This is a genomic window from Pseudomonas sp. Choline-02u-1 (genome assembly GCF_002836515.1).
Classification (GTDB): Bacteria; Pseudomonadota; Gammaproteobacteria; order Pseudomonadales; family Pseudomonadaceae; genus Aquipseudomonas.
The window spans coordinates 115,343-173,013 of the sequence record NZ_PJBC01000004.1 but is presented as its reverse complement, the minus strand read 5'-3'; the positions used below and the strand labels follow the sequence as shown (position 1 = coordinate 173,013).

Here is a 57,671-nt window from a genome sequence, read left to right as displayed (position 1 = left end):
CTGTCCGGACGAAATTCATCCGCCAGTTGGCCAAGAACATCCGCACCGTGCTCCGTGACCTGGACCCGGCCGTGGTGGTGAACGGCGTGTGGGACAATCTCGAACTGGAAACCCGTGTAACCGACCCCAAAGCCTTGAAAGAGATGGGTGAGCGCCTGACCTGCATGCCGGGGATCGCGCACTTTCTGCAGATCGACGAGTACCCGCTGGGCGACTTCGACGACATCACCGAGAAGTGCAAGCAGCACTACGGCGATGCGCTGGCCGGGAAGATTTTTTCGGTGCGCTGCAAGCGCGCGGGCAAGCATGCATTCAGCTCGATGGACGTCGAAAAATACGTCGGCAGCAAGCTGCGTCGCGAGTGCGGAGCGGCCGGAATCGACCTGAAAGCGCCGGAAATCGAAGTCCGAATCGAAGTTCGCGACAAACGGTTATTTGTCATTCACAGCCAGCACAACGGCATCGGCGGCTACCCGCTCGGTGCCCTGGAGCAGACGCTGGTGCTGATGTCCGGCGGCTTCGACTCCACCGTAGCGGCTTACCAGATCATGCGCCGCGGCCTGATGGCGCACTTCTGCTTCTTCAATCTCGGCGGGCGTGCCCACGAATTGGGCGTGATGGAAGTCGCGCACTTCATCTGGAAGAAGTACGGCAGCTCGCAACGCGTGCTATTTGTCAGTGTGCCGTTCGAGGAAGTGCTGGGCGAAATTCTCGGCAAAGTCGATAACAGTCATATGGGCGTGGTTTTGAAGCGTATGATGTTGCGCGCCTCGTCCGAGATCGCCGAACGCCTGCATATCGATGCGCTGGTGACCGGTGAAGCGATCTCCCAGGTGTCGAGCCAGACGCTGCCGAACCTGTCGGTGATCGACTGCGTGACCGACAAGCTGGTGCTGCGTCCGCTGATCGTCGCGCACAAGCAGGACATCATCGACACGGCCAACGAGATCGGCACTGCCGATTTCGCCCGGCACATGCCGGAATACTGCGGCGTGATTTCGGTCAACCCCAAGACCGCCGCCAAACGCGGTCGGGTTGAGCACGAAGAGAAAGAATTCGACATGGCGGTGCTCGAGCGTGCGCTCGCCAACGCCAAACTGGTGCCGATCGATCGGGTGATCGACGAATTGGGCCAGGATTTGCAGATTGAAGAAGTCAGCGAAGCGCTGGCCGGTCAGATCGTGATCGACATCCGTCACCCGGATGCCGCCGAGGATGACCCGCTGGAGCTCGCCGGCATAGAGGTACAGACGATGCCGTTCTATGCAGTGAACGCACGTTTCAAGGAACTGGACCCTACTCGCCAGTACCTGCTGTATTGCGACAAAGGCGTGATGAGTCGCCTGCATGCCCACCATTTGCTCAGTGAGGGGCATGCCAATGTGCGCGTTTATCGACCGAGCTAAGTGCCCGGGGCTGTTTGCCTGTGGCCTGCGTCACCGGCCCCCCGACACCGCCGTCAAGCTGTAACGGCCATGCCGGACACTACTGCTAATCGCTGCCATGACTTGTCAGCAAACCGAATCCTCTGATCGAGATACACAAGTGATCGAAAATCTACGCAACATCGCCATCATTGCCCACGTTGACCACGGTAAAACCACCCTGGTAGACAAACTCCTGCGTCAATCCGGCACCCTGGAGCGCAACGAGCTCAACGACGAGCGCGTGATGGACTCCAACGACCAGGAAAAAGAGCGCGGTATTACCATTCTGGCGAAGAACACCGCCATCAACTGGAACGGCTACCACATCAACATCGTGGATACCCCGGGCCACGCCGACTTCGGCGGCGAAGTTGAACGCGTAATGTCGATGGTCGACTCCGTTCTGCTGCTGGTTGACGCTCAAGATGGCCCTATGCCGCAAACCCGTTTCGTGACCAAGAAGGCTTTCGAAGCCGGCCTGCGTCCGATCGTGGTGATCAACAAGGTTGACCGTCCAGGCGCGCGTCCGGACTGGGTTCTGGACCAGATCTTCGACCTGTTCGACAACCTCGGTGCGACCGAAGAGCAACTGGACTTCCAGGTTGTTTACGCTTCGGCCCTGAACGGTATTGCCGGTCTGGACCACACCGCCATGGCGGAAGACATGACTCCGCTGTACCAGGCGGTAGTCGACCACGTTCCGCCTCCGGCCGTTGACCGTGATGGCGCGTTCCAGATGCAGATCTCCGCTCTGGACTACAACAGCTTCCTGGGTGTTATCGGCGTTGGCCGGATCGCTCGTGGCCGCGTCAAGCCGAACACCCCGGTTGTGGCGATCGGTGCCGACGGCAAGCGCCGTAACGGCCGTATCCTGAAACTGATGGGTCACCACGGTCTGCACCGCATCGACGTTGAAGAAGCTGCAGCAGGCGACATCGTTTGCATCAGCGGTATGGATTCGCTGTTCATCTCCGACACTCTGTGCCACCCGGACACCGTCGAGGCGATGAAGCCTCTGACCGTTGACGAGCCAACTGTTTCCATGACCTTCCAGGTCAACGACTCGCCATTCTGCGGTAAAGAAGGCAAGTTCGTGACGTCCCGTAACATCAAGGACCGTCTGGACAAAGAGCTGCTGTACAACGTTGCATTGCGCGTTGAAGAAGGCGACTCGGCTGACAAGTTCAAGGTTTCCGGCCGTGGTGAGCTGCACCTCTCGGTACTGATCGAAACCATGCGTCGCGAAGGCTTCGAACTGGCCCTGGGCCGTCCTGAAGTGATCATCCGTGAAGTTGACGGCGTGAAGCAGGAACCGTTCGAAAACGTCACCATCGACATCCCTGAAGAAGCTCAGGGCAAGGTGATGGAAGAGATGGGTCTGCGTAAAGGCGACCTGAGCAACATGGTGCCGGATGGCAAGGGCCGTGTTCGTCTGGAATACAACATCCCTGCTCGCGGTCTGATCGGTTTCCGTAACCAGTTCCTGACCCTGACCAACGGTGCTGGCATCCTGACCTCGATCTTCGATCGTTACGACACCGTCAAGTCGGGCCACATGTCCGGTCGTCAGAACGGCGTTCTGGTTTCGGTTGAAACCGGCAAGGCACTGACCTACTCGCTGGAAACCCTGCAGGCTCGCGGCAAGCTGTTCGTAGAACACGGCCAGGAGATCTACAACGGTCAGATCGTTGGTCAGAACAGCCGCGACAACGACCTGGGTGTAAACCCGACCAAAGGCAAGAAGCTCGACAACATGCGTGCTTCGGGTAAAGACGAAACCATCGCTCTGGTCCCACCTGTTCGCTTCACCCTGGAACAGGCTCTGGAATACATCCAGGAAGACGAGCTGTGCGAAGTCACGCCTAAGTCGATCCGTCTTCGCAAGAAGATCCTCGACGAAAGCGAGCGTACCCGCGCTGCCAAGAAAGCCAAGGCGTAATTCAGCCCTGGAATAGAAAACGCCCCCGGTCGCGAGACCGGGGGCGTTTTTGTTTGCCCGGCAATCAAGGCAAAAAAGATCGCAGCCTTCGGCAGCTCCTACAGGGATACGCATTCCCCTTTAGGAGCTGCCGAAGGCTGCGATCTTTTGATCTTCAGAATTTCTCGATCGAGCGGGAATTCTGCACGCGCTCAACTTCTTTGGGCTTGTAGGCGCAATACCCCGGCCGCGGGCCGATTTTCGGGTGGTTGCGGCAGGTGTCAGGGCGTTTGTCATAAATGGTGCACAGGCGGCTTTTACGATCCAGGTAATAGCAGTCGTTGTTGCTCATGCGCTGCAGGGTGAAGATCCCCGATTTCTGATTGAAGCGCTCGACCAGACCTTCCTTCTGCAGACGTTTGGCGATGTTCTTCGGCGGATCGCCCAGTTCGAACTCGTCAACCACACCGATGCGCACCAGGTCCTTGATCTTGACCTCGACCGGCAGCGTGCAGCAGCTGGAGATACAGGAGCCGCACATCGGCGCCGAGTATTTGGCCCACGTATCGAGACGATCAATCTCGGCGGCGGCGATCAGGTTGGGCTTCATCATCGGGAGTTACCAGGCGTGTGTGCATCAGGGCGCGCGATCATACCGGGAGCGGTGGAATTTTGAACAACCTTTCGCCGGATATTTTCACAGCAACCGCATTTTGCCCGACAGGACGGCACGGCCCCTGCATTCACTGGCTCATCCGCCAAGGTTATGTCGCACTGGCGCACAGTCCGGGCAAATACTGCCGAACCAGAGCCGATACCGCCGGTCAGACCGTCTAGGCTCAGAAAATTCCCGCTCGCTCGAGGTCCTGTTGATGACTCAAGAACCACTAGTTCGCGAAGCAGAGGTGGCCGCATTCCGCGACGCCGTCCTGACCAAACTCACCTACGCCGTGGGCAAAGACCCCGATCACGCGTTCGACCATGACTGGTTCGAAGCCATCGCCCTGGCGGCGCGTGATCACATGGTCGAACACTGGATGGACCACACCCGCCAGATCTACCGCAAAGGCCAGAAGCGGGTTTATTACCTCTCGCTGGAATTTCTCATCGGTCGCCTGCTCTACGACAGCCTGAGCAATCTTGGCCTGCTCGACGTTGCCCGTGAAGCGCTGACAGAGCTGGGCGTCGATCTGGAGCGCATCCGCCTGCTTGAGCCTGATGCGGCGCTCGGCAACGGCGGCCTCGGACGCCTGGCGGCGTGCTTCATGGAAAGCATGTCGACCCTCGGCATCGCCGGCCATGGTTATGGCATTCGTTATGAACACGGCTTGTTCCGTCAGGCGATCGTCGATGGCTGGCAACAGGAGCAAACCGAACACTGGCTGGATTTCGGTAACCCGTGGGAATTCGAACGCCCTGAGGTGGTGTACCCGATCGGCTTCGGCGGCAGCGTCGAAACCGTCACCGATGCCTCCGGCAAGACCCGTCAGGTCTGGTCGCCGGCGGAAACCGTGCGGGCGATTGCCTACGACACGCCGGTGGTCGGCTGGCGCGGCGCGAGCGTCAATACTTTGCGCCTGTGGCGCGCGCGGGCGATGGAAGATTTGCATTTGGAGCGCTTCAACGCCGGAGACCACTTGGGCGCCGTGGCGGAAGTGGCCCGCGCCGAAAGTATTTCCCGCGTCCTCTACCCGGCAGACAGCACTGAAGCCGGGCAAGAGCTACGCCTGCGCCAGGAATACTTCTTCGTCGCCGCTTCGCTGCAGGATCTGCTGCGCCGTCACCGCAACATGCACACCTCGGTGCTGACCCTCGGTGATCACGCGGCGATCCAGCTCAACGACACTCACCCATCGATTGCGGTGGCCGAGTTGATGCGCCAGCTCGTCGACGTCTACGACGTCGCATGGGACGCGGCATGGCAAGTCACCGTCGACACGCTGTCGTACACCAACCACACGCTGCTGCCGGAAGCGCTGGAAACCTGGCCGGTCGGGCTGATGGAACGCATGCTGCCACGGCACATGCAGATCATTTACCTGATCAACGCGCAGCACATCGATTCGCTGCGGGCCAAGGGTATCCACGATTTCGACGTGTTGCGCGCTGTGTCGCTGATCGAAGAAGACAACGGCCGCCGCGTGCGCATGGGCAACCTCGCGTTCCTCGGCTCGCACAGCGTCAACGGCGTGTCCGGTCTGCATACGCAACTGATGCGCAAAACCGTATTCGCCGAACTGCACAAGCTCTACCCGGAGCGGATCAACAATAAAACCAACGGCATCACTTTCCGCCGCTGGCTGTATCAGGCCAATCCTGAACTGACCTCGATGCTGGTCGATGCCCTCGGCCCCGATGTGCTCGACCATCCCGAAGAGCGCCTGCCCGAACTCGAACCGTTCGCCGAAAAAACTGCATTCCGCAAAGCCTTCGCCGAGCAGCGTTTGCACAGCAAGAAGGCGCTGGCCTATCTGATTCACGAGCGCCTGGGGATTGCGGTCAATCCGGCGGCGATGTTCGACGTGCAGGTCAAACGTATCCACGAATACAAACGTCAGCTGCTCAACCTGCTGCACACCGTGGCGTTGTACCAAGCGATTCGTGCCGAGCCGGAAGTCGACTGGGTGCCACGGGTGAAGATCTTCGCCGGTAAAGCAGCGGCGAGTTATCACCAGGCCAAGCTGATCATCAAGCTGACCAACGACATCGCCCGAGTTGTGAATAACGACCCGACGGTGCGCGGTCTGTTGAAAGTAGTGTTCCTGCCCAACTACAACGTCAGCCTCGCTGAGAGCATCATCCCGGCGGCAGACTTGTCCGAACAGATTTCCACCGCCGGATTCGAGGCGTCGGGTACCAGCAACATGAAGTTCGGCCTCAACGGCGCGCTGACCATCGGCACCCTCGACGGTGCCAACGTGGAAATGTGCGAGCGCATCGGTGCCGAGCACATGTTCATCTTCGGTCTCAGTGCGCAACAGGTTGAAGCGCGCAAGCAGAACCACGAGTTCAGCGCCGTGCCCGACATCGCCGCGTCCCATCGTTTGAACGATGTGCTGCAAGCGATTCGCAGCGGCGTTTTCTCACCGGACGACACCTCGCGTTACACCGGGCTGATCGACTCGCTGATCGACTATGACCGCTTCCTGGTCTGTGCCGACTTCGACTCCTACTGGGAAGCGCAGAAGCGCGTCGATGCGCACTGGCACGATTCGCAGAACTGGTGGCGTTCAGCGGTGCTCAACACTTCGCGAATGGGCTGGTTCTCTTCCGACCGGACGATACGCGAGTACGCGACGGATATCTGGAAAGCGCTGGAGTAACTTCCCGCCTGGCTCGATATAATCGGCGCGCCGGAAAAGATCGCAGCCTTCGGCAGCTCCTACACAGGTGTTCGCATAAACCTTTGTAGGAGCTGCCGCAGGCTGCGATCTTTTTGCGACAGGCTGCGCTAATCTTCCCGGATTGGCCTTTGCGCTCAGGGATATCGACCATGCAATGGATGTTCATGTTGATCGGGCTGGTGCTCGGTGGACTGCTCGACGAGTCATTCAGTGGCGCGCTGTTGGGCGCCCTGCTAGGGCTGGTCATCGGCCAGGCGCTACGCATTGCGCGCCTCGGCGCGCAAACGGCGGAGCAACAGCGCCAGCTCGAGCAGGTGCGCGAAGCCTTGCAAGGCGTGGCTCAGCGGCTGTTTGTGCTGGAGGGGGCGCCCTCGCATGCGCCGACACCGACACCTGAAGCCGAGCCAGTCGTCGAACCCGTCAACGTGGCTGAGCAGGCCGCCCCTACCCCTGAGCTGATCTGGGAACTGCCGCCCGAACTCGAACCGATTTCCGCCGTCGTCGGCGAAACCAGTCAGCCGCTGCCCGTCGATGCCTGGCGTGCCGAACCGGCTCCTGCTGCGCCAGCACAACAACCTGCCGAACCCCGTGGCCCGAACCTGATCGAACGTGGCATCAGCGCTGCGCGCAACTGGCTGTTCGGCGGCAACACTGTGTTGCGCGTGGGTGTGGTGCTGCTGTTTTTCGGTCTGGCGTTTTTGCTGCGTTACGCCACCGAAGGCATGGTGGTACCGATCGAGTTGCGTTACGCCGGCGTCGCGGCAGCGGCGTTGGCCCTGCTGGCGCTCGGTTGGTGGCTACGCCGACGGAACAGCCACTATGCACTGATGCTGCAAGGCACCGGGATCGCGGTGCTGTACCTGACGGTGTTTGCGGCGATGCGTTTGCATCCGTTGCTTGATCCGTCCGCCGCGCTGGGCTTGCTGGTCGCGGTGACGGTGTTCTCGGCCATTCTGGCGATCACTCAGGATGCACTGGGGCTGGCGGCAGCCGCGGCATTGGGCGGTTTCGCCGCGCCGATTCTGACGTCTACCGGCGAAGGCAATCATGTCGCGTTGTTCAGTTATTTCGCTTTGCTCAATGCCGGCATTCTCGCCATCGCCTGGTTCAAGGCCTGGCGCCTGCTCAATCTGATCGGCTTCGTCGGCACGTTCGGCATCGGGTTCGCCTGGGGCCTGCGCTCCTACACGCCGGAACTGCTGTGGAGCACCGAGCCGTTTCTGATCCTGTTTTTCCTCATGTACCTCGCCATCGGCCTGCTGTTCGCCCGGCGCAAGTTGCGCGACATGCCGGACGCGCCGGCGGAGGCCGACCGTGAAGCGTTGCTGCAATGGTCGGCGCGCAAGGGCGATTACGTCGACGGCACGATGTTGTTCGGCCCGCCGATCATTGGCTTCGGTTTGCAGTTCGCGCTGGTCCAGCACCTCGAATTTGCCGCGGCCTTCAGCGCTTTGGCGCTGGGCATGATCTACATGGCGCTGGCCAAAACGCTGATGGGCGGGCGCGCGATGCTGCTGGGCGAAACCTGTCTGGCGCTGGGGGTGATTTTTGCCAGCCTGGCGATTCCGCTGGGGCTCGATGCGCGCTGGACTTCAGCGGCGTGGGCCGTGGAAGGCGCGGGGATTTTCTGGCTCGGGTTGCGTCAGCATCGTCCGTTCGCCCGGGCTTTTGCCTTGTTGCTACAACTGGGTTCAGCGCTGGCGTTTCTCAGCCAATTGCAGCTCGGCGAGAGCAGCCTGCTCGACGGCGCACCGTTGGGCGCGCTAATGCTTGGCGCCGCGTTGCTGTTCAGTTTCCTCCAACTGCGCAAGGCTACGCCTGAGCTGACATCGCCGTGGGAAAGGCACGGCCTGCCAGTGCTGGCATGCCTGGGCCTGACGTTCCTTTATCTGCTCGCACCGTTGTTCCTGTTCATCCAGGGCACGGCGATCAGTTGGGCCTTGGCCGGGTTGGCGACGTTGTTTGTTGGCTTGCGAATTCAATCGCGCACGTTCCTGTTTACCGCGTTCGCCGTGCAGTTGCTGGGCGGTGCGTTGTTCCTGTTGCGCCTGCAAACGGCCGGTGAAGATTCGGCGGTGGTGTTCAGCGCTGGCTGGAGCGGTTTGCTCAGTGCGTCGTTGATTGGCGTGGCGTTGATCGCCGGCATGCTGCTGGCGGCGCGGGACGAGATGGTGCGCAGCGACGTGCGCCTGCTGCGCGGCTTGTCGGTGGTGCTGCTGGCCGGCTTGGTACTGATCAATCTGGCGGTGCTGTTCGTGCTGCCGTGGCAAACCGCGAGTGCAGTGTGGGCGGCCAGCGGTTTGCTGATCATCTGGCTGAGCCTGTACCTGCAACAGCGTCTGAGTTTCGTTTTCGGGCTGCTGTTGCAGGTGGTCGGCGGCGCGGCGTTTCTGCTCGCCGGCCCTGAATGGCTCGGGCCGCTGCCCAGCGAAGGGCTGAAACCGCTGGCCCATGGCGGCTTCTGGACGCCGCTGGTGCTGGGGCTGGCCGCGCTGATCGGTGCGTGGCGCTTGCAACTGGGCAACCATGTCACTGCTTTCGATGCCTTGGGTTTGCAGCGCTTGTCGCAGGTGCTGCTGGTCTGGGGCGCCGGTTGGTGGACGCTGGCGTGGGTCAGCGAAATCCTGCGTTTCGCCTCGCCGAACCTGCAAGGCACATTGTTGCTGCTGGTCGCTGCGATCAGTGTGGCGCTGTGGACGCTGTTGTCACTGCGCTTGAAATGGCCGGCGCTGGGTTTGCTCTGCGCCTTGCTGATTCCGGCCGCTGCGCTGGTTTTGCTCGGCGCTTGGCATTCGCGCTACCACCCGGCCGCCGACTTCGGCTGGCTGGCGTGGCCGGTGCTGTTCGCGGTGCACTTCTTCAGCCTGCGTCGCTTGGCGTGGATGTTGCCGGTGCGCGCGTTGAGCGCCGCCCATGTGCTCGGTTGCTGGCTGCTGATCGGCGTGCTGGCGCTGGAGTTGCGTTACGGCTTGCTGCTGTTGTCCGAGCAGTACAACGCCTGGCGCTGGCTGGGTTGGGCGATTCTGCCGAGCCTGTATTTGCTGTTGATGGCGGCACCGCGCAGCTGGCCGTGGCCGGTCGCCGCGTTTGCTCGCGAGTACCGCTTGTACGCAGCGGCACCGCTGGCGGTGCTGATGCTGGCGTGGTTCTGGCTGGCCAATGGCGTCAGCGATGGCAATGCCGAGCCGTTGCCTTACGTGCCGCTGCTCAATCCACTGGAGTTGGGACTGCTGTTCGCGCTGTTCAGCGTTTATGTCTGGTCGCGCAGCGCGGTTGCGCAGCTGTCGATCCGCCAGGACTACGCCGACCACGGCACGCAATTGATCGCCGGGGTCTCGCTGTTCGCCTTTTGCACCGCGTTGGTCACCCGCGCTGCGCATCACTGGGCCGGCATCCCGTTCGAGCTCGATCAGCTGCTCGCGTCGATGCTGGTGCAGGCCGGCCTGTCGATCGTCTGGACGTTGATGGCGCTGGGGCTGATGATCGGCGGCCATCTGCGCCATCGACGCGAAGTCTGGCTGATCGGTGCGGCGCTGATTGCGCTGGTAGTGGCGAAACTGATTTTTGTCGAATTGAGCAACCGTGGCGGCCTCGCCCGGATCGTCTCGTTTATCGGCGTCGGCGTGTTGCTGCTGGTGGTTGGCTACTTTGCGCCGCTGCCACCCAAACGCGTCGAGGCTGAACCGGCGGCGGACAAGCCCGCGCCGGAAACCGAAGGAGTTGCCTCGTGAGTCGCATGCTGAATCTGGGATGGTTGGTGCTGGGCGTGGTAATGGTGGCCGGCGCTCAGGAAAAACCGGCGGACTTCGCCACGCAGGTGCCGTTGTCGGTGAGTGGCAATGGCCCGTGGTATCGCCTCGAATTGCCGCTGAGCGTGCAATTGCAGGCGCGCCAGACCGATCTCAGCGACTTGCGTGTGTTCAACGCCGCCGGCGAAGCGCAGGCCTATGCCTTGGCTCGCGAATCGGCGCAGACCCGCGACGACGGCAAGCTGCACGAGGTCAAATGGTTCCCGCTGTACAACGCCGCCGACGCCAGCGAGCGCGCGCCCAATGTGCGCGTGCAGTCGACCACCAACGGCACGCTGGTTGAAGTGCAGCCGTCCTCGCAACTGGAGGCGGGCGAAGAAGTGTTGCGCGGTTGGCTGCTGGATGCCAGTGCGATCAAGGCACCGTTGCAGCAGTTGATCCTCGACTGGACCAGCGAGCGCGACGGTTTCCAGCGTTTCAGCATCGAGGCCAGCGACGATCTGCAGCACTGGCAATCCTGGGGCGAGGGCCAGGTGGCGCGGCTGACCTTTTCCGATGAGCGCATCGAACAGCACGAAGTGACTTTGCCGGGGCAGACCGCGCGCTACGTGCGCCTGCTGTGGGAGTCGCCGGGTTCGGCGCCGATCCTGACTTCGGCACAACTGAAGAGCAGCGACCCGCGCAATCTGCCGCTGCCACTGGTCTGGTCGTCGAGCGTGGCCGGCAGCAGCACCAAGGCCGGGGAATACATCTGGCAGCTGCCGATGGGGCTGAATGTCGAGCGGGTGCAGGTTGAGCTGAAACAGCCAAACAGTCTGGCCCCGGTTACGTTGGCCGGCCGGCGCGAGAGCCACTTGCCTTGGCAGACATTGAGCAGTGGCCTGCTGTATCGCCTGAGCCAGAACAATCAGGACGTGGTGCAGAACGAAATCCCGCTGTCCGGGCAGACCGTGCAGCAACTCAAGCTGACCGTGGATGAGCGCGGCGGCGGGCTGGGTGAGCAGGCGCCGGATCTGAAATACGCATTGCGCGCCACCCAGGTGATTTTCCTCGCCCGAGGCGATGGGCCGTACAGTCTGGCCTTGGGCAATGCCACGGTGAAAACGGCGAACCTGCCGTTGACCACGCTGATTCCGGATTTCAAACCGCAGATGCTGGCGACGCTGGGCAAGGCCTCGGTGCAAAGCGAAGCCGTGGTGACGCAGACTTCGACGACGACCGCAGCCGCGGTGGCCGGGACCAACTGGAAGAAAATCGGGCTGTGGGCGGTATTGCTGTTGAGCGTGGTGTTTCTGGGGGCGATGGCGTTCAGCCTGTTGCGCAAGCCGCCCGCCAATACCGGAGCATGAGCGGCTGCGCGCCATTCGCGAGCAAGTCCGCCTCCCACAATGGATCTGTGCACTATGCAGATCGAATGTGGGAGCGGGGCTTGCTCGCGAAGGCGGCTCCTCAATCAATACATTTGCCAAGCCAATCACCTTCGTCCGATTTCGAACTACGCTCAATCCGACACCTGAACTCTCCACCGACAATCACGTCTCATACAGGCAAATACACCCAGGCGCACGTTAGCCGGCGTCTTCGCTCGCTAGGTTTTCAGACTCCCTGTAAACTGCGCGGGTTTTCAGCCCCCCATTCCACCGGAGCCGTCCATGTCCCGCGTTACCTTGAGTCGCTATTTGATTGAGCAGACCCGCAGCAACAACACTCCTGCCGATCTGCGCTTTTTGATCGAAGTGGTGGCGCGTGCCTGCAAGGAGATCAGCCACGCCGTATCCAAAGGCGCCCTGGGTGGTGTTCTGGGCAGCATGGGCACCGAGAACGTGCAAGGCGAAGTGCAGAAGAAGCTCGACGTGATCTCTAACGAGATCCTGCTCGAAGCCAACGAATGGGGCGGTCACCTGGCCGGTATGGCGTCCGAAGAAATGGACAATGCCTACCAGATCCCGGGCAAATACCCGAAAGGCGCGTACCTGCTGGTGTTCGACCCACTGGACGGCTCGTCGAACATCGACATCAACGCCCCGGTCGGCACTATTTTCTCGGTATTGCGTTGCCCGAACGAATACCTGAGCCAGAACGAGCCGCTGAACGAAAAAGCCTTCCTGCAGCCAGGCACCCAGCAAGTGGCCGCCGGTTACGCCATCTACGGCCCGCAGACCATGCTGGTGCTGACCTTGGGCGACGGCGTCAAAGGCTTTACGCTGGACCGCGAAATGGGCAGCTTCGTCCTGACTCACGAAGACATCACCATCCCGGAAAGCACCCAGGAATTCGCCATCAACATGTCCAACCAGCGTCACTGGGAAGCCCCGGTGCAGCGCTATGTTGGCGAACTGCTGGCCGGTGAAGAAGGCCCGTTGAAGAAGAACTACAACATGCGTTGGGTCGCGGCGATGGTTGCCGACGTGCACCGCATCCTGACCCGTGGTGGTCTGTTCATGTACCCGCGCGACAGCCGCGAGCCGTCGAAACCCGGCAAGCTGCGCCTGATGTATGAAGCCAACCCGATGTCGTTCCTCGTCGAACAAGCCGGCGGCGCGTCCACCGACGGTCACCAGCGCATTCTCGACATCCAGCCGGAAGGCCTGCACCAGCGCGTTGCAGTGTTCCTCGGCTCGAAAGAAGAAGTTGCCCGCGCCACGGCCTACCACAAGGAATAAACCATGCACGCGCCCTGGCAGCCGTTGCTCGACTGGTGGTTCGGACATGCCGAATCAGCCAACGAAGTAGCGGCCGAAAAGGGCAAGTTGTGGTTCGGCAAGCGAAACAGCCAAGACCTCGAAGCGCAGACGCGTTTCGGGGTCTTTGTCGATCAGGCCCTGGCTGGCGAATTGACCGAGTGGACGCAACGTCCCGACGGTTGGCTGGCGCTGGTGCTGCTGCTCGATCAGCTGCCGCGCATGATCTATCGCGACACTCCCAAAGCATTTTCCGGCGATTTACGTGCGCAGAAGCTTGTCGCGCAGGGCGTTGCGGCGGATTTTGATCGGCAGTTGAAGCCGATTCAGCGCGTGTTCATTTACCTGGTGTTCGAACACTGTGAAAACCTCGCGGTGCAGAACGAAACCGTCTCGCGATTCATGGCCCTGGTGGCTGAACAGCCGGAAACGGAGCGGGCGGTGTTCGCCGACAATCTGGATTATGCCGAGCGGCATCAGAAGGTGATTGCCCGGTTTGGCAGGTTTCCGCACCGCAATGCGGTGTTGGGGCGGGAGTCTACGGTGGAGGAGTTGGAGTTTCTTGGTCAACCCGGATCCTGGTTCTAAATCAAGGATTGCCTCGTAGAAGCCGTTTCATCAACAGTGCCGGTAGGCTTTTTCGCGTATCGACAATGATATGGACGAAAACCGTTTTTTCTCGCACCTCATAAATAATCCGATTCATACCTGAAATGATTTGCCGATACTGGCCGAGATTGAGCTTTTCGATCTCTTCGGGAATCGATCCTGAATAAGGCAGATCTGCAAGACCAAGAATCGAAATTTTGAGATCGGCATAGGTTTTTTGCCAAATCTGGCTGGAGAATTCTTTGACGAGGTACGTGCGAATTTCTTTGAGATCTGTTTGAGCGGACTGAAGGATAACCACCTTTAAACTCATTGATGATCGGCCTTATCCAGTTCGGCAAAGACATCTTGAGCGTCATTGAACTTGCCTTCCTCAATCTCCCGATTACCCATCGCCAACAATTTGAGCAAGGCCATCGTGCCTTCTTGCTCTTCAAAACTCTTCACATCCATAACGACTAACTTGGCTTCACCGTTTTGGGTAATTACCAGCGGCTCGCGGCTCTCAGTGATTGATTTGACGATCTCGGCCGTATGGCTTTTCAGGTAACTGATCGGTTTGATTTGCGAAGAAAGCTTCATGATGAACCCTGCCAAATTGAACAGGGCTGAGTTTAGTCTTAATTTGGTCCATAGTCTGTACGGGCTGACCAAGCGTATTTCAGTTCGAAACGTTTTCGTCGCTGCTGCCGCCTTCGCGAGCAGGCTCGCTCCCACAGGATTTGGTGGTGCACTCAAATTGTGTAACCACCGGAGATCCCTGTGGGAGCGAGCCTGCTCGCGAGGAAGCCTGAGGCCGCGGCTTAGATCCTGAAGCTGCCGACCAGATGCTTCAACCGCGCGGCTTGCTGCTCAAGATCCGAACACGCGCGCAACGTCGCCTGCAAGTTCTCCACGCCTTCCTGATTCAGCGTGTTGATCTCGTTTATATCAACGTTGATCGACTCGACCACGGCCGTTTGTTCCTCGGTGGCAGTGGCCACCGACTGGTTCATGCCGTCGATCTCGCCGATGCGCTGGGTCACGCTGTCCAGGCGCTCGCCGGCCTGATTGGCGATGCCGACGCTGCTTTCGCTCTCGCGCTGGCTCTCGGTCATGATGGTCACCGCCTGGCGGGCACCGACCTGCAACTCTTCGATCATCTTTTGCACTTGCTGCGCCGAATCCTGGGTGCGGTGCGCGAGGTTGCGCACCTCGTCAGCGACCACGGCGAAACCGCGTCCGGCTTCACCGGCGCGCGCGGCTTCGATGGCAGCGTTGAGCGCGAGCAGGTTGGTCTGTTGGGAAATGCTGGTGATCACCTCGAGAATCTGGCCGATGTTCACCGTGTTGCTGTTCAGCGTTTCGATGTTGCCGCAAGAGTCGCTGATCTTTGCCGACAGCTGTTGCATGGCGTGGATGGTTTTATCCACCACTTGCTGGCCGTCGACCGCGAGGCTGCGCGCATCGCTGGAATGCTGCGAGGCGAGGGCAGCGTTCTGGGCGATTTCCTGGGCGGCGGCGCCGAGCTGATTGATCGCCGCGGCGACGCTGTTGGTGCGGCTGGCCTGCTGGTCGGAGTTGTACATCGACGAGTTCGAGGCAGCGACCACACGCAGGGCGACCTCGTTGACCTGGCCGGTGGCCGACGACACTTCGCGGATCGAAGTGTGAATGCGTTCGACGAAGCGGTTGAACGACGTGCCCAGTGCGCCGAATTCATCGTTGCCATGAATCACCAGACGCTTGGTCAGGTCGCCTTCGCCTTCAGCGATGTCATGCATTGCACGGCCCATGGTCAGCAGCGGCTGCATCAACACACGAATGAGCATGCCGAGCAGGCCGATGATGATCAGCACGGCGATGACCATGGCGATCAGTGCCGAGGTGCGGAATTCGCTGAGCATCGAGAACGCGGTGTCTTTGTCGAGCACCAGCGCCACGTACCAGTCAGCCGACGGCACGCCGTTGACGTGGGTGAAGGAAATCAACTGGGTATTGCCGTCAAACTCGACTTCTTTCAGGCCCGGGCTGACGTGTGGGGCGCCGTTTGGATAAGCCTCGGCGAGGGTCTTGAGCACCAGTTTGCTGTCCGGGTGGATGAGGATCTTGCCTTCGGCGCTGACGATGAATGCGTGCCCGTGGCCGCCGAAGTTCAGCGAGTTGATGATCGCGCTGACGCTGCTCAAATCAATGTCGGCCCCGGCCACGCCGAGCATCTGGCCCTGACGCTGTACCGGGGTGGCGACGGTGATCACCAGTTTGCCTGACGAAGCGGCGATGTACGGTTCGGTGACGATGGTCTGTTGTGCGCTGTTGGCCGCTTTGTACCAGCCACGCGCGCGTGGGTCGTAGTCCGGCGCGCGGTTGCCCGCTGGCACCGAGAACATCACGCCGTCAGCGCCACCGAAGTAGCTGAGCTGGAAATTGCCGGTGTACGCAGGCAGGTCAATGATGCGCTTGAGGCTGGCGGGCGCATTGCCGTCGACGGCGACCTGCTGCGACAGCGATTGCAGCAGTTGGATACGGCTTTCCAGCCAGGTCTGGATGTTGCTGGTGGTCAGGCTGCCCAGCTCCTGCATGGTCGCTTCGGTGCTGCTGCTCAAGGCCTGACGCTGGCGATAGTCGTTGAAAAAGATGAAACAGGCGAACGCAACGGCCACCACAAGGGCGGCAGCCAACAGGATTTTGTGGCTGAATTTCATGTTTCTGGTCATCGAGTGAACTACCGCGAATGGGCTGGTCAGGAAAGGGCGGCAATTTGCCATATTCGGCAGCGTTGCGCTGCTCTTATTTCGACCGCGCCGCGCCAAAGATTAGGCGCGTGTGCGCAAAGTCGACGAAATGCTCGACGGCTTCACAAAGTTTTTGATTTATCGGCAAAAGCCAGACGGGCGGGCTGATAAATAGGCGTTCGCTCACGGAACCAGATGACACTTTGCTCTTCTAAGCTTCTGGTTGGCACCATGCCATCCCCCCTCGTTTCAGGAGTTTCACCATGTCGCTGCGATCTATCGCCCTGCTGTCGTTTTGCGTGCTGTTGGCCGCATGCAGCAAGGTCAATCAGGAAAACTACTCGAAGCTCTCGGCCGGCATGGCCAAGTCCGAAGTGGAAACCCTTCTCGGCAAGCCCACCGATTGCTCGGGCGCGCTCGGTATGTCCAGCTGCACCTGGGGCGACAAGAACAGCTTTATCAGCGTGCAGTACGCCGGTGACAAAGTGCTGATGTTTTCCGGCCAAGGCCTGAAGTAAACCGGGGCTTCGCGCCCACGGAGAAAAAAATGAAGCGGTTATTGCTGATCCTTTTTGCTGGCCTGGTACTGGCTGGCTGCGCCACTTCCGGCGTCGACCCGTTGGCGCCGAAGACCGTCGACAGCGTCAATCTCAAGCGTTATCAAGGCACCTGGTATGAACTGGCACGCTTGCCGATGTACTTCCAGCGCCACTGCGCGCAATCCGAAGCCCACTACAGCCTCAAGCCTGACGGCAACATCGGTGTGCTCAACCGTTGCCTGACCCCGCAGTGGCAGTGGGAAGAAGCCAAAGGCACGGCTTATCCACAGGTGCCGGGCAAGACCGACAAACTCTGGGTCGAATTCGATAACTGGTTCTCGCGCCTGGTGCCGGGCGTGGCGAAGGGCGAGTACTGGGTGTTGTACGTCAGCGACGATTACAAGACCGCCATCGTCGGCGATCCGAGTCGCAAGTACCTGTGGCTGCTGTCACGCACGCCGACCGTCAACGGCGTAGTGCGCGAAGAGCTGCTGAGCAAGGCGCGGCAGCAGGGATACGACACCACACGCCTGATTTGGCGCGCGTCGGATCGGCAGATGGCCAAGACTTCGAATTAAGCTTCGATACACATCAAATGTGGGAGCGGGCTTGCTCGCGAAGAGGGTGTATCAGTCGAGATGAATATTGACTGATGCACCGCTTTCGCGAGCAAGCCCGCTCCCACAGTCGTTTTGGGTCAGCCTAAAAGATCGCGCAAAACCTGGGTGAAGGCTCGGGCGCTATCCTCTTCGCCGGCATGCCGGCCATCGCGCACCACCCACTGGCCATTGACCAGCACATCACGCACTTGCCGATCGCCACCGGCGAACAGCCAGCGATTCAGAATCCCGTCCCCCGAAGCCGTCGCCAGATACGGATCGTTGCCGTCAAGCACGATCCAGTCCGCGCGCTTGCCGATTTCCAACGCACCAATCGGCTGCCCCAGCGCCTGCGCGCCGCCGTCCAGCGCCGCGTCATACAGGGTGCGACCGACCATCGGTTGCTGCGCGCCATACAAGCGATTGCGCCGCTGATCGCGCAGGCGCTGGCCATATTCCAGCCAGCGCAACTCTTCCACCACGCTCAGCGAGACATGGCTGTCGGAGCCAATACCCATGCGCCCGCCCTGGGCGAGAAAATCCACCGCCGGGAAAATCCCGTCGCCAAGATTCGCCTCAGTGGTCAGACACAACCCGGCGATTGCGCGACTGTCGGCCATCAGCGTGACCTCTTCGGAATTGGCGTGCGTCGCATGGACCAGGCACCAACGCTGATCGACTTCGATGTTCTCGTACAGCCATTGCAACGGACGACGACCGCTCCAGCTCAGGCAGTCGTCGACTTCCTTTTGCTGTTCGGCGATGTGGATATGCACCGGGCAGTGTTTGTCACTGGCCGCCAACACCTCGCTGATCTGCTGCGGGGTGACTGCGCGAAGCGAATGGAAACACAGACCCAGCGACTGCGCTTTTTGCTGCGCCAGTAACGGCTGCAAACGCGCTTGCAGATTCAGATAGTTTTCAGTGCTGTTGATAAAGCGACGCTGGCCATCGTTTGGCATCTGGCCACCGAAACCGGAATGGCTGTAGAGCACCGGCAGCAGGGTCAGACCAATGCCGCTTTCGCTGGCGGCCTGGCTGATGCGCACCGCCAGCTCGGCCGGATCGGCGTAAGGCTGGCCGTTGCTGTCGTGGTGCACGTAGTGAAATTCGGCGACCGAGGTGTAACCGGCCTTGAGCATTTCGATGTACAGCTGACGGGCAATGATGCCGAGCTGGTCGGGGCTGATTTTTCCGACGAGGCGATACATCAGATCGCGCCAGGTCCAGAAACTGTCGTTGGGGTTGCCGGCCACCTCGGCCAATCCAGCCATGGCGCGTTGGAAGGCGTGGGAGTGCAGATTCGGCATCCCAGGCAGCAACGGCCCGCAGAGCCGTTCGGCGCCGTCTGCAGTGGAATCGGCCTGGATTCGAGTCAACAGGCCGTCGGCACTGACGTCGAGACGTACATTGTTGGCCCATCCATCAGGCAGCAGCGCGCGTTCGGCAAAGAAGGCGGACATCGTTCGGCACCCCATCGTGTGTAATTTGTATATACATATACAGACGTTTGCCTGCCCGGTAAACTCCGGCAAGCTAGTCACTTTCATCCAATGAACAGGGATCAACCGTGCCGACTCCGCCTCCAGTTTCTCCGTTGGCCGCGAACATGGGCGACAGTCCGGCGCCCTTGTACGCCCGCGTCAAACAGATGATCACCCAGCAGATCGACAGCGGTAACTGGCCGCCGCACTACCGCGTGCCGTCCGAAAGCGAACTGGTCAGCCAGCTCGGCTTCAGCCGCATGACCATCAACCGCGCCCTGCGCGAGATGACCGCCGACGGCCTGCTGGTGCGCATGCAGGGTGTCGGCACTTTCGTTGCTGAACCGAAGAGCCAGTCTGCGCTGTTTGAAGTACACAACATCGCCGATGAAATCGCCTCGCGCGGCCATCGCCACACCTGCCAGGTCATCACCCTGGAAGAAGAGGCCGCCGGCTCCGAGCGCGCGTTGGCACTGGACATGCGCGAAGGGCAGAAGGTCTTCCACTCGCTGATCGTGCATTACGAAAACGACATTGCTGTGCAAATCGAAGACCGTTTCGTCAACGCCCTGGTCGCGCCGGAATACCTCAAGCAGGACTTCACCCTGCAAACGCCCTACGCCTATCTCAATCAGGTTGCGCCGCTGACCGAGGGCGAGCACGTGGTCGAGGCGATTCTCGCTGAGCCGTCCGAGTGCAAATTGCTGCAGATTGAAAAGGGTGAGCCGTGCCTGCTGATTCGTCGCCGCACGTGGTCGGGGCGGCAGCCGGTGACCGCGGCGCGACTGATTCACCCGGGTTCGCGCCATCGTCTGGAAGGGCGGTTCCATAAATGAATTTCGAACTGAAGGTTCTGCGCGCCACAGGCTACCCGCGCATGCCGTGGAAAAACGGCGGCGGCAGCACCGAAGAAATCACCCGTGACGCCGGTGCAGGGCTCGACGGTTTCGGCTGGCGCCTGTCGATTGCCGACATTGCCGAATCCGGCGGTTTTTCGATGTTCGCCGGTTATCAGCGGGTCATCACCGTGTTGCAAGGTGACGGCATGATCCTGTGCGTCGACGGTGACGATACCCGCCCACTGTTACCGCTCGACCCGTATGCCTTCAGCGGCGAAAGTCAGGTGTCGTGCACGCTGCTGGGCGGTGCGATTCGCGACTTCAATCTGATCTACGCGCCGCAGCGTTACAGCGCGCGGTTGCACTGGCTGGAGGGGGAGCAGCGGTTTTTCAGCTCGGCATCGACGGTGCTGGTGTTCAGTGTCAGTGACTTGCTCCAAGTGCGGGTTGGTGACGGCGCGTCTAAATTGGGGCGGCATGATTGTTTGCAACTGGACGGTAATTCGGGGCTTGTTGAAGTCTGCGTTGATGCTGGCTGTTGTGTCATTGAACTGACTGCACGCTGATTCGAAAATCCAAAAGATCGCAGCCTTCGGCAGCTCCTACAGTGGGATTGAGTACACCCTGCAGGAGCCGCCGAAGGCTGCGATCTTTTGATTTTGGTTGTTCCCAAAATCCGCACCAACTTGTTACCGAACGCCCCAGCGTGGCGCAAAACCACGTTCGCTTGGCCATATCGCATCGCCTCGTAATACCCATCCAGAAAATTTCATCCACGCCAGAACCCGCGACTCAGGCGCTCTCCAGCCTTGCCTGTGATTTTTCCTGAACGCCCTTTCAGCGAGTTGGCCGCTTGATTGCATATGCTTGTATGTACAAGTAAAGACGTATGCGTATGAGTCGTCCGAGACTCTCCGCAGCGTCCACTGATTCGCTTGTCGCGCATCGAGGCGCGCAGGCTGCTGCCCACTGCCAGGGTTGGTTTGAATTGATCGCTGAGGAGTCTTTTTCGTGACTGACAATACCCAGAACAGCAACAAGTTTCGTGATGTGCAGATCCGCGCCGCCCGCGGCAACAAGCTGACCGCCAAGAGCTGGCTGACCGAAGCGCCGCTGCGCATGCTGATGAACAACCTCGACCCGGAAGTTGCCGAGAACCCGAAAGAGCTGGTGGTTTACGGTGGTATCGGACGCGCTGCGCGTAACTGGGAGTGCTACGACAAGATCGTCGAAAGCCTGACCAACCTCAACGACGACGAGACCCTGCTGGTGCAATCGGGCAAACCGGTCGGCGTGTTCAAGACCCATAGCAACGCTCCGCGCGTACTGATCGCCAACTCCAACCTGGTGCCACACTGGGCGAGCTGGGAGCACTTCAACGAACTCGACGCCAAAGGCCTGGCCATGTACGGCCAGATGACCGCCGGCAGCTGGATCTACATCGGCAGCCAGGGCATCGTTCAGGGCACCTACGAAACCTTCGTCGAGGCCGGTCGCCAGCATTACAACGCTGACCTCAAGGGTCGCTGGGTGCTCACCGCCGGCCTCGGTGGCATGGGCGGCGCGCAACCGCTGGCCGCCACCTTGGCCGGCGCCTGCTCGCTGAACATCGAATGCCAGCAGGTGAGCATCGACTTCCGTCTGAAAAGCCGTTACGTCGACGAGCAGGCCAAAGACCTCGACGACGCCCTGGCGCGTATCGACAAATACACCAAAGAAGGCAAAGCGATCTCCATCGCTCTGCTGGGTAACGCCGCAGAAATCCTCCCGGAACTGGTCAAGCGTGGCGTGCGCCCGGACATGGTCACCGACCAGACCAGCGCCCACGACCCGCTCAACGGTTACCTGCCGGCGGGCTGGAGCTGGGACGAATATCGCGCTCGCGCCAAGACCGAACCGGCCGCTGTGATCAAAGCCGCCAAGCAATCGATGGCGGTGCATGTGAAAGCCATGCTGGAGTTCCAGAAACAAGGCATTCCGACCTTCGACTACGGCAACAACATCCGTCAGATGGCTCAGGAAGAAGGCGTCGAAAACGCTTTCGATTTCCCGGGCTTCGTGCCGGCCTATATCCGTCCGCTGTTCTGCCGTGGCATCGGCCCGTTCCGCTGGGCGGCGCTGTCGGGTGATCCCCAGGACATCTACAAAACCGACGCCAAGGTCAAAGAGCTGATCCCCGACGATGCGCACCTGCACAACTGGCTGGACATGGCCCGCGAGCGCATCAGCTTCCAGGGTCTGCCGGCACGTATCTGCTGGGTCGGTCTGGGCCAGCGCGCCAAGCTCGGTCTGGCCTTCAACGAAATGGTCCGTAGCGGTGAGCTGTCGGCGCCGGTAGTGATCGGTCGCGACCACCTCGACTCCGGCTCGGTTGCCAGCCCGAACCGCGAAACCGAATCGATGCAGGACGGTTCCGACGCCGTCTCCGACTGGCCGCTGCTCAACGCGCTGCTGAACACCGCCAGCGGCGCGACCTGGGTGTCGCTGCACCACGGCGGCGGCGTCGGCATGGGCTTCTCGCAGCATTCGGGGATGGTGATTGTCTGCGACGGCACGGACGAAGCCGCCCAGCGCATTGCTCGCGTGCTGCACAACGACCCGGCGACCGGCGTCATGCGCCATGCCGATGCCGGTTACCAGATAGCGATCGACTGCGCGAAAGAGCAGGGGCTGAATCTGCCGATGGTCACCGGTAAATAACGCAAAAGCACTGTAGGAGCTGCCGAAGGCTGCGATCTTTTGATGTTGATTTTTAAGATCAAGAGATCGCAGCCTCGTTTCACTCGACAGCTCCTACAGGTGTGCGAACCAACCCAAATAACAATCCACAGAGGTTGAATCATGGCGGTTAACAACGAACGTGCAGGCAGTACACCGTTGATCGAAAGGCGTTCGATCGACTACATCCCGGAAGCGGAAAGACACGGTCGTCTGTTCAGTCAGTTCACCCTGTGGATGGGCGCGAATTTGCAGATTACCGCGATCGTCACCGGGGCCCTGGCCGTGGTGCTGGGCGGTGATGTGTTCTGGTCGTTGATCGGTCTGCTGATCGGGCAATTGCTCGGCGGTGGCGTGATGGCGCTGCATGCTGCGCAAGGGCCGAAACTCGGTCTGCCACAGATGATCTCCAGTCGCGTGCAATTCGGCGTTTATGGCGCGGCGATTCCCATCGTGCTGGTGTGCCTGATGTACCTGGGCTTCACGGCTACCGGGACGGTGCTCTCCGGGCAAGCGCTGGGTCAGTTGTTCGGTGTCAGCGACAGCGTTGGCATCCTGATTTTCGCCAGTGTCATCGTGCTGGTCACAGTGCTTGGCTATCGCGTGATCCACTGGATCGGCCGCGTCGCCAGTGTCATTGGCGTGATCGCTTTCGTGTTCCTGTTCTGGCGGTTGATGAGCCAGACCGACGTCGGCGCGCTCCTGCAGATCCGCCACTTCAGCTGGAGCAGCTTCCTCTTGGCGGTATCGCTGGCGGCGTCCTGGCAGATCGCTTTCGGCCCGTACGTGGCGGACTACTCGCGCTACCTGCCGAGCGCCACTTCATCGGTGAAAACCTTCTTCGCCGCCGGTGCCGGTTCGGTGATCGGCGCCCAGGTGGCGATGATTCTCGGCGTGTTTGCCGCCGCATCGGCCAACGGTCAATTCGCCGGTCATGAGGTCGCCTACATCGTCGGCCTCGGCGGTACCGGCGCCACCGCCGCGCTGCTGTATTTCAGCATCGCCTTCGGCAAGGTGACCATCTCAACGCTCAACTCCTACGGCAGCTTCATGTGCATCGCCACCGTCATCAGTGGCTTCAAAGGGCACCTGACGGTGACTCGTATGCAGCGGCTGGTGTTCGTGCTGTTCATTGTCGGCGCGGCGACGCTGATTGCCCTGCTCGGGCAACACTCGTTCCTCGGTGCGTTCAAGTCCTTCATCCTGTTTCTGCTCGCCTTCTTTACGCCGTGGAGCGCGATCAACCTGGTCGACTACTACTGCATCACCCGCGAGCGCTACGACGTGCCGGCGCTGGCCGATCCAAACGGTCGATACGGCCGCTGGAACCTGCTCGGCATCAGCGTTTATGTGTTCGGCGTGCTGGTGCAGTTGCCGTTCATCTCGACCAAGTTCTACACCGGGCCGCTGGTCGCCGCTCTCGGTGACGTGGATATCTCCTGGATCATCGGTCTCTTGCTGCCGGCCGTCGTCTATTACCTCTGCGCGAAAAAGTGGCACAGCGCAGTGCCCGATCGCCTGATTCTGCCGGTCGAGCAGAACAGCACCCAACAAGCAAAAACGAGCGGGGCCGGTCGCGCTGCGGCGCAGGCCTGATCTGGACGTGGACCAGGCTGGATGCCTCTTGAACTGCCGTAAGCCCATTCATGATTAGGAGCGTCACGACAATGAAATCGAACAAGACCCTGCTGACCACATTGCTGTCCATGGGCCTGTTGGCCAGTGCCGGTGCGACGCAAGCCGCCGGCTGGTGCGAATCGGGCAAACCGGTGAAATTCGCCGGGCTGAACTGGGAGAGCGGCATGCTCCTGACCGACATGCTGCAAGTGGTGCTGGAGAAAGGTTACGGCTGCAAGACCGACAGTCTGCCGGGCAATTCCATCACCATGGAAAACGCCCTGAGCAGCAACGACATTCAAGTGTTCGCCGAAGAGTGGGTCGGCCGCAGCGAGGTCTGGAACAAGGCCGAGAAGGCCGGCAAAGTCGTTGGTGTCGGCGCACCGGTAGTCGGCGCGGTCGAAGGCTGGTACGTGCCGCGTTACGTGATCGAAGGCGACGCCAAGCGCAAGCTTGAGGCGAAAGCCCCGGACCTGAAAAACATCGCTGATCTGGGCAAGTATTCCGCCGTGTTCAAGGACGCTGAAGAGCCATCCAAGGGCCGTTTCTATAATTGCCCGGCCGGCTGGACCTGCGAGCTCGACAACAGCGAAATGCTCAAGAGCTATGGCCTCGAAAACAGCTACACCAACTTCCGTCCGGGCACCGGCCCTGCGCTGGACGCGGCGGTGCTGTCGAGTTACAAGCGTGGCGAGCCGATCCTTTTCTACTACTGGTCGCCAACCCCGCTGATGGGCCAGATCGATGCGGTCAAACTGGAAGAGAAACCTGGCGTCGACAAGACCGTGAGCATCAAGGTCGGCCTGTCGAAAACCTTTCACGACGAAGCTCCAGAGCTGGTCGCCGTGCTGGAAAAGGTCAACCTGCCGATCGACTTGCTCAACCAGAACCTCGGGCGCATGGCCAAGGAACGTATCGAGTCGGCAAAACTGGCGAAAATCTTCCTCAAGGAACATCCTGAAGTCTGGCATGCGTGGGTCAGTGCAGACGCAGCCAGGCAAATCGACGCGGCCTTGTAGGTCAGGATTCCCCGGCTGCCAGCTACGGCAGCCGGACGCTTGATCGCAACCCCTTGATTGAGAGTCCCTTATGTTTCCCGAAAGCTTTACCTTTTCCATCGCCGACTGGGTCAACGGTTGGGTCGATTCGCTGGTGACCAATTACGGCGACGTATTCCGCCACATCTCCGACACGCTGCTGTGGGCCATCGTCAGTCTCGAAGGCCTGCTGCGTGCGGCGCCGTGGTGGCTGATGCTGGCGATTGTCGGTGTGATCGCCTGGCACGCCACGCGCAAAGTCGTCACCACCGCCGTGATTGTCGGTTTGTTGTTTCTGGTGGGCGCGGTCGGTCTCTGGGACAAACTCATGCAGACCCTGGCGCTGATGATGGTCGCGACGATCATTTCAGTGCTGATCGGCATTCCGCTCGGGATCCTCTCGGCGCGCAGCAATCGCTTGCGTTCGGTGCTGATGCCGCTGCTCGACATCATGCAGACCATGCCGAGTTTCGTTTACCTGATTCCGGTGCTGATGCTGTTCGGCCTGGGCAAGGTGCCGGCGATTTTCGCCACGGTGATCTACGCCGCACCGCCGCTGATTCGTCTGACCGATCTGGGTATTCGCCAGGTCGATGGTGAAGTGATGGAGGCGATCAACGCCTTTGGCGCCAACCGCTGGCAGCAACTGTTCGGCGTGCAACTGCCGCTGGCGCTGCCAAGCATCATGGCCGGGATCAACCAGACCACGATGATGGCCCTGTCGATGGTGGTGATCGCCTCGATGATCGGCGCCCGTGGCCTGGGTGAAGACGTGCTGGTGGGCATTCAGACCCTCAACGTCGGTCGTGGTCTGGAGGCCGGGCTGGCGATCGTGATTCTCGCTGTGGTCATCGACCGCATTACTCAAGCCTACGGTCGGCCACGCCACGAGGTGAACAAATGAGCAACGCAAGCGTGAGCAAGATCGAAGTGCGCAACGTCTTCAAGATTTTCGGCAACCGCGCCAAGGATGCGCTGGCCATGGTCGGCCAGGGCAAGAGCAAGGATCAGGTGCTCAACGAAACCGGTTGCGTGGTCGGCGTGAACGACTTGTCGCTGAGCATCGGCACCGGCGAAATCTTTGTGATCATGGGCCTGTCCGGCTCGGGCAAATCCACCCTGGTGCGCCACTTCAATCGCCTGATCGATCCCACTAGCGGGGCGATTCTGGTTGATGGCGAGGACATCCTGCAGTACGACATGGACGCCCTGCGCGAATTTCGCCGACACAAGATCAGCATGGTGTTCCAGAGTTTCGGCCTGCTGCCGCACAAAACCGTACTCGATAACGTCGCCTATGGTTTGAAAGTGCGTGGCGAGAGCAAGCAGGTCTGCGCCGAACGCGCGCTGCACTGGATCAATACCGTCGGCCTCAAAGGCTACGAAAACAAATACCCGCACCAGCTCTCCGGCGGCATGCGTCAGCGCGTCGGCCTGGCCCGCGCTTTGGCGGCGGACACCGACATCATTCTGATGGACGAAGCGTTCAGTGCGCTGGATCCGCTGATCCGCGCCGAGATGCAGGATCAGTTGCTGGAACTGCAGAAGACCCTGCACAAAACCATCGTCTTCATCACCCACGACCTCGACGAAGCTGTGCGCATCGGCAATCGCATCGCGATTCTCAAGGACGGCCGGTTGATTCAGGTCGGCACGCCGAGAGAGATCCTGCATTCACCGGCGGATGAGTATGTTGACCGGTTTGTGCAGCGGCGGGCGGCGGTGGTTTAAAGAGATTTGCGGTGATAGTGCCGGCCTCTTCGCGATCAAGCCCGCTCCCACATGTGTTCGGCGTTGTGCCGAAAATTTGTGAACACCACAAATCTAATGTGGGAGCGGGCTTGCTCGCGAAGGCGGCGGTGAAGCTGCATCGATATTTGGATGAGGTTAAAGATGTCCCAGGCTGAAAAAATCATCATCACTGGCGACCACCTGCATTGGCAGGAGGTGGTCGCTGTCGCCCGTCACGGTGCGCCGCTGGAATTGTCCAGCGACACGTGGGCGCGCATCGACAACGCTCAGGCCATCGTCCAGCGCATCGTCGCCAGCGGCGAGCGCGCCTATGGCGTCAACACCGGTCTGGGCGGCCTGTCCAACGTTTCGCTGCAAGACGAACAGCTCAGCCAGCTCTCGCGCAACACCTTGCTCAGCCATGCCTGCGGGGTTGGCCCGGTCCTGAGTGATGAGCAGACCCGCGCAATCATCTGCGCCGCGGTCCACAACTACAGCCACGGCAAATCCGGCCTGCATCGGCGCGTAGTCGAAGGGCTGCTGGCGCTGCTCAATAGCGGTATCACCCCGCAGGTGCCGTCGCAAGGTTCGGTGGGTTACCTGACGCACATGGCGCACATCGGTATCGCGCTGCTGGGCGTGGGCAATGTCAGCTATCGCGGGCAGATCATTTCGGCGCAACAGGCGTTGGCCGAAGAAGGCCTGGAGCCCATGCATTTGGGGGCAAAAGACGGTTTGTGTCTGGTCAATGGCACGCCGTGCATGACCGGTCTCAGTTGCCTGGCGATTGCCGATGCAACGCGCCTGCTGCAATGGGCCGATGTCATCGGTGCGATGAGTTTCGAAGCCCAGCGCGGCCAGATCGATGCGTTCGATGCCGAGATCATCGCGCTCAAGCCGCATCCGGGCATGCAGCAGGTGGGCAACAACCTGCGCGCCTTGCTCGATGGCAGCGAAGTGATCGCCGCGAGCAAGGGCATTCGCACGCAGGACGCGCTGAGCATCCGCTCTATCCCGCAGGTGCACGGCGCGGCGCGTGATCAACTGCAGCATGCGATCAATCAGGTCGAAGCCGAACTCAATGGCTGCACGGACAATCCGCTATTGCTCGGCACGCCGGACAATTTCCGGGTGATGTCGCAGGCCAACCCGCACGGCCAGTCGGTGGCGATGGCGGCAGATCTGCTGGCGATTGCCATGGCTGAAATCGGCTCGATTGCCGAGCGTCGTCTCGATCGCCTCGTCAACCCGCACGTCAGCGGTCTGCCGGCGTTTCTGGTGGCCAATCCGGGGGTCAATTCCGGAATGATGATCGTGCAATACGTCGCCGCTTCGCTGTGTGCGGAAAACCGCCAATTGGCGCAACCGGCGGTACTCGACAACTACATCACCTCGGGCCTGCAGGAAGATCACCTGAGCATGGGCACTAACGCTGCGCTGAAGCTGCATCGCGCGCTGGAAAACTGCACGCAGATCCTCGCCATCGAATACCTGCTGGCGGCGCAGGCGCTGGAATTCCTCAAGGAGCAGCGCTTTGGCGTGGGCACTGACCGCGCCTGGCGCCTGCTGCGCGAAACGGTCCCTGCCTACGATGAGGATCGCTGGCTGGCGCCGGATATCGCTGCCGCTGCGACCGTGTTGAAAGACCCGAATCTGCTGCACAACGTTCTACCGAATCTGCACTGACAACTACCCATACCAGCGTGCCAAGGCGTGGATCGTTCACAAGACGAAAAACGACGGATAACGGAATGCTCCGGAGCGACTGGTAGTTAATAACAATGCCTAACAGGAGCATTTTAATGACTGCGCTGAACCTGATCCCCGGCCAACTGAGCCTGGCCCAACTGCGTGACGTCTACCAGAACCCGGTCACCTTGACCCTCGACAACAGCGCCAGTGCGCAGATCGAGGCCAGCGTTGCCTGCGTCGAGCAGATCCTCGCCGAGAACCGCACCGCCTACGGCATCAACACCGGTTTCGGCCTGCTGGCCTCGACGCGCATCGCCAGTGAAGACCTGGAAAACCTCCAGCGTTCGCTGGTGCTCTCGCACGCTGCCGGCGTCGGCCAGCCGATCAGCGATGAGCTGGTGCGACTGATCATGGTGCTCAAGGTCAACAGCCTCAGCCGCGGTTTTTCCGGCATCCGTCGGCAGGTGATCGATGCGCTGATCGCGCTGATCAATGCCGAGGTCTATCCGCATATTCCGTTGAAAGGTTCGGTCGGTGCGTCGGGCGATCTGGCGCCGCTCGCGCACATGTCGCTGGTGCTGCTGGGCGAGGGCAAGGCGCGCTACAAGGGCGAGTGGCTGGAGGCGACCGAGGCGCTGAAAGTCGCCGGCCTGACGCCGCTGACGTTAGCGGCTAAAGAAGGTCTGGCGCTGCTCAACGGTACCCAGGTTTCCACAGCGTTTGCGCTGCGCGGTTTGTTCGAAGGTGAAGACCTGTTTGCCGGTGCCCTGTCGCTGGGCAGTCTCACCGTAGAAGCCGTGCTCGGCTCGCGCTCGCCGTTCGACGCGCGCATTCACGCTGCACGTGGGCAGAAAGGTCAGATCGATGCCGCTGCCGCGTACCGCGATCTGCTCGGTGAGCGTAGCGAAGTCTGCGCCTCGCATCAGAACTGCGACAAGGTCCAGGACCCGTATTCGCTGCGCTGCCAGCCGCAAGTCATGGGCGCCTGCCTGACCCAGTTCCGTCAGGCCGCTGAAGTGCTGGCGGTGGAAGCCAACGCGGTTTCCGACAACCCGCTGGTATTCGCCGCTGAAGGCGACGTGATTTCCGGCGGTAACTTCCACGCCGAGCCGGTGGCCATGGCCGCTGACAACATGGCCTTGGCCATCGCTGAAATCGGCTCGCTGAGCGAACGGCGCATCTCGCTGATGATGGACAAGCACATGTCGCAACTGCCGCCGTTCCTCGTCGCCAATGGCGGGGTGAATTCCGGGTTCATGATTGCCCAGGTCACCGCAGCGGCACTGGCCAGCGAAAACAAGGCGTTGTCCCATCCGCATTCGGTAGACAGCCTGCCGACCTCGGCCAACCAGGAAGACCATGTGTCGATGGCCCCGGCGGCGGGCAAGCGTCTCTGGGAAATGGCCGAGAACACTCGCGGCATTCTCGCCGTGGAATGGCTGGCGGCGGTGCAGGGGCTGGACCTGCGCAATGGCCTGAAGACCTCGCCGAAGCTGGAACAGGCGCGGGCGATCTTGCGCAAGGAAGTGCCGTTCTATGAGAAGGATCGGTTCTTTGCGCCGGACATCAATGCGGCGACTGAGTTGCTGGCGTCGCGGTGTCTGACCGAGCTGGTGCCGGCGAAGCTTTTGCCGAGCCTTTAACCCTACCCACTGATCGTTCCCACACGCAGCAAAGGAATGCCTCAAGGGACGCTCCGCGTCCAGTGACGCGGAGCGTCACGGGCTGCATTCCTTTGCTGCGCGTGGGAACGATCACTATAAGAGGAACCGGGATGAAAACCCTCTGGCAACACTGCCAAGTCGCAACCATGGCCAACGGCGCCTATTCGATCATCGAGGATGCCGCGATCGTGACGTCCGGCACGCTGATCGAATGGATCGGCCCGCGCGCTCAATTGCCGTCCGGCGAATTTTCGGCGGTCAATGACCTGCAAGGTGCTTGGGTCACCCCCGGTCTGATCGACTGCCACACCCACACCGTATTCGGCGGCAACCGCAGCGGTGAGTTCGAGCAGCGTCTGCAAGGCGTCAGCTATGCCGAGATCGCCGCGCAGGGCGGCGGCATCGCCAGCACCGTGCGCGCAACCCGTGAAGCGAGCGAAGACGAGCTGTTCGCCAGCGCCGCCAAACGTCTGAAAAGCCTGATGCGCGACGGCGTGACCACGGTGGAAATGAAATCCGGCTACGGTCTCGATCTGGCCAACGAACGCAAGCTGCTGCGGGTCATCCGGCGCCTGGCCGAAGAGCTGCCGATAAGCGTGCGCAGCACTTGCCTGGCGGCGCACGCGTTGCCGCCGGAGTACAAGGATCGCGCCGACGATTACATCGATCTGGTCTGCGAGCAGATGCTCCCGGCCCTTGCCGCCGAAGGTTTGATCGATGCCGTGGACGCGTTCTGCGAATACCTGGCGTTTTCGCCGGAGCAGGTCGAGCGGGTCTTCGTCGCCGCGCAACAACTCGGACTGCCAGTGAAACTCCACGCTGAGCAGTTGTCCTCGCTGCACGGCTCCAGCCTCGCCGCACGCTACAAAGCCTTGTCCGCCGATCACCTGGAGTTCATGGACGAGGACGATGCCATCGCCATGGCCGCTGCCGACACCGTCGCCGTGTTGCTGCCGGGCGCGTTCTATTTCCTGCGCGAAACCCAATTGCCGCCGATGGATGCGCTGCGCAAGCACAAGGTGAAGATTGCCATCGCCAGCGACCTCAACCCCGGCACCTCGCCGGCGCTGTCGTTGCGCCTGATGCTGAACATGGCTTGCACCTGTTTGCGCATGACCCCGGAAGAAGCTCTGGCCGGGGCGACCATCCATGCCGCGCAGGCGCTGGGCATGGCGCAGACCCATGGCTCGCTGGAGGTTGGCAAGGTCGCTGATTTCGTGGCGTGGGACATCGAGCGTCCGGCGGATCTGGCCTATTGGCTCGGTGGCGATCTGGACAAGCGCGTCGTGCGTCACGGCGTTGAATCGAATTTCTAGGAGGGCGGTTGTGGACAAGGTTCTGAGTTTCAAACAAGGTCGCGTGCCGCTGCTGATCAGCATGCCCCACGCCGGTGTGCGTCTGACCCCGGCGGTTGAAGCCGGGCTGATCCCGGCGGCGAAGAGCCTGCCGGACACTGACTGGCATATTCCGCAGCTCTACGACTTTGCCGAGGAGCTGGGCGCCAGCACCCTGGCGGCTGAGTATTCGCGCTTCGTCATCGACCTCAACCGGCCGTCCGACGACAAGCCGTTGTATGCCGGGGCGACCACCGGGTTGTATCCGGCAACGTTGTTCGACGGTATTCCGTTGTTTCAGCAAGGTCTGGAACCGTCGAAAGAGGAACGTGTGACTTACCTGGAGCAGATCTGGACGCCTTACCATCGCACCTTGCAGCAAGAGCTGGCGCGACTGAAAGCCGCATTCGGCTACGCGCTGTTGTTCGATGCGCACTCGATCCGCTCGATCATCCCGCACCTGTTCGACGGCAAGCTGTCGGACTTCAACCTCGGCACCTTCAATGGCGTCAGTTGTGATCCGCAACTGGCGAGTCAACTGGAAGCGATCTGCGCGCAGCACGCGCAGTTCACCCATGTGCTCAACGGTCGGTTCAAGGGCGGGCACATCACCCGCCAGTACGGCGATCCGGCGCAAAACATCCACGCTGTGCAGCTGGAACTGTGCCAGTCCACCTACATGGAAGAGTTCGAACCGTTCCGCTACCGCGCCGACCTGGCCGAGCCGACGCGGGTGGTGCTCAGGGAATTGCTGCAGGGCTATCTGGCCTGGGCAAAATCTCACTACAGCGCGTAACCCTTGTGGGAGCGGGCTTGCTCGCGAAGGCGGTGTATCAGTCACTGTTCATGTCGACTGACACGGACCCTTCGCGAGCAAGCCCGCTCCCACAGGTCGATGCATTTGATCGTTCCCACGCTCCGCGCGGGAACGATCAGGCCCCGGGGCATGCTCATTGACGCAAATCGGGTTTATGATGCCCAACGGCAGAATAATACGAGTCCCCCCAGGGATGACCTCGACCCCTTACGGAGCGCGCAATGCAGACTTTGTTTCCGCAGATCAAACCCCACGCCCGGCACGATCTGGCTGTCGATGACACCCATACGCTGTACGTCGATGAAAGCGGATCGCCGGAGGGATTAGCGGTCGTGTTCATTCATGGTGGCCCAGGCGCCGGCTGCGACGCCCAGAGCCGGCGCTATTTCGATCCGAATCTGTATCGCATCGTCACCTTCGACCAGCGCGGCTGCGGTCGCTCCACCCCGCACGCCAGCCTGGAAAACAACACCACCTGGGATCTGGTCGAGGATCTGGAGCGCATTCGCAAGCACCTTGGCATCGAAAAATGGGTGCTGTTCGGCGGCTCGTGGGGTTCGACCCTGGCCCTGGCGTACGCACAAACCCACCCGGAACGGGTCCACGGTCTGATTCTGCGCGGGATCTTTCTCTGCCGTCCGCAGGAAATCGAATGGTTCTATCAGGCCGGCGCCAGCCGCCTGTTCCCCGATTACTGGCAGGATTACATCGCGCCGATCCCGCTGGACGAACGCGACGACCTGCTCAGCGCTTTCCACAAACGCCTGATCGGCAACGACCAGATCGCCCAGATGCATGCGGCGAAAGCATGGTCGACCTGGGAGGGGCGTACCGCGACCCTGCGGCCGAACCCGCTGGTGGTCGATCGTTTCTCCGAGCCGCAGCGCGCACTGTCGATCGCGCGGATCGAGTGTCACTACTTCACCAACAATGCGTTCCTTGAGCCAAACCAGTTGATCCGCGACATGGGCAAGATCGCCCACCTGCCCGGCGTGATCATCCATGGCCGCTACGATGTGATCTGCCCGCTCGACAACGCCTGGGAATTGCATCAGGCCTGGCCGAACAGCGAATTGCAGGTCATCCGAGACGCCGGCCACGCCGCATCCGAGCCGGGCATCACCGATGCGCTGGTGCGCGCCGCGAGCAAAATGGCCCAGCGCCTGCTCGACCTGCCGCTCGAAGAAGCATGAAGGCGCTGTTGCAACGCGTACGCGGTGCGCGGGTAGAGGTCGCCGGCGAGGTAGTCGGCGCGGTCGATCAGGGTTTGCTCGTGCTGGTGGCGGTAGAACCCGACGACACGCCTACCAGCGCCGACAAACTTCTGCATAAGCTGCTTAACTATCGGGTATTCAGTGATGCCGAGGGCAAGATGAATCTGTCCCTGGCGGATGTGGGTGGCGGGTTGCTGCTGGTCTCTCAGTTCACCCTCGCCGCCGATACCAAAAGCGGCCTGCGTCCGAGCTTTTCCACGGCCGCACCGCCGGCGCTGGGTGAGGAATTGTTCGACTATCTATTAAGCAAAGCGAAACAGATGCATGGCACTGTGGCATCAGGTAGATTCGGCGCCGATATGCAGGTGCACTTGGTCAACGACGGCCCGGTAACCTTCCTGTTACAGACCTGACAGTGCCTGAAACACCTTTTTCGGAAATTTCGACTGTTTTTAGGCTGTTTTCGCGATAAATACTTTGTTACCCCTGATGCGTTGTCATCCGGGCTACTAGATAATCGCGCGCTGCGGGGATCGACATTCGTTGATCCGTTTTGACTTAGGTAGAGACTTGTCTGGATCCGATTGGGGAATCATTTTGCCCCGGCGGAGTCGGAACATTGCTCGCCAACTTGGCAAGGGTGCCCTGAAAGGTCGGTTTTTTACTGCCGAAAACCCTACAGGCACTTCATCTGGCCGTTGGTTTATTGATCTGTTTTCGGCGAGGGTTGCTCGTGATTGTTAGTCCCTGTAATGCAGCAAAAATGTCTGCCAAACGCATGCGAAGTGCTCTGGTAGCGGGTTCGGCGCTCCTGTGCCTGCTCAGCGCCGGTCAGCTTTGGGCGTTCAATCTTGACGACGTATCGGCCAAGGCCAAAGAGCTGGCCGGGCAGAAGTTCGAAGCCCCGCGCAGCAACCTGCCGAACGAATTTCGCGAAATGAAGTTCGCGGACTATCAGAAGATCCGCTTCCTCACCGAAAAGGCTGAGTGGGCCGATCAGAAGACGCCGTTCAAGCTCTCCTTCTATCACCAGGGTATGCATTTCGATACGCCGGTGAAAATCAACGAAATCACCGCGAATACTGTCTCGGAGATCAAATACGATCCGAGCCGCTTCGATTTCGGCGATCTGAAATTTGATCCGAAAGCCACTGAACAACTGGGCTACGCCGGTTTCCGTGTGCTGTACCCGATCAACAAGGCCGACAAGCAAGACGAAATCATGACCATGCTGGGCGCGAGCTATTTCCGCGTCGTCGGCAAAGGGCATACCTACGGTCTGTCGGCCCGTGGTCTGGCCATCGATACCGCGCTGCCGTCGGGCGAAGAATTCCCGCGTTTTCGCGAATTCTGGATTCAGCAGCCCAAGCCTGGCGACAAGCACCTGGTGATCTTCGCTCTGCTCGATTCGCCGCGCGCCACCGGTGCCTACCGCCTGATCCTGCGTCCGGGCAGCGACACCATCGTTGACGTCAAGGCGCAGATGTTCCTGCGTGACAAGGTCGGCAAACTGGGCATCGCGCCGCTGACCAGCATGTTCCTGTTCGGCGCCAACCAGCCGTCGAAAGTCCTCAACTACCGTCGTGAACTGCACGACTCCAGCGGTCTGTCGATCCATGCCGGCAACGGCGAGTGGATCTGGCGCCCACTGAACAACCCGAAACATCTGGCCGTGAGCAACTTCAGCGTCGAGAACCCGCGTGGTTTCGGTCTGCTGCAGCGTGGCCGTGACTTCAGCCACTACGAAGACCTCGACGACCGCTACGACAAGCGCCCAAGCGCCTGGATCGAGCCGAAGGGCGAGTGGGGCAAGGGCACTGTCGATCTGGTAGAGATTCCGACCGCTGACGAAACCAACGACAACATCGTTGCGTTCTGGAGCCCGGAAAAAATGCCGGAGCCAGGCCAGCCGCTGGACTTCGCCTACCGCATGCACTGGACCATGGACGAAGCAGCGATCCACGCGCCGGACAGCGCCTGGGTGGCACAGACTCTGCGTTCGACCGGTGACGTCAAGCAATCGAACCTGATCCGTCAGCCGGATGGCAGCGTTGCCTATCTTGTCGACTTCGAAGGCCCGTCACTGGCAGCCCTGACGCCGGATGCCGACGTGCGCAGTCAGGTCAGCGTTGGCGACAACGCCGAGCTGGTCGAGAACAGCGTGCGCTACAACCCGGAAACCAAGGGCTGGCGCCTGACTCTGCGGATGAAGATCAAGGATCCGAGCAAGGCAACCGAAATGCGCGCCGCCCTGGTTCAGCCTGTCGTGACAGCCGATCTGGGCAAATCCGTGCCGGCCTCCAACTCGTCGGTCGCCAAGGCTGACAAGGTGGCCGCCAAGCAACAGGAAAAACTCGACAAGGAAGCCAAGGCCGCCGAAGCCAGACAGGCTGAAGCCAAGCCTGCCGCCGACGCCAAGGACCAGGCCAACAAAGACGCCAAGCAGCCAGTCGCTGCCGACGCGGCCCCAGCCACACCGGAATCGGCACCGACTGAAGAAGTCCTGACCGAGACCTGGAGCTATCAGTTGCCTGCCGATGAGTAACTCTCAAGTACAGCCAGAGACTCTGTCCGAGTATCTGGCGCATCTGCCGATGACCGACGAGCAACGCGCGGAACTCGCGGGTTGCCAGTCGTTCAGCGAGCTGCATGAACGCCTGTCGTCCTCGACATTCGACGCTCCTGCCGAAGCCGCCCAGGCTTCGGTGGGCAAGCGTCTGACCCTGAGCACGGCCGAAGAACTGGCCGAAGCGGAAATGCTGGTGCTCGACGCCAGTGGTCGGGTCAGCCTCAAGGCCACGCCGCCGATCCACCGTACCAAGGTTGTGCCTGAACCATGGCGCACCAATATTCTGGTGCGTGGCTGGCGCCGTCTGACCGGGCGCACCAACCCGCCGCAGCCGCCGAAGGACGCCAATGTACTGCCGGCCGCACGCTGGCGCACCGTCGGTTCGATCCGCCGCTACATTCTGTTGCTGCTGATGCTCGGCCAGACCATCGTTGCCGGCTGGTATATGAAAGGCATCATGCCGTACCAGGGCTGGTCGTTCGTCGATCTGGAAGAAGTCCTGCATCAGCCGCTGCTGCAAACCGCCACGCAAGTGCTGCCGTACGCGCTGCAAACCAGCATCCTGATTCTGTTCGGGATTCTGTTCTGCTGGGTCTCGGCCGGTTTCTGGACCGCACTGATGGGCTTCCTCGAGTTGCTCACCGGCCACGATAAATACCGTATCTCCGGGAAAAGCGCCGGTAACGAGCCGATTCCGAAAGATGCGCGTACTGCGCTGGTAATGCCGATCTGCAACGAAGACGTGCCGCGTGTATTCGCCGGTCTGCGGGCGACGTTCGAATCGGTAGCGGCCACCGGTGATCTGGATCGCTTCGACTTTTTCGTCCTCAGCGACAGTAACGACACCGATATCTGCGTCGCCGAGCAACAGGCCTGGCTGGATGTCTGCCGCGAGGCCAAGGGCTTCGGCAAGATCTTCTATCGCCGTCGCCGCCGTCGTGTGAAGCGCAAGAGCGGCAACCTCGACGACTTCTGCCGTCGTTGGGGCGGTGACTACAAGTACATGGTCGTGCTCGACGCCGACTCGGTGATGAGCGGCGAGTGCCTGACCAGTCTGGTGCGCCTGATGGAAGCCACGCCGGACGCCGGGATCATCCAGACCGCGCCACGTGCGTCGGGCATGGACACCCTGTATGCGCGCATGCAGCAGTTCGCCACCCGCGTGTACGGCCCGCTGTTTACCGCTGGTCTGCACTTCTGGCAGTTGGGTGAATCCCACTACTGGGGTCACAACGCGATCATCCGCATGAAGCCGTTCATCGACCACTGCGCTCTGGCGCCGTTGCCGGGTAAAGGCGCATTCTCCGGTGCAATCCTTTCCCACGACTTCGTCGAAGCTGCGCTGATGCGTCGGGCCGGGTGGGGCGTGTGGATTGCCTACGACTTGCCGGGCAGTTACGAAGAGTTGCCGCCGAACCTGCTCGACGAACTCAAGCGTGACCGTCGCTGGTGCCACGGCAACCTGATGAACTTCCGCCTGTTCCTGGTCAAGGGCATGCACCCGGTGCACCGCGCGGTGTTCCTGACCGGCGTGATGTCGTACCTGTCGGCGCCGTTGTGGTTCTTCTTCCTGGTGCTGTCGACCGCGCTGCTGGCGGTGAACACGCTGATGGAGCCGCAGTACTTCCTCGAACCGCGTCAGCTCTATCCGCTGTGGCCACAATGGCACCCGGACAAGGCCATCGCGCTGTTCTCGACGACCATCGTGCTGCTGTTCCTGCCGAAGCTGTTGAGCATCATCCTGATCTGGGCCAAGGGCGCGAAAGAGTTCGGCGGCAAGTTCAAGGTGACCCTGTCGATGCTGCTGGAGATGCTGTTCTCCATGCTGCTGGCACCGGTGCGGATGATTTTCCACACCCGCTTCGTCCTCGCCGCGTTCCTCGGCTGGGCCGCGACCTGGAACTCGCCGCAGCGTGACGACGACTCGACGCCGTGGAGCGAAGCGGTCAAGCGCCACGGTCCGCAGACGTTGCTGGGCTTCTTTTGGGCGCTGCTGGTGATCTGGCTGAACCCGAGCTTCCTCTGGTGGCTGGTGCCGATCGTCGGTTCGCTGATGCTGTCGATCCCGGTATCGGTGATCTCCAGCCGTGTCGGCCTGGGCCTGAAGACCCGTGACGAGAGCCTGTTTCTCATCCCCGAGGAATACAATCCGCCACAGGCCTTGCTGGCAACCAATCAGTACACCCACGAGAACCGCTATCACGCCCTCAACGACGGCTTCGTCCGCGCCGTGGTCGATCCTCAGCAGAACGCCCTGGCGTGCTCGCTGGCGACCTCGCGTCACGGCCAGGCCGAGCCGATCGAGTGGCTGCGTCAGGAACGTGTGCGTCACGCGATCAAGGTCGGCCCGGCCGGGCTGAACAACCATGATCGCCTGCAACTGCTTAGCGACCCTGTCGCACTGGCACGCCTGCACGAGCAGGTCTGGGCCGAAGGTCACGCCGAGTGGCTGGACGCCTGGCGCGCTTCGGTGAAAGCCGATCCGCACGCGCCGTTGCTGCCGCTGCGACCGGTGAGCCTGCAGGCTCAGCCGGCCTGATGAGAAAACCCCGCTGATTCAGCGGGGTTTTTTTATGTCCGCTGTTGAGCTGCGAACAAACACCGATCAAACCTAAAACCAGTGCAAAGCATCCGTCGCCGAATTGGCGCGCCCGTTACCTACGACGCGCAAACCGCGCCGCTGCCTTCGCGAGCAGGCTCGCTCCCACAGGGAACCGCATTCCAAGGTGGGAGCGAGCCTGCTCGCGAATGGCATCACCTCGGTTCCAGGCGAACCGGGGTCGTGCATCAACTCAGACTTTGAAGCGGCCCACCAGCATCTGCAGATGCGTGCCCAACCGTGCCAGCTCGACGCTGGACGCTGCGGTCTCTTCGCTCGCCGCCGAGGTCTGATCGGACACATCGCGCACGTTCAGCACGCTGCGGTTGATCTCTTCGGCCACGGCGCTCTGCTGCTCGGCGGCTGCGGCGATCTGCTGGTTCATCGCCTGGATCGCCGAGACGGTGCGGGTGATGCTCTCCAGTGAGCCACCGGCACGCCGGGTCAGTTCGACGCTGCTGTCGGTGAGGCTGCGGCTGTTGTCCATGATCGTCGCCACTTGCTGGGTACCGTTTTGGAGACCGACGATCAGCTCCTCGATCTCTTCGGTGGACTTCTGCGTGCGCTGGGCAAGGCTGCGCACTTCATCGGCGACCACGGCGAAACCACGTCCGGCTTCACCGGCGCGGGCCGCTTCGATGGCGGCGTTGAGGGCCAGCAGGTTGGTTTGCTGGGCCACTGACTTGATCACGTCGAGGACGCTGCCGATCTTGTCGCTTTCACGCTTGAGCTCGCCCATGGCTTCAGTGGAGTGACCCACCTCGACCGCCAGACGTTCGATCTGAGCGATGGCTTCGCCGACGACCTTGTCGCCTTCACGGGCCTGTTGGTCAGCGGCGACAGCGGCCTCTGAGGCTTCTTCAGCATTGCGTGCGACTTCCTGCACGGTGGCGGCCATCTCGTTCATGGCGGTGGCGACCTGATCAGTCTCGACCTTCTGATTGTTGACCCCGGCGCTGGTCTGTTCGGTCACCGCCGAAAGTTCTTCAGCGGCGCTGGCGATCTGCGTGACGCCGTCGCTGATGCCGCCGATCAACTCGCGCAGGCCTTGGGTCATGCTTTGCATCGAGCGCTGCAATTGACCGAGTTCGTCGCGACGCAGGGAAACCAGGTTGTGGGTCAGATCACCGGCCGCCACGCGCTCGGCGACTTTCAGGGTCTGGGTCAGCGGAATGATGATCTGCCGAGTGATGATCCACGCTGCCAGCAAACCGAACACCAGCGCCAGCACGGTGGCGATCAGCAGCATGTTCTTGGCATGGGCGGCATCGGTGTCGCGCACCACGGTTTGCGATTCGGTGAGCTTCTTGCTGGCCGCGATAAGGATGTCGCCCTGAGCCGACATGTTGGCCAGTGCAGCGGCGTTCTTCACCTGTGAATCACGGAACTGAGCGACGGCGGCGCGATAGGCCTTGAGCGAGTCGGTGGCCTGCTGCAGGTTGGCGATGTGCTGCTCCGGCACGCGGGTCGGCAGGCTCTCGAGATTTTTCAGGGCGTTATCGATGGCGCTCAGCGCCGGTTGCTCGGCGTCGGCCTTGCCGCTGTAGGTGTAGCCGCGCACCTGATAGCGCGCCTGCTGCAACAGTTTGCTGAGTTCGATCACCGCGTTGTATTGCGCAACGCTGTCGCCTTGCAGCAGCGCACTTTCGACTTCGCCGACCTTGGCCACAGCATTGTCCGCGTTGGCGCCAAGCTTGCTGCGCGCATCTTCACGCTGCACGGTGGCCTGGGTCATTTCGCCGAAGGCGCGTTTGTATTCGGTGACCGCAGCAAGCTGTTGGTCGACCATCGCGACATCGGACGGCTGCTCGATCATGCCGCGTGCCGATTGCAGACCGCTTTCAAGTTGGTTGAGGTATCCATTGACCGCGCCCGGGCCCTGTTCGCCACGGCGCATGTCGTAGTCCATGCGCGCCAGGCGCAGGTCCTTGGTCAGCTCGTTGAGGCTGGAGATGAAGCCGAGCTTGTCGCCACGGCTGATGATGCCGCTCATGCCGGTCCAGCCGGTGAAAGTGATCAACAGTGTCAGCAACAGCACCAGGCCGAAACCGATGCCCAGCTTGCGTTTGACGCTGACGTTTCCAAGACTCTCGGCTAACCAACGGTACATGCGACCACTCCCTTCGGACCACTAATTGGACTTATAGGGGTTGTATCGGCTGGGTGATGGCAATCTGTAACGCCACTTGTCCGCGACCGTAGGACTTATAGGAGCTTGTAGGAGCTGACGAGTGCAACGAGGCTGCGATCTCTTGATCTTGTTTTTTTAGAGGCAAGATCAAAAGATCGCAGCCTCGTTGCACTCGGCAGCTCCTACAGGGATCGGTGTCGCGCTAGAACAGGCGTGCAAGCAGGGCGGTGACAGCGGTTTCGACGCGCAGGATGCGCTCGCCCAATTGCACCGGTTGCAGGCCGGACTTGGTCAGCAGATCGATTTCGTAAGGAATCCAGCCCCCCTCCGGGCCGATGGCCAAGGTCACTGGCTCGCTCAGCGCGCGCGGGCAGGGCGGGAAATTACCGGGATGGCCGACCAGGCCAAGGGTGCCCTCGGTGATCGCCGGCAAACGATCTTCAACGAAAGGCTTGAAGCGCTTTTCGATGACGATCTCTGGCAGCACGGTATCGCGAGCTTGTTCAAGACCAAGAATCAACTGCTCACGAATCACTTCCGGCTCCAGAAAGGGCGTCTGCCAGAAGCTTTTCTCGACGCGGTAGCTGTTGACCAGGATCACCTTGGCCACGCCCATGGTCGCGACGGTCTGGAACACGCGGCGCAGCATTTTCGGCCGGGGCAGGGCCAGCACCAGGGTCAGCGGCAACTTGGCCGGCGGTGGTTGATCGAGGCTGACACGCAGTTCCGCTTCGCCCGCTTCCAGGCGCAGCAGCTCGGCCGAACCCATCAAGCCGTTGATGCGCCCCACACGCAGGCTGTCGCCCACTTCCGCGCGATGCACTTGCTGCATATGGGTCAGGCGCCGATCACGCAGGATCACGCGGTCGGCCGCAATGAAGTCGGCCTCTTCGAGCAGCAGCAGGTTCATGCCTGGGTCGCTGGCGGCTGGTCGTTGTGGTCGTCGGCCGGTGTTTCGTCCGGACGTTCGCGCTTGCTGACCAGCGCGCCGAAGAGGATGCCGATTTCGAACAGCATCCACATCGGCACGGCCAGCAGGGTCTGCGAGAAGATGTCCGGCGGAGTGAGGATCATGCCCACCACGAAGCAGCCGATGATCACGTACGGGCGGATCTTCTTCAGGTATTTGACGTCGACCACGCCGATCCATACCAGCAGCACCACGGCCACCGGGATTTCGAACGCGACGCCAAAGGCGAAGAACAGCGTCATGACGAAGTCGAGGTAGCTGGCGATGTCGGTCATCATCTCCACGCCGGCCGGTGTAGCGGCGGCGAAGAACTTGAAGATGAGCGGAAAGACGAAGTAATAGGCGAACGCCATGCCGATGTAGAACAGCAGGATGCTGGAGATCAGCAACGGTACCGCAACGCGTTTTTCATGCTTGTACAGGCCTGGCGCGATAAAGCCCCAGATCTGATGCAGGATCACCGGAATCGCGAGGAACAGCGAAACCATCATTGTCAGTTTCAGCGGCGTCAGGAAAGGCGACGACACGTCGGTGGCGATCATCGTCGCGCCGACCGGCAGGTACTGGCGCAGCGGCGTCGAGACGAAGGTGTAGATCTGCTGGGTAAACGCAAACAGCCCGGCAAAGATAATGAAGATCGCCGCCACGCAACGCAGCAGGCGGGTGCGCAACTCGGTGAGGTGCGAAACCAGCGGCATGTGCTGGTCGTTTTCGGGGAGATCGCTCATGGGGCTCGCGGCGGCAGTGTAGGGTCTTGAGGCGCTGGTGTAGCCGGCGCGGCGGAGGGCGCTACGTGTTCAACCGATGTGTTCGCAGTAACCGGCGCCGGTCCTGGCGGTGTTACAGCTGGTGCAGGTGCCGTCGGAGCGGCAGCGCTGTGAATCGTCTGCTCGCCCACAGGCTCGACCGGCGTCGGCTCCTGCTGGTTCGGATTGAAAATTTTCCGCGCCTCTTGCTCCAGTGACAGAATATGTTCGTTGTGCAGTTGCCGACGGATCTCGTCGGCACCGATTTCACGTTCAACTTCCTGTTTGATCGCGTTGAAGCTGCGCTTCAGGCGGCCGACCCACAGACCGGCGGTGCGCGCCGCGCCCGGCAGACGCTCGGGGCCGAGCACCAGCAGGGCGACGAGGCCGACGAGCAGCAGTTCAGAGAAGCTGATACCAAACATTAGTCAGTGCTCACACGTCTTTGCGGATCGGCTCTTCGACTTTCTGCGCCTGCACGTCGATGGTGTGCGGCGGGTTGGCCTGAGCGGTGGTTTGCGGCTGCACCGGTGGCACAGGCTGCACCGGTGGCACAGGCTGGGCCGGCGGGGTCACGCTCGGCTCGGCCGGTTTTTCGTCGTCGTTCATGGCTTTGCGAAAGCCCTTGATCGACTCGCCAACGTCGGTGCCGAGGTTTTTCAGTTTCTTGGTACCGAATACCAGCACCACGACAATCAGAATGACGACCCAGTGTTTCCAGTCAAAAATGCCCATGTGGCGATTCCTCTCTAAAAGTTGTTCAGGCGGACGGACGCGAGGCTTTCTCGACGTGTCCGGACAGGCCGAAGCGACGGTCCAGTTCATCCAGCACGGCCTGCGGATGCTGCCCCAGTTGGGCGAGCATGACCATGCTGTGGAACCACAGGTCGGCGGTCTCGTAGATCACATCACTGCAATCGCCGCTGATCGCGGCATCCTTGGCGGCAATAATGGTTTCGACCGACTCTTCGCCGACTTTCTCCAGAATCTTGTTCAGCCCCTTGTGATACAGGCTGGCGACATACGAACTGTCGGCGGCTGCGCCTTTGCGCTCTTCAAGTACCTGAGCGAGGCGGGTCAGGGTGTCACTCATGTGTGTGTCCTGCGGAATAGATAGCGTGCGGATCTTTCAGTACCGGGTCGACCGTTTTCCAGTCGCCGTTTTCGAAGACCCGGTAAAAGCAGCTTTGACGGCCGGTGTGGCAGGCGATGTCGCCGATCTGTTCAACCATCAGGATGATCACATCGGCGTCACAGTCCAGGCGCATCTCATGCAGGGTCTGCACATGGCCGGACTCTTCGCCCTTGCGCCACAGCTTGCCACGGGAACGTGACCAGTAGATTGCACGATTCTCCGCAGCGGTCAGCTCGAGCGCTTCGCGGTTCATCCAGGCCATCATCAATACGCGCCCGGTCTTGTGATCCTGGGCAATCGCCGGCACCAGGCCGTCAGCATCCCACTTGATCTCGTCCAGCCAGTTTTTCATCGTCAAATCTCGAAAAGCAGCAGCAAGCCATGAGCTTCAAGCTGCAAGTAAACGCACGTTGCGGTGTGCCTGTAGCGTCAAGCTTGAAGCTGGCAGCTTATAACTTGCAGCTCGATCGTGCTATCGGCGAACGACCAGATACAAACCGACCGCCACCATGATTCCGGCGGGCCAGTGCGCCCACTCGGTCAGCGGACCACCCGCAGCGAGGATCGCGCCGCCGGCCAGATGCGCGCAGCCGAGCAGGCGCAGGAACCAGTCGTCCTTGCGTTTGCGCCACGGCGGCGGTGGGTCTTTGGCGTGGGGTTGCGACATGCGTTCGAGCACATCGCGGGCCATGTTCGACAGGTGCGGAATTTGCTCCAGCTGGCTCTGCACGTTGCCCAGCAAGGCTTTCGGGCTGACGCGTTCACGCATCCAGCGCTCGAGAAACGGCTGCGCGGTGTTCCACAGATCCAGATCCGGGTACAGCTGACGCCCGAGGCCTTCGATGTTCAGCAAGGTCTTCTGCAACAGCACCAGTTGCGGCTGCACTTCCATGTTGAAACGGCGAGCGGTCTGGAACAGGCGCATCAGCACCTGGCCAAATGAAATATCTTTTAACGGTTTTTCGAAGATCGGTTCGCACACCGTACGGATCGCCGCTTCGAATTCGTTGAGTTTGGTTTCCGCCGGCACCCAGCCCGAATCGATGTGCAACTGCGCCACACGGCGGTAGTCACGCTTGAAGAACGCGAACAGGTTGCGCGCCAGATAATCCTGGTCTTCCGGGGTCAGGCTGCCGACGATGCCGCAGTCGATCGCGATGTATTGCGGGCTCCACGGGTTGACGGTGCTGACGAAGATGTTGCCCGGGTGCATGTCGGCGTGGAAGAAACTGTCGCGAAACACCTGGGTGAAGAAAATCTCGACGCCGCGCTCGGCGAGCATTTTCATGTCGGTGCGCTGGTCGGCGAGGGTCGCCAGATCGGTGACCTGAATCCCGTAGATGCGCTCCATCACCAGCACTTTCGGCCGGCACCAGTCCCAATAGACTTGCGGTACATAAAGCAGCTGCGAGCCTTCGAAGTTGCGGCGCAACTGGCTGGCGTTGGCCGCCTCGCGCAACAGATCGAGTTCGTCGTAAATGGTCTTTTCGTAATCCTGCACCACGTCGACCGGGTGCAGCAGGCGCGCGTCAGCGGAGAATTTTTCCGCCGCGCGGGCGAGGATGAACAGCCATGCCAGATCCTGCGCGATGATCGGTTTCAGGCCCGGGCGAATCACCTTGACCACGACTTCTTCGCCGCTTTTGAGCTGCGCCGCGTGCACCTGCGCCACCGAGGCCGAGGCCAGCGGGGCAACGTCGAAACGGCTGAACACTTCGCTGATTTTCTTGCCCAGCTGTTCTTCGATCAGCTTGATCGACACTTGCGAATCGAACGGTGGTACGCGGTCCTGCAGGAGCATCAGCTCATCGGCGATGTCTTCCGGCAACAGGTCGCGACGGGTCGAAAGGATCTGCCCGAACTTGATGAAGATCGGCCCAAGATCCTGCAACGCCAGGCGCAAGCGCGCGCCACGGTTGAGCTCCAGCGGCTTGCGCGGCAGCCAGCGCCACGGCAGCAAAAAGCGCACGGCCAGAAGAAACCAGGGCAGTGGCAGATCGAACAGCAGGTCATCGAGGCGGTAGCGGATCACGACGCGCTGGATGCGCAACAGACGGCGGACGGCAAGCAGCTTCATGCGTTATCGCTTGGGTCGAGGGATCGGGAAAGGCGCTCGAAACGCGCCTCGAGTCGTTCCAGATCAAGTTTGATCCGGTCCAGTTCGCTGAATCGCGCTTGCGCTTCGCGTTGCCCGACGAGGGTGCGCGATTCTTCGGCGAGGTATTCGGCAAGATTCTGGTTGAGGCTGGCAAATCCTTGTTGATACCAGCGCGCGCGGCTGCGCAGGTGGCCACCGAGCAGTTGCGTGGCGACTGGGCCGAGCCAGCGCGAGAGTTCGTACTCCCAGTCCAGCTCGAGGTCTTGCAGCACGCCGGCCAGTTCCAGCAACACACCGCTGTCGCCATCGAGTTCGACTTCCGGTGCGTGCAGCACGGCGGTCTTGTTTTTGCTCAGGGCCAGTTTCACCAGGCTCGAAGCCGGTGCGCGCAACGTGCAATCGACGTCCGCTGCCCACTGCGATGCCAGCATCAGGCCTTCGTCACTGGGCAAGATGAACAGTTGCAACGCCGGGCTGCGGCAGTCGACCGCGATCACTTTGCCGGTCAGATGCGCCAGGCGCGGCAGCGCCGTGCTGTCGAGACGCAGCACCCGGTTGAGGCCGAGTTCGACGCTGGCGAGCAGCCCGGTGAGCAACATCAGGGTTTGATGCCGCGGTGCAGGGCGACGATGCCTGCAGTCATGTTGTGATAGGTCACGCGGTCGAAACCGGCCTCGACCATCATCGACTTCAGGGTTTCCTGATTCGGGTGCATGCGGATCGATTCGGCCAGATAGCGATAGCTTTCCGAGTCGTTGGTGATCAGCTTGCCCATCAGCGGCATGAAGGCGAACGAGTAGGCGTCGTAGGCTTTCGACATAAGTGCGTTGGTCGGCTTGGAGAATTCCAGCACCAGCAGGCGTCCGCCGGGCTTGAGCACGCGCAGCATCGAACGCAATGCGTCCTCTTTGTGCGTCACGTTGCGCAGGCCGAAGGCGATGGTCACGCAGTCGAAATGGTTGTCCGGGAACGGCAGTTTTTCCGCGTCGGCCTGGACGAATTCGACGTTGCCGGCAACGCCCAGATCGAGCAGACGATCACGGCCGACCTTGAGCATCGACTCGTTGATGTCGGCCAGCACAACCTGGCCGGTCGGGCCGACGAGGTTCGAGAACTTGCGTGTCAGATCACCAGTGCCACCGGCGATGTCGAGCACGCGGTTACCGCTGCGCACGCCGGACAGTTCGATCGCGAAACGCTTCCACAGACGGTGCATGCCGCCCGACAGAAGGTCGTTCATCAGGTCGTATTTAGCGGCTACGGAATGAAAAACCTCAGCGACTTTTTCCGCTTTCTGGCTTTCCGGAACGTTTTTGAAGCCGAAGTGAGTGGTGGGTTCGGCATCGCTGCCTTTGCGCTGATCAGTCATATCGCTGTCACCAGAAGAGAATGCGCGACATTCTAATCCCCAAGCCATGCTTTGTCTTGGAATGGCTAAAGGTAAGATGGGCAACCTTCGGGACGATTTGCCGCAGATGCGGTCAAGATTCACCGTCAGCCATTCAATCATCAGGAGTTATTCCATGGCCAAAATCAGTGTTGAGCGTGCCCACACCCTGGGCAGGGAAGCCGCCCGCGAGAAGGCCGACAAACTGGCCAAAAAGCTCAATGAACAATACGGCCTGGAGCCGCAGTGGTCCGGCGACACCCTGAACCTCAAGCGCTCAGGCGTAAAAGGCGAAGTGCATGTCGCGGACGATTCGATCAGGGTCGACGTCGAGCTTGGCCTGATGATGTCGGCCATGAGCGGCATGATCAAAGCCGAGATCGAGAAAGCCCTCGACAAAGCTTTGGCCTGACTCCAGATTGAAATCCGATCCCCTGTGGGAGCGGGCTTGCTCGCGAAAGCGGTGTGTCAGCCGACTTGAAAGTTGTCTGGCACGACGCCTTCGCGAGCAAGCCCGCTCCCACATTTGTTTTGTGATGCTCCCGCTGGTTAGGGTGCCCTTTCTAATTTTTCTACCTACTTTGTGCCTGAGCCCGACACTCGTCCGGCAGTTCCTCAAACCTTCTGCGCGTGAGGTGCACCATGGCCAAAGTCATTTTGAAGAAAAAAATCGACGCTCCGACTTCGACGTTGAGCGACGTCAAATCCTATGCCCGCAAGATCTGGCTGGCAGGCCTGGGTGCTTACACCAAGGTCGGTCAGGAGGGCAGCGAGTACTTTCAAGAGCTCGTCGCCGCCGGTCAAACTGTTGAAAAGAAAGGCAAAAAAGTGGTCAGCGAAAAACTCCTCGCGGCCAACGCCGAGATCGATGACGCGGCCACCCAAGTCAGCTCGTTCAAGGGCCGCGTTGAAGTTCAGCTGGACAAGGTCGAGAAGGCCTTCGACAACCGTGTGGCCAGCGCCTTGAATCGGATCGGCATTCCGTCTAAACATGACGTTGAGGCACTCTCTGCTAAGCTCGATGAGCTGACGGCATTGCTCGAACGCGTCGCGCGAAAATCTTAAGGAGAACGGGATGGCTGGCAAAAAGAACACCGATAAAGAAAGCAGCTCGTGGGTCGGGAAGGTCGAGTCTTACTCCCGCAAAATCTGGCTGGCTGGTTTAGGCGTGTACTCGAAGATCGACACTGACGGCAGCAAACTCTTCGATGCATTGGTCAAAGATGGCGAGAAGGCCGAGAAGCTCACCAAGACTGCCGTCGGCAAGAAAGTCGAGGACTCGACCTCTTCGGCCAAGTCGCGCATCAGCGGCGTGAAAGACCGCGCCATGGGCAAGTGGGACGAGCTGGAAGGCGCTTTCGACAAGCGCCTGAACAGCGCGATTTCGCGCCTGGGTGTGCCGAGCCGCAATGAGGTGAAGGCGCTCAACGCCAAGGTCGACACGCTGACCAAACAGATCGAAAAACTCACCGGTCTGAAAGCTCAGCCTGTGGCGGCGAAAACCGCTGCGGCGAAGCCCGCCACTAAAACTGCAGCGGCCAAACCTGCGGCGAAAACCGCAGCCAAGCCACTGGCCAAAGCGGCGGCTAAACCTGCTGCGAAAGCTGCAGCCAAACCGGCCGCAAAAACCGCTGCTGCCAAACCTGCAACCAAGGCTGCCGCCAAACCGGTTGCTGCTAAAACCGCAGCGAAACCTGCGGCTAAAACGGCAGCGAAACCAGCGGCCAGGCCAGCAGCGAAAGCCGCTGCCGCCAAACCCGCTGCGAAGCCTGCGACCAAACCGGCTGCGGCGAAAAAGCCTGCAGCGAAAAAACCGGCCGCGCCGAAAGCCGCCGCGCCAAAACCGCCCGCCGTGCCATCAACTGCTCCAACCGCTCCGGCCAGCGCGGCAAACTCCGCTGCGGCGCCAACGGCAGCCGCCACCCCGACTGCAGCATCGACACCGTCGACGCCATCCAGTCAGTCCTGATTTCAGGGCAAATCAAAAACGCCCGGCCTGTGAAGGTCGGGCGTTTTTGTGTCGCAACAATGCCATCGATCCCTTGTGGGAGCGGGCTTGCTCGCGAAGGGGGCGTGTCCGTCAACTCAAATGTCGACTGACAAGACGCCTTCGCGAGCAAGCCCGCTCCCACAGATGAAATTTGCATTCACAGGAACATTTCGTTCAGTCGTGATCCTCAAGGTACTGCAGCGCCATCCGCTCTGTCGCCACTTTCACCGGCGGCAACAGATGCGGCGCCACCAGCATCATGATCTGGTACACGACCAACCTGACATCGCCCTCCCGGTCAAGAATCCGCTGATAATCCAGCGAGAACAGCAACGTCATGGTCACCTGCTCCACCAGTTGCCCCAGCGCCTGCGTATCGCTGACCAGTTGACCGGCAGCCTTCAACCGCGCCAGTAGCGACGCCAGCGTTCTCTTCAACGCGTTGAGCAGATTGCGAATCCCCTTGGCCAGTTTCGGCAGGCGTCCGGCAAGGTTCGACAGGTCCTGGAAAAGAAACCGGTATTGCGCCAGTCGCTCGACGATCAAATGCAGAAACAGCCAGTAATCCTCCGGCGCCAGCTCCACTTCCGGCGGCGGGTCGAGCAGCGGTGCGAGTTCATGCTGGAAGCGTTCGAACAGACCGAGAATCAGCGGTTCCTTGCCGTGGAAGTGGTAGTAGAGATTGCCGGGGCTGATCCCCATTTCGTTGGCCACCTCCATGGTGGAAACGTTCGGCTCGCCCTTCTGATTGAACAGTTGCAGCGCACATTCGAGAATCCGGTCGCGGGTTTTCATCCAGTCTTCTTAGCAAAAATTCGGTTGAGCGTCAGCGCACATGCACATAGGTGCCGGGTGCCGCTTCCATCGGTGGATAATTCGGATTGCCGAGCGTGGTGCGGGTTTCGTGCAGGGCGCCGGAGCGCTGGGCTACCCACTCCAGCCACTGCGGCCACCAGCTGCCGTCGACATGTTTGGCGTCGTAATACCAGGCGCGCGGGTCGCTGCTCAGTTTGGCGTTTTCGACGTAGGTGGCTTTAGGGTTGCTCGGCGGATTGAGGATGCTTTGCACGTGGCCGCTGTTGGACAGCACGAAGCGCCGCTCGCCGCCCAGCAGCAGGGTTGAGCGGTACACCGCGTCCCACGGGGTGATGTGGTCGTTCATGCCGGCGACGCTGAAGCTGTCAACGTTGACCTTCTGCAGATCGATCGGCGTGCCGCACACTTCAAGACCGCCAGCGTGGATCAGCGGGTTGTGCTTGAAGAAATCCAGCAAGTCGCCGTGCAGTGCCGCAGGCAGGCGGGTGTTGTCGTTGTTCCAGTAGAGAATGTCGAAGGGCGGCGGCTCTTTGCCTAGCAGGTAATTGTTGACGAAGTAGCTCCAGATCAAATCGTTGGGGCGCATCCAGGCAAAGACCTTGGCCATGTCGCGACCGTCGAGCACGCCTTTCTGATACGAACGCCGCTTGGCTGCTTCGAGTGTCTGTTCATCGGCGAACAGCGTGGCCGGGGTTTCGATCTGGCTGTCGAGCAGGCTGACCAGATACGTCGCGCTGGCGACCCGACGCAATTGCCGTTTGGCCTGCAGATGGCCTTGCAGGGCGGCGATGGTCAGGCCGCCGGCGCACGCTCCCATGAGATTCACTTCCCGCGCGCCTGTGATCGCCCGGCAGATATTCATCGCTTCTTCCACCGCTTCGACGTAACTCGACAGGCCCCATTCGCGATGGCGCACATCGGGGTTGCGCCAACTGATCATGAACGTCTGCAGGCTGTTTTTCAGGGCGTACTGGACGAAGCTGTTCTGTGGGCTCAGATCGAAAATGTAGTACTTGTTGATTTGCGGGGGCACCACCAGCAACGGCTTGGCGTACTGCTTTTCGCTCATCGATTTGTACTGGATCAACTCGAACATTTCATTGCGAAACACCACAGCCCCAGTGGTGGTCGCTACTGTTTTGCCGACCTCGAACGCCTGCTTGGTCACTTGCCGCGGCAGGCCGTCGTTGTGCAAAAGGTCATCGAACAGATGGCTGAGACCACGCACCAGACTCTGCCCGCCGGAATTGAACAGCTCTTTGACCGCCAGCGGATTGAGCAGGGTGTTGGACGGCGCCACGGCGTCATTGAGCAGGCTGAAAGCGAAGTGCGCGCGGGCGCGATCATCAAAGCTCATGTCGCCTTCATCGATCCAGCTTTTGACCTGTTTCTGCCAGGCCAGATATGCCTGCAGGCTGCGCCGGTAAAACGGATTGAGGCTCCACGCCGGATCCGCGAAGCGGCTGTCTTGCGGATTGGTCGGGTGCAGGGTTTCGCCGAGCAGTACGCGGCCCAGTTGTCCGCCGAATTTCAACGCGTGTTTGGCGCTGTGCAACGGGTTGCGCAAGCCGTGGGCGGCGACGCTGCGCAGTGTCGACAGCAGATCCCTGCCACGCAGGCCTGCTATCGCGCTCTGGGCGTTGATAAACACGGCGGGGCTGGGCACCACGCCCGTCGCTGGTTTTTCGCGCATGACTCAACACTCCTTCGTCTTCAGGGCAAACACACTCACCGAACCAGAACACCATAGACGCTGTTGCCGGTTGCTGCCTGCGTGGCGTCCTGCCGCGCACTTGCTGGAAAAATCACTGCATAAAGTCTGCCGCCGGACTCAGCCGCCCAGCGGCGTCGGATGCGGGTGCATCACCGCGCGCTGACGTTCCTGCTCAAGAAACTTCATGATGATCGGCGCTACCGCTTCGGCGCGGGTAATCAGGAACAGATGACCGTCATCGATGATGTGCAACTGCGCGTTGGGAATGCGCCAGGCGAGCATGCGCATGTTGATCAGCGGGATCAGCGGATCGTCGTCGCCGGCCAATACCAGCGTCGGCTGATGGATCTTGTGCAGCCAGTGAATACTGGTCCAGCCGAGGCCGGCGAACAGTTGCCAGTAGTAACCGAGTTTGCCCGCCGAGCGCACTTTCGCCGCATGGCTGGCAGCCAGCGTCGGGTCACGACGGAACGAGCCGCCGTAGATCATCGGGGCGATGCGAATCACATGGGATGGCTGGATGTAGCGGCGCGGGCTGGCCATCATCCACAGCACTTTCGGTTTGCCCGGCACCATCACTGCACCGGCAGCGGTCGCGGCCAGAACCAGTTTCTTGCAGCGCTCGGGATAGTCGTAGGCGAACTGCTGCGCCAGGGCGCCGCCCCATGAGACGCCGATCACATTGACCTGACCGTAGTCGAGATAATCGAGCATCCGCGCCGTCAGTTTGGCCAGCCCTGGAAAGCGATACGGCCGGTTCGGCGTCGACGAACCGCCGACCCCGGGAACATCGAAGGCGATCACTTCCAGGTCCGGATCGAGCGCTGCGACGAACGGAAACACCAGCTCCAGGTTGGCGCCGATGCCATTGAAAATCAGCAAGGGCGTCAAATGAGGCTTGCCGGGGCGCACCGCTGTGCGAAGGGTCTGGCCATCCAGATCGACGGTGCGGAATATGAACGGTTGCGGCATGCGTGAGGCCCTGTAGATTTCAAGTCCACCTCGCCCCCTGTAGGAGCTGCCGAAGGCTGCGATCTTTTGATCTTGCATTTCAAGCAACATCAAGAGATCGCAGCCTTCGGCAGCTCCTACAGTAGGAATTTGGTGGTGTCAGTTACCGCTCGTGAACATAAGTGCCCGGCGAAGCCTCGCCCGCCGGATACGCCTTGTTGCCCAGTTTCGTCGGCGCTTTTTTCAGATTGCCCGAGCGTTCGGCCAGCCATGCCTGCCAGTACAGCCACCAGGAATCAGTGTGCTTGGTCGAGTTTTCCTGCCAGTCATCGGCGGTTGCCGCCATCTCTTCGCCGGTCATGTAGCGTGACTTCGGGTTGCCCGGCGGGTTGAGGATGCTCTGGATATGGCCGCTGCTCGACAGCACAAATTCAACTTTTCCGCCAAACAGCTGCGCCGACTTGTAGCAGGACTTCCACGGCGTGATGTGATCGTTGGTCCCGGCCAGGGAGAAGATATCGGCGGTGACCTGCTTGAGGTCGATAGGCGTGCCGCACACTTCCAGTGCATTGGGGCGGATCAGTGGATTGTTTTTGAACATCTCGATCAGGTCGCCGTGGAACGCAGCGGGCAGACGAGTGGTGTCGTTGTTCCAGAACAGGATGTCGAATACGGGCGGCTCGTTGCCGAGCAGATAATTGTTGACCCAATAGTTCCAGATCAGGTCGTTGGGGCGCATCCAGGCGAAGACCTTGGCCATGTCTTTGCCTTCGAGCACGCCGGCCTGGTAGGAGTGGCGCTTGGCGGTCTCCAGGGTCTGCTCATCGACGAACAGCGCGACGTCGCTGTCCAGGGTGGTGTCGAGCACGCTCACCAGCAGAGTGAGGGCATTGACTTTGTTCTCGCCAAGCGCGGCGTAGTGGCCGAGCAGGGCGGTGCAGGTGATGCCGCCGGAGCAGGCGCCGAGCATGTTCACATCTTTGCTGCCGGTGATCGCCGTGACTACGTCAACGGCTTCTTTCAGCGCTTCGATGTAGGTCGACAGGCCCCATTCGCGCTGGGCCTTGGTCGGGTTGCGCCAGCTGATGATGAAGGTCGGCACGTTGTTGCGCAGACAGAAGCGCGCCAGGCTCTTGTCCGGGCTCAAGTCGAACACGTAGAACTTGTTGATCTGCGGCGGCACCACCAGCAAGGGCCGTTCGTGGACCTGCTCGGTGATCGGCCGGTACTGGATCAGCTCCAGCACATCGTTGCGAAACACCACCGCGCCTTCGGTCACGCCGAGGCTCTTGCCGACTTCGAAGGCACCCATGTTGACCTGGCTCGGCATGCCGCCGTTATGCACCAGGTCCTTGGCCAGATGGGACAGGCCATCGAGCAGGCTCTTGCCGCCGGTTTCGAAGAAGCGTTTGACTGCCGCCGGGTTGGCCGCGGTGTTGGTCGGCGCCATGGCTTCAGTCATCAGGTTGATGACGAAGTGCCCGCGGGCAATGTCCTTGGGTGACAGGCTGCTGTCATCGATCCAGGCATGCAGTTCCTTGCGCCAGGCCAGATAGGTTTGCAGATAACGCTTGTACAGCGGGTTCTGGCTCCACGCCGGGTCGGCAAAGCGACGATCGTCGCCGGCCGGTTGCAGGGCGGATTTGCCCAGCAGCACGTTCTTCAGTTCGAGGCCGAAATGAGTCACGTGCCTGACGCTGTGAATCGGTTGTCTGATGGCTTGTTTCAGCACCATTCGAGCAGAGGCCAGCAGATCCTTTCCGCGCAGCCCGACGACGGGGTTCAGCCCCAGGGTGTTCTCCGAGGCTTGGTACTTCAGGTCATCGTTGTTCTTGTCACTCATCTACGACGCTCCATTGTCCTGAGACGAGTACCCGGTCTTGCGCTGTCGTTTCCACAGCCAATGCCGGGTACTACTGCTCGGGTGACCGTTGATTCTGCATAGCTGCTTTACAGTCGTAGAGCACTGCAGGGAACTTGCCAGCTCCATTGGTTACCCGAGTTTAATTTTTTTCGCAAGCAGCCGATCCTCGGCCGCTCAGGCGCAGCATTCAAACAGATGAAGTTAGAAAATGCCCTCTAAAGAGCAAGAACCACGGGCTAGAGCATCAGCTTGACGAACGACTCGTTCGGATCACGGGATTTTCCGGCAGCGCGCAGCTCGGCAAGATAATCGTCCCAGAGTTCGTTCTGGCGTTTGCCGAGTTCGTAGAGGTATTCCCAGGTGAACAGGCCGCTGTCATGACCATCGTCGAAGGTCAGTTTCAGTGCGTAATTGCCGGCAGGTTCCAGCTTGCTCAGGCCTACGTTGAGCTTGCCCAATTGCAGGATCGGTTTGCCGTGACCCTGGACCTCGGCAGAGGGGGAGTGCACGCGCAGAAACTCGGCGGGCAGGGTGAACTCCTCGCCGGACGCGTAGGTGAGCGTCAGGGTTTTCGAGGCTTTGTGCAGTTTGATGTCGGTGGGAATATTAGTCATTGCAGGTCATCCGACTGTGATGAGCTCTGTAGGAGCTGCCGAAGGCTGCGATCTTTTGATTTTGCTTTTCAGGATCAAGATCAAAGGATCGCAGCCTTCGGCAGCTCCTACAGGGAGAAGTGACCTACAGGATATAACGGGACAGGTCTTCGTTCTGCGCCAATTCGCCGAGGTGGCTGTTGACGTATTCGGCGTCGATCAGGATCGGCTTGTCGTCATGGGCGCTGGCCAGATCGCCGGCACTGAACGATACCTCTTCGAGCAGGCGCTCAAGCAGCGTGTGCAGGCGACGGGCACCGATGTTCTCGGTCTTCTCGTTGACCTGCCAGGCGATCTCCGCCAGACGCTTGATGCCTTCCGGCTGGAACTGGATGTGCAGGCCTTCGGTTTTCAGCAGCGCGCAGTATTGCTCGGTGAGCGAGGCGTGCGGTTCGCTGAGGATGCGCTCGAAGTCTTCCGGGCTCAGCGCCTTGAGTTCGACGCGGATCGGCAAACGGCCTTGCAGTTCCGGCACCAGATCGCTCGGTTTGCTCAGGTGGAACGCACCGGAAGCGATGAACAGGATGTGGTCGGTCTTGACCATGCCCAGCTTGGTGTTGACGGTGCAGCCTTCGATCAGCGGCAGCAGGTCGCGCTGCACACCTTCCCTGGACACATCGGCGCCGCCGACATTGCCGCGTTTGGCGACTTTGTCGATTTCGTCGATGAAGACAATGCCGTGCTGTTCGACCGCTTCCAGCGCCTTGGCCTTCAGTTCTTCTTCGTTGACCAGACGCCCGGCTTCTTCGTCGCGCACCAGTTTCAGGGCTTCCTTGACCTTGAGCTTGCGCGACTTCTTCTTGCCTTTGCCCATGTTGGCGAACAAGGACTGCAACTGGTTGGTCATCTCTTCCATGCCCGGCGGCGTGGCAATTTCGATGCCGGAGACTTCGGCGACTTCGATTTCGATTTCCTTGTCATCCAGCTGACCTTCACGCAGGCGCTTGCGGAACAGCTGACGGGTATTGGAATCGCTCGCCGGCGCCTCTTCGTTGCTGAAACCCATGCGTGCCGGCGGCAACAACGCGTCGAGGATGCGGTCCTCGGCAGCGTCTTCGGCGCGGTGGCGCACGCGGGTCATTTCCTGCTCGCGGAGCATCTTGATCGCCGCGTCAGCCAGATCACGGATGATCGACTCGACGTCGCGGCCGACATAGCCGACCTCGGTGAATTTGGTCGCTTCAACCTTGATGAACGGCGCATTCGCCAGTTTCGCCAGACGCCGGGCGATCTCGGTTTTACCGACACCGGTCGGGCCGATCATCAGAATGTTCTTCGGGGTCACCTCAACGCGCAGCTCTTCAGGCAGCTGCATGCGGCGCCAGCGGTTGCGCAGGGCAATCGCGACGGCGCGCTTGGCATCGTCCTGGCCGATGATATGGCGGTTGAGTTCGTGGACGATTTCGCGGGGAGTCATGGACATAATATTTGACGGTCCTCAAGCACAAACAAGCCGTGGCACACAGGCCGCGACAGGCTTATTCAGCGAGATCCTGCTCCTCAATGGTCTGGGTGTGGTTGGTGAATACACAGATGTCGCCAGCGATGCCGAGAGCGGTTTCGACGATCTCGCGCGCCGACAGGTCGGTCTTTTTCAGCAGGGCGCTGGCGGCGGCTTGCGCGTAGGCGCCGCCGGAACCCATGGCGATCAGGCCATCTTCGGGTTCGACCACGTCACCGTTGCCGGTGATGATCAGCGAGGCGTCCTTGTTGGCGACCGCGAGCATCGCTTCGAGGCGGCTCAGGGAGCGGTCGGTGCGCCATTCTTTGGCGAGTTCGACGGCGGCGCGGATCAGGTGACCCTGATGTTTTTCGAGCTGGCCTTCGAAACGTTCGAACAGGGTAAAGGCGTCGGCGGTGGCACCGGCGAAACCGGCGATGACCTGGCCGTGGTACAGGCGACGGACCTTTTTGGCGTTGCCTTTCATCACGGTGTTGCCGAGAGAAACCTGGCCGTCGCCGCCCATGACGACTTTGCCGTGGCGGCGGACTGAAACGATGGTGGTCAAGGGAAGAGTCTCCACGCAGCGGGGCGAAAATGCCTTATGCCCATTCATATGGGGGTGCTGGAGGGGATTTCAACCTTGGTGCGGGAGAGGGGACGAGCGGTGTCTGTCAACTGATCGTTCCCACGCTCTGCGTGGGCATGCAGCCCGGGACGCTCCGCGTCCCTTCACTGCCGGGGACGCAGAGCGTCCGTTGAGGCATTCCCACGCAGAGCGTGGGAACGATCAGCAGGTATCAGCGGCTCTGGCGTTGTTGTAACAACAGGTTGCTGAAGCCGGCGCCGGCCAGTTGTTTCTGCGCTGTGGTCAGCTGTT

50 protein-coding genes and 1 pseudogene (2 of these 51 running past the window's edge) are annotated in these 57,671 nt (G+C 60.7%); 27 read left to right on the top strand and 24 right to left on the bottom strand.

From position 1 onward, the window contains the following. Together thiI and typA are read left to right on the top strand one after the other, a co-directional pair. Positions 1-1,406, top strand: the 3' portion of a protein-coding gene (thiI, locus tag CXF97_RS04865; protein WP_042608651.1) for a tRNA uracil 4-sulfurtransferase ThiI. 49 nt of this gene lie to the left of the window's left edge; 1,406 of the gene's 1,455 nt are visible here — the last part of the coding sequence; its start codon lies beyond the left edge, outside the window; it ends in the stop codon at positions 1,404-1,406. A 139-nt stretch (positions 1,407-1,545) separates the two neighbouring features. Continuing rightward, the gene (typA, locus tag CXF97_RS04860; RefSeq protein WP_101156749.1) at positions 1,546-3,366 is read left to right on the top strand and encodes a translational GTPase TypA; all 1,821 of its coding nucleotides are present in this window, start codon (positions 1,546-1,548) and stop codon (positions 3,364-3,366) included. A gap of 154 nt (positions 3,367-3,520) precedes the next feature. Here the strand turns inward: typA and CXF97_RS04855 are convergent, their stop codons facing one another. Then, positions 3,521-3,958: a YkgJ family cysteine cluster protein gene (locus CXF97_RS04855; protein ID WP_045122258.1), complete on the bottom strand. Its 438-nt coding sequence runs from the start codon at positions 3,956-3,958 to the stop codon at positions 3,521-3,523. Between the two features lie 259 nt (positions 3,959-4,217). Between CXF97_RS04855 and CXF97_RS04850 the strand changes: the two genes are divergently transcribed. The 5 genes from CXF97_RS04850 (at position 4,218) to CXF97_RS04830 (ending at position 13,707) form a co-directional block, all read left to right on the top strand. Further along, a complete protein-coding gene (locus CXF97_RS04850; RefSeq protein ID WP_101156746.1) occupies positions 4,218-6,668 on the top strand; it encodes a glycogen/starch/alpha-glucan phosphorylase in 2,451 nt (816 codons plus the stop codon). Between the two features lie 170 nt (positions 6,669-6,838). Next, positions 6,839-10,420, top strand: a complete 3,582-nt coding sequence (locus CXF97_RS04845) for a DUF2339 domain-containing protein (RefSeq protein ID WP_101156744.1) — start codon at positions 6,839-6,841, stop codon at positions 10,418-10,420. Next, positions 10,417-11,787: a DUF3999 domain-containing protein gene (locus tag CXF97_RS04840; protein ID WP_101156742.1), complete on the top strand. Its 1,371-nt coding sequence runs from the start codon at positions 10,417-10,419 to the stop codon at positions 11,785-11,787. Before CXF97_RS04845 ends, CXF97_RS04840 begins: the two co-directional genes overlap by 4 nt. A 303-nt stretch (positions 11,788-12,090) precedes the next feature. Further along, on the top strand, positions 12,091-13,101 hold the full coding sequence (locus CXF97_RS04835) for a class 1 fructose-bisphosphatase (protein ID WP_007909265.1): 1,011 nt from the start codon (positions 12,091-12,093) through the stop codon (positions 13,099-13,101). Positions 13,102-13,104: 3 nt separating this feature from the next. Further along, positions 13,105-13,707 (top strand): DUF924 family protein, encoded by a 603-nt coding sequence (locus CXF97_RS04830; protein WP_101156740.1) that lies wholly within the window; start codon positions 13,105-13,107, stop codon positions 13,705-13,707. 1 nt (position 13,708) lies between these two features. Here the strand turns inward: CXF97_RS04830 and CXF97_RS04825 are convergent, their stop codons facing one another. The 3 genes from CXF97_RS04825 to CXF97_RS04815 all read right to left on the bottom strand — a co-directional run bounded on the left by CXF97_RS04825 (position 13,709) and on the right by CXF97_RS04815 (position 16,424). Next, positions 13,709-14,041, bottom strand: coding sequence for a type II toxin-antitoxin system RelE/ParE family toxin (locus tag CXF97_RS04825; protein ID WP_101156738.1), 333 nt, complete (start codon positions 14,039-14,041; stop codon positions 13,709-13,711). Further along, positions 14,038-14,310: a type II toxin-antitoxin system Phd/YefM family antitoxin gene (locus CXF97_RS04820; RefSeq protein ID WP_101156736.1), complete on the bottom strand. Its 273-nt coding sequence runs from the start codon at positions 14,308-14,310 to the stop codon at positions 14,038-14,040. The genes CXF97_RS04825 and CXF97_RS04820 overlap by 4 nt, the downstream gene beginning before the upstream one ends. 221 nt (positions 14,311-14,531) lie before the next feature. After that, positions 14,532-16,424: a methyl-accepting chemotaxis protein gene (locus CXF97_RS04815; RefSeq protein ID WP_218239540.1), complete on the bottom strand. Its 1,893-nt coding sequence runs from the start codon at positions 16,422-16,424 to the stop codon at positions 14,532-14,534. A 281-nt stretch (positions 16,425-16,705) separates the two neighbouring features. On the opposite strand from CXF97_RS04815, the gene CXF97_RS04810 reads away from it, so the two are divergent. Next, positions 16,706-16,960, top strand: coding sequence for a hypothetical protein (locus CXF97_RS04810; protein WP_016772095.1), 255 nt, complete (start codon positions 16,706-16,708; stop codon positions 16,958-16,960). Between the two features lie 29 nt (positions 16,961-16,989). Beyond that, entirely contained in the window at positions 16,990-17,559 is a 570-nt protein-coding gene (locus CXF97_RS04805; protein WP_101156732.1) for a lipocalin family protein, read from the top strand. A gap of 119 nt (positions 17,560-17,678) precedes the next feature. Here the strand turns inward: CXF97_RS04805 and CXF97_RS04800 are convergent, their stop codons facing one another. After that, the gene (locus tag CXF97_RS04800; RefSeq protein WP_101156730.1) at positions 17,679-19,043 is read right to left on the bottom strand and encodes a formimidoylglutamate deiminase; all 1,365 of its coding nucleotides are present in this window, start codon (positions 19,041-19,043) and stop codon (positions 17,679-17,681) included. A 146-nt stretch (positions 19,044-19,189) separates the two neighbouring features. On the opposite strand from CXF97_RS04800, the gene hutC reads away from it, so the two are divergent. The 15 genes from hutC to mdoH all read left to right on the top strand — a co-directional run bounded on the left by hutC (position 19,190) and on the right by mdoH (position 38,835). Further along, entirely contained in the window at positions 19,190-19,900 is a 711-nt protein-coding gene (gene hutC, locus CXF97_RS04795; protein ID WP_178081150.1) for a histidine utilization repressor, read from the top strand. Next, positions 19,897-20,469: a HutD family protein gene (locus CXF97_RS04790; RefSeq protein WP_101156717.1), complete on the top strand. Its 573-nt coding sequence runs from the start codon at positions 19,897-19,899 to the stop codon at positions 20,467-20,469. Before hutC ends, CXF97_RS04790 begins: the two co-directional genes overlap by 4 nt. 445 nt (positions 20,470-20,914) lie before the next feature. Then, complete coding sequence (gene hutU, locus CXF97_RS04785) at positions 20,915-22,603, top strand: urocanate hydratase (protein ID WP_101156715.1); 1,689 nt, start codon at positions 20,915-20,917, stop codon at positions 22,601-22,603. Positions 22,604-22,744: 141 nt separating this feature from the next. Then, on the top strand, positions 22,745-24,217 hold the full coding sequence (locus tag CXF97_RS04780; RefSeq protein WP_101156713.1) for a cytosine permease: 1,473 nt from the start codon (positions 22,745-22,747) through the stop codon (positions 24,215-24,217). Between the two features lie 71 nt (positions 24,218-24,288). Continuing rightward, a complete protein-coding gene (locus tag CXF97_RS04775; protein ID WP_101156709.1) occupies positions 24,289-25,257 on the top strand; it encodes an ABC transporter substrate-binding protein in 969 nt (322 codons plus the stop codon). A gap of 70 nt (positions 25,258-25,327) precedes the next feature. Beyond that, positions 25,328-26,179 (top strand): proline/glycine betaine ABC transporter permease, encoded by an 852-nt coding sequence (locus tag CXF97_RS04770; protein ID WP_101156706.1) that lies wholly within the window; start codon positions 25,328-25,330, stop codon positions 26,177-26,179. Further along, a complete protein-coding gene (locus tag CXF97_RS04765) occupies positions 26,176-27,006 on the top strand; it encodes a glycine betaine/L-proline ABC transporter ATP-binding protein (protein ID WP_016772086.1) in 831 nt (276 codons plus the stop codon). The genes CXF97_RS04770 and CXF97_RS04765 overlap by 4 nt, the downstream gene beginning before the upstream one ends. A 162-nt stretch (positions 27,007-27,168) precedes the next feature. Further along, on the top strand, positions 27,169-28,692 hold the full coding sequence (hutH, locus tag CXF97_RS04760; protein ID WP_101156704.1) for a histidine ammonia-lyase: 1,524 nt from the start codon (positions 27,169-27,171) through the stop codon (positions 28,690-28,692). Between the two features lie 116 nt (positions 28,693-28,808). Continuing rightward, on the top strand, positions 28,809-30,341 hold the full coding sequence (gene hutH, locus CXF97_RS04755; RefSeq protein WP_101156701.1) for a histidine ammonia-lyase: 1,533 nt from the start codon (positions 28,809-28,811) through the stop codon (positions 30,339-30,341). 131 nt (positions 30,342-30,472) lie between these two features. After that, complete coding sequence (gene hutI / locus CXF97_RS04750; RefSeq protein ID WP_101156698.1) at positions 30,473-31,678, top strand: imidazolonepropionase; 1,206 nt, start codon at positions 30,473-30,475, stop codon at positions 31,676-31,678. A gap of 10 nt (positions 31,679-31,688) precedes the next feature. Then, positions 31,689-32,492, top strand: coding sequence for an N-formylglutamate deformylase (hutG, locus tag CXF97_RS04745; RefSeq protein WP_101156695.1), 804 nt, complete (start codon positions 31,689-31,691; stop codon positions 32,490-32,492). 242 nt (positions 32,493-32,734) lie between these two features. Beyond that, a complete protein-coding gene (gene pip, locus CXF97_RS04735; RefSeq protein WP_101156690.1) occupies positions 32,735-33,706 on the top strand; it encodes a prolyl aminopeptidase in 972 nt (323 codons plus the stop codon). After that, on the top strand, positions 33,703-34,140 hold the full coding sequence (gene dtd / locus CXF97_RS04730; protein ID WP_101156687.1) for a D-aminoacyl-tRNA deacylase: 438 nt from the start codon (positions 33,703-33,705) through the stop codon (positions 34,138-34,140). Before pip ends, dtd begins: the two co-directional genes overlap by 4 nt. A 350-nt stretch (positions 34,141-34,490) precedes the next feature. After that, positions 34,491-36,272: a glucan biosynthesis protein G gene (locus tag CXF97_RS04725; protein ID WP_178081146.1), complete on the top strand. Its 1,782-nt coding sequence runs from the start codon at positions 34,491-34,493 to the stop codon at positions 36,270-36,272. Further along, positions 36,265-38,835, top strand: coding sequence for a glucans biosynthesis glucosyltransferase MdoH (mdoH, locus tag CXF97_RS04720; RefSeq protein WP_101156685.1), 2,571 nt, complete (start codon positions 36,265-36,267; stop codon positions 38,833-38,835). Before CXF97_RS04725 ends, mdoH begins: the two co-directional genes overlap by 8 nt. Positions 38,836-39,088: 253 nt before the next feature. Here mdoH and CXF97_RS28745 read toward each other — a convergent pair whose 3' ends face one another. From CXF97_RS28745 to ubiE, 11 genes and pseudogenes are all read right to left on the bottom strand, one after another. Continuing rightward, positions 39,089-39,793, bottom strand: coding sequence for a methyl-accepting chemotaxis protein (locus CXF97_RS28745; protein WP_371918371.1), 705 nt, complete (start codon positions 39,791-39,793; stop codon positions 39,089-39,091). Positions 39,794-39,991: 198 nt separating this feature from the next. Continuing rightward, positions 39,992-40,888, bottom strand: a pseudogene (locus CXF97_RS28740) (methyl-accepting chemotaxis protein); the annotation flags it as partial. 340 nt (positions 40,889-41,228) lie between these two features. After that, the gene (locus CXF97_RS04710) at positions 41,229-41,936 is read right to left on the bottom strand and encodes a 16S rRNA (uracil(1498)-N(3))-methyltransferase (protein ID WP_101156679.1); all 708 of its coding nucleotides are present in this window, start codon (positions 41,934-41,936) and stop codon (positions 41,229-41,231) included. Then, positions 41,933-42,724, bottom strand: coding sequence for a twin-arginine translocase subunit TatC (gene tatC, locus CXF97_RS04705; RefSeq protein WP_016772075.1), 792 nt, complete (start codon positions 42,722-42,724; stop codon positions 41,933-41,935). Before tatC ends, CXF97_RS04710 begins: the two co-directional genes overlap by 4 nt. After that, entirely contained in the window at positions 42,721-43,167 is a 447-nt protein-coding gene (gene tatB / locus CXF97_RS04700; protein ID WP_101156676.1) for a Sec-independent protein translocase protein TatB, read from the bottom strand. Before tatB ends, tatC begins: the two co-directional genes overlap by 4 nt. A 10-nt stretch (positions 43,168-43,177) precedes the next feature. Continuing rightward, positions 43,178-43,477, bottom strand: a complete 300-nt coding sequence (locus tag CXF97_RS04695) for a twin-arginine translocase TatA/TatE family subunit (RefSeq protein ID WP_101156673.1) — start codon at positions 43,475-43,477, stop codon at positions 43,178-43,180. 25 nt (positions 43,478-43,502) lie between these two features. Beyond that, positions 43,503-43,835 (bottom strand): phosphoribosyl-ATP diphosphatase, encoded by a 333-nt coding sequence (locus CXF97_RS04690; RefSeq protein ID WP_003220849.1) that lies wholly within the window; start codon positions 43,833-43,835, stop codon positions 43,503-43,505. Beyond that, entirely contained in the window at positions 43,828-44,229 is a 402-nt protein-coding gene (hisI, locus tag CXF97_RS04685) for a phosphoribosyl-AMP cyclohydrolase (RefSeq protein WP_007899278.1), read from the bottom strand. The genes CXF97_RS04690 and hisI overlap by 8 nt, the downstream gene beginning before the upstream one ends. A gap of 120 nt (positions 44,230-44,349) precedes the next feature. Continuing rightward, positions 44,350-45,954: a ubiquinone biosynthesis regulatory protein kinase UbiB gene (ubiB, locus tag CXF97_RS04680; RefSeq protein WP_101156670.1), complete on the bottom strand. Its 1,605-nt coding sequence runs from the start codon at positions 45,952-45,954 to the stop codon at positions 44,350-44,352. After that, positions 45,951-46,574: an SCP2 domain-containing protein gene (locus CXF97_RS04675; RefSeq protein WP_101156667.1), complete on the bottom strand. Its 624-nt coding sequence runs from the start codon at positions 46,572-46,574 to the stop codon at positions 45,951-45,953. Before CXF97_RS04675 ends, ubiB begins: the two co-directional genes overlap by 4 nt. Further along, positions 46,574-47,344, bottom strand: a complete 771-nt coding sequence (gene ubiE / locus CXF97_RS04670; RefSeq protein ID WP_016772069.1) for a bifunctional demethylmenaquinone methyltransferase/2-methoxy-6-polyprenyl-1,4-benzoquinol methylase UbiE — start codon at positions 47,342-47,344, stop codon at positions 46,574-46,576. The genes CXF97_RS04675 and ubiE overlap by 1 nt, the downstream gene beginning before the upstream one ends. A gap of 154 nt (positions 47,345-47,498) precedes the next feature. On the opposite strand from ubiE, the gene CXF97_RS04665 reads away from it, so the two are divergent. From CXF97_RS04665 to CXF97_RS04650, 3 genes are all read left to right on the top strand, one after another. Beyond that, positions 47,499-47,774 carry a polyhydroxyalkanoic acid system family protein gene (locus CXF97_RS04665; RefSeq protein WP_101156665.1) on the top strand — a complete coding sequence of 92 codons (276 nt, stop codon included), beginning with the start codon at positions 47,499-47,501 and terminating at the stop codon, positions 47,772-47,774. 230 nt (positions 47,775-48,004) lie between these two features. Beyond that, complete coding sequence (locus CXF97_RS04655) at positions 48,005-48,427, top strand: phasin family protein (protein ID WP_101156663.1); 423 nt, start codon at positions 48,005-48,007, stop codon at positions 48,425-48,427. 10 nt (positions 48,428-48,437) lie between these two features. Further along, positions 48,438-49,331, top strand: coding sequence for a phasin family protein (locus CXF97_RS04650; protein ID WP_101156660.1), 894 nt, complete (start codon positions 48,438-48,440; stop codon positions 49,329-49,331). Positions 49,332-49,526: 195 nt separating this feature from the next. On the opposite strand, the gene CXF97_RS04640 is transcribed toward CXF97_RS04650, so the two are convergent. The 8 genes from CXF97_RS04640 to CXF97_RS04600 all read right to left on the bottom strand — a co-directional run. Continuing rightward, on the bottom strand, positions 49,527-50,147 hold the full coding sequence (locus tag CXF97_RS04640) for a TetR/AcrR family transcriptional regulator (protein ID WP_101156658.1): 621 nt from the start codon (positions 50,145-50,147) through the stop codon (positions 49,527-49,529). A gap of 31 nt (positions 50,148-50,178) precedes the next feature. Beyond that, positions 50,179-51,861 (bottom strand): class II poly(R)-hydroxyalkanoic acid synthase, encoded by a 1,683-nt coding sequence (phaC, locus tag CXF97_RS04635; RefSeq protein WP_101156656.1) that lies wholly within the window; start codon positions 51,859-51,861, stop codon positions 50,179-50,181. Between the two features lie 138 nt (positions 51,862-51,999). Beyond that, positions 52,000-52,854: a poly(3-hydroxyalkanoate) depolymerase gene (phaZ, locus tag CXF97_RS04630; RefSeq protein ID WP_101156653.1), complete on the bottom strand. Its 855-nt coding sequence runs from the start codon at positions 52,852-52,854 to the stop codon at positions 52,000-52,002. A gap of 142 nt (positions 52,855-52,996) precedes the next feature. Beyond that, positions 52,997-54,676: a class II poly(R)-hydroxyalkanoic acid synthase gene (gene phaC, locus CXF97_RS04625; RefSeq protein ID WP_101156650.1), complete on the bottom strand. Its 1,680-nt coding sequence runs from the start codon at positions 54,674-54,676 to the stop codon at positions 52,997-52,999. Positions 54,677-54,933: 257 nt separating this feature from the next. Continuing rightward, positions 54,934-55,311 (bottom strand): gamma-butyrobetaine hydroxylase-like domain-containing protein, encoded by a 378-nt coding sequence (locus CXF97_RS04620; RefSeq protein WP_101156646.1) that lies wholly within the window; start codon positions 55,309-55,311, stop codon positions 54,934-54,936. A gap of 124 nt (positions 55,312-55,435) precedes the next feature. Then, on the bottom strand, positions 55,436-56,773 hold the full coding sequence (gene hslU, locus CXF97_RS04610; RefSeq protein WP_090280386.1) for an ATP-dependent protease ATPase subunit HslU: 1,338 nt from the start codon (positions 56,771-56,773) through the stop codon (positions 55,436-55,438). Between the two features lie 55 nt (positions 56,774-56,828). Continuing rightward, entirely contained in the window at positions 56,829-57,359 is a 531-nt protein-coding gene (hslV, locus tag CXF97_RS04605; protein WP_007968352.1) for an ATP-dependent protease subunit HslV, read from the bottom strand. A gap of 232 nt (positions 57,360-57,591) precedes the next feature. Further along, positions 57,592-57,671, bottom strand: the end of a protein-coding gene (locus CXF97_RS04600; protein WP_016772059.1) for an SPOR domain-containing protein. Its footprint extends 631 nt past the window's final position; the window shows 80 of its 711 coding nt (coding positions 632-711); its start codon lies beyond the right edge, outside the window — the gene reads right to left on this strand; the stop codon is at positions 57,592-57,594.

Excerpts from the sequence above, each read along its gene's own strand:
- hutI (WP_101156698.1), top strand. The coding sequence starts at position 30,473 with ATGAAAACCCTCTGGCAACACTGCCAAGTCGCAACCATGGCCAACGGC.
- CXF97_RS04790 (WP_101156717.1), top strand. The coding sequence starts at position 19,897 with ATGAATTTCGAACTGAAGGTTCTGCGCGCCACAGGCTACCCGCGCATG.
- hisI (WP_007899278.1), bottom strand. The coding sequence starts at position 44,229 with ATGAAAAACTGGCTGGACGAGATCAAGTGGGATGCTGACGGCCTGGTG.
- CXF97_RS04850 (WP_101156746.1), top strand. The coding sequence starts at position 4,218 with ATGACTCAAGAACCACTAGTTCGCGAAGCAGAGGTGGCCGCATTCCGC.
- CXF97_RS04835 (WP_007909265.1), top strand. The coding sequence starts at position 12,091 with ATGTCCCGCGTTACCTTGAGTCGCTATTTGATTGAGCAGACCCGCAGC.
- hutH (WP_101156701.1), top strand. The coding sequence starts at position 28,809 with ATGACTGCGCTGAACCTGATCCCCGGCCAACTGAGCCTGGCCCAACTG.
- CXF97_RS04725 (WP_178081146.1), top strand. The coding sequence starts at position 34,491 with ATGTCTGCCAAACGCATGCGAAGTGCTCTGGTAGCGGGTTCGGCGCTC.
- hutC (WP_178081150.1), top strand. The coding sequence starts at position 19,190 with ATGGGCGACAGTCCGGCGCCCTTGTACGCCCGCGTCAAACAGATGATC.
- CXF97_RS04815 (WP_218239540.1), bottom strand. The coding sequence starts at position 16,424 with ATGACCAGAAACATGAAATTCAGCCACAAAATCCTGTTGGCTGCCGCC.
- hslU (WP_090280386.1), bottom strand. The coding sequence starts at position 56,773 with ATGTCCATGACTCCCCGCGAAATCGTCCACGAACTCAACCGCCATATC.
- CXF97_RS04805 (WP_101156732.1), top strand. The coding sequence starts at position 16,990 with ATGAAGCGGTTATTGCTGATCCTTTTTGCTGGCCTGGTACTGGCTGGC.
- phaC (WP_101156656.1), bottom strand. The coding sequence starts at position 51,861 with ATGCGCGAAAAACCAGCGACGGGCGTGGTGCCCAGCCCCGCCGTGTTT.
- CXF97_RS28745 (WP_371918371.1), bottom strand. The coding sequence starts at position 39,793 with ATGGCCGCCACCGTGCAGGAAGTCGCACGCAATGCTGAAGAAGCCTCA.
- ubiE (WP_016772069.1), bottom strand. The coding sequence starts at position 47,344 with ATGACTGATCAGCGCAAAGGCAGCGATGCCGAACCCACCACTCACTTC.
- CXF97_RS04650 (WP_101156660.1), top strand. The coding sequence starts at position 48,438 with ATGGCTGGCAAAAAGAACACCGATAAAGAAAGCAGCTCGTGGGTCGGG.
- CXF97_RS04810 (WP_016772095.1), top strand. The coding sequence starts at position 16,706 with ATGTCGCTGCGATCTATCGCCCTGCTGTCGTTTTGCGTGCTGTTGGCC.
- CXF97_RS04655 (WP_101156663.1), top strand. The coding sequence starts at position 48,005 with ATGGCCAAAGTCATTTTGAAGAAAAAAATCGACGCTCCGACTTCGACG.
- CXF97_RS04695 (WP_101156673.1), bottom strand. The coding sequence starts at position 43,477 with ATGGGCATTTTTGACTGGAAACACTGGGTCGTCATTCTGATTGTCGTG.
- CXF97_RS04765 (WP_016772086.1), top strand. The coding sequence starts at position 26,176 with ATGAGCAACGCAAGCGTGAGCAAGATCGAAGTGCGCAACGTCTTCAAG.
- phaZ (WP_101156653.1), bottom strand. The coding sequence starts at position 52,854 with ATGCCGCAACCGTTCATATTCCGCACCGTCGATCTGGATGGCCAGACC.
- CXF97_RS04770 (WP_101156706.1), top strand. The coding sequence starts at position 25,328 with ATGTTTCCCGAAAGCTTTACCTTTTCCATCGCCGACTGGGTCAACGGT.
- CXF97_RS04780 (WP_101156713.1), top strand. The coding sequence starts at position 22,745 with ATGGCGGTTAACAACGAACGTGCAGGCAGTACACCGTTGATCGAAAGG.
- hutH (WP_101156704.1), top strand. The coding sequence starts at position 27,169 with ATGTCCCAGGCTGAAAAAATCATCATCACTGGCGACCACCTGCATTGG.
- CXF97_RS04825 (WP_101156738.1), bottom strand. The coding sequence starts at position 14,041 with ATGAGTTTAAAGGTGGTTATCCTTCAGTCCGCTCAAACAGATCTCAAA.
- CXF97_RS04830 (WP_101156740.1), top strand. The coding sequence starts at position 13,105 with ATGCACGCGCCCTGGCAGCCGTTGCTCGACTGGTGGTTCGGACATGCC.
- CXF97_RS04775 (WP_101156709.1), top strand. The coding sequence starts at position 24,289 with ATGAAATCGAACAAGACCCTGCTGACCACATTGCTGTCCATGGGCCTG.
- CXF97_RS04710 (WP_101156679.1), bottom strand. The coding sequence starts at position 41,936 with ATGAACCTGCTGCTGCTCGAAGAGGCCGACTTCATTGCGGCCGACCGC.
- CXF97_RS04820 (WP_101156736.1), bottom strand. The coding sequence starts at position 14,310 with ATGAAGCTTTCTTCGCAAATCAAACCGATCAGTTACCTGAAAAGCCAT.
- phaC (WP_101156650.1), bottom strand. The coding sequence starts at position 54,676 with ATGAGTGACAAGAACAACGATGACCTGAAGTACCAAGCCTCGGAGAAC.
- CXF97_RS04620 (WP_101156646.1), bottom strand. The coding sequence starts at position 55,311 with ATGACTAATATTCCCACCGACATCAAACTGCACAAAGCCTCGAAAACC.
- dtd (WP_101156687.1), top strand. The coding sequence starts at position 33,703 with ATGAAGGCGCTGTTGCAACGCGTACGCGGTGCGCGGGTAGAGGTCGCC.
- CXF97_RS04640 (WP_101156658.1), bottom strand. The coding sequence starts at position 50,147 with ATGAAAACCCGCGACCGGATTCTCGAATGTGCGCTGCAACTGTTCAAT.
- mdoH (WP_101156685.1), top strand. The coding sequence starts at position 36,265 with ATGAGTAACTCTCAAGTACAGCCAGAGACTCTGTCCGAGTATCTGGCG.
- CXF97_RS04675 (WP_101156667.1), bottom strand. The coding sequence starts at position 46,574 with ATGTTGCTCACCGGGCTGCTCGCCAGCGTCGAACTCGGCCTCAACCGG.
- tatC (WP_016772075.1), bottom strand. The coding sequence starts at position 42,724 with ATGAGCGATCTCCCCGAAAACGACCAGCACATGCCGCTGGTTTCGCAC.
- CXF97_RS04800 (WP_101156730.1), bottom strand. The coding sequence starts at position 19,043 with ATGTCCGCCTTCTTTGCCGAACGCGCGCTGCTGCCTGATGGATGGGCC.
- ubiB (WP_101156670.1), bottom strand. The coding sequence starts at position 45,954 with ATGAAGCTGCTTGCCGTCCGCCGTCTGTTGCGCATCCAGCGCGTCGTG.
- pip (WP_101156690.1), top strand. The coding sequence starts at position 32,735 with ATGCAGACTTTGTTTCCGCAGATCAAACCCCACGCCCGGCACGATCTG.
- CXF97_RS04845 (WP_101156744.1), top strand. The coding sequence starts at position 6,839 with ATGCAATGGATGTTCATGTTGATCGGGCTGGTGCTCGGTGGACTGCTC.
- CXF97_RS04855 (WP_045122258.1), bottom strand. The coding sequence starts at position 3,958 with ATGATGAAGCCCAACCTGATCGCCGCCGCCGAGATTGATCGTCTCGAT.
- CXF97_RS04665 (WP_101156665.1), top strand. The coding sequence starts at position 47,499 with ATGGCCAAAATCAGTGTTGAGCGTGCCCACACCCTGGGCAGGGAAGCC.
- CXF97_RS04690 (WP_003220849.1), bottom strand. The coding sequence starts at position 43,835 with ATGAGTGACACCCTGACCCGCCTCGCTCAGGTACTTGAAGAGCGCAAA.
- tatB (WP_101156676.1), bottom strand. The coding sequence starts at position 43,167 with ATGTTTGGTATCAGCTTCTCTGAACTGCTGCTCGTCGGCCTCGTCGCC.